Genomic DNA, 40,657 nt, shown 5'->3' with positions numbered 1-40,657 from the left:
CATCAAACCCTTTTAATCGGCCCTGCTCCATCAGCGCCTGTCCGGTAGTGAGCGTGGTGCGATGTGAGTTAATGAACCCACAACCGTTACAGGTGATGCCCGCCGGGTTGGCAATAATCACCTCAGCTTTATGTCCGGCGACTTCAATCCAGCCATTGAGACGACTGGGATCATGGCTGTTGACCTCGTTAAGAATAACGCTGGCGTCCCCTTTGGCTAACCACGGGTTGCCGGCCACCATGCCGCCGAGTTGCGTCTGGGTGGCCTGATGGCTGTTATTGAGGATCACGCCCTGTTTATCCACATCAAACTGGCGATAGGTATTGTGGGAAACGCCGTCGGCACCCGGTGTTTGGATATTGACCTGCGGCGTGCCGTTAGCGCTGCGAATAATGGTCGGTTGCTGACGTCCCGGGGCCTGTCCGTCGGCCACAATCGCCGCCTGTGCGGTGAGCGAAATCCCGCCAAAGGCTAACAACAATCCAAACCGTAGCGCAGTGAGTCGGCAACGACGCTGCGGTGAAGAGGGGCAACGCGCACGGCGTCCGATGTGTCCCTGTCCGGCCCGCGCTATCTCGGCTACCACCATCCACATCTGGCGAGATTGATTAAAGATAATACGATATAACTGCTTGTTCATGATTTTTACTCCACACAACACTACCCACCGGCAGTTTTGTTATTTGAATTAATACTGCCAATACAGGTTGAATCCGGCCGTGACGGGAGAGGTTTGGAAACCGGCGGGTTTGGACAGCGGGACGCCGACAAACAGGTCATAGCTCACCCCTTTCAGGCTGCCGCGCCAGCCCAGGGCGCTCCCCGCCAGGTGTTTTCCGAGCAGCGCGTCGCTGCCCCGGCCGCCCACTTCGCCATAATCCATTGCCAGATACAGCGACTGCCCTTTCAGCGGGGTTTGCCAGTCCAGTTCGTTGCGGCTGTACCAACCCCGATCAGCGGATAAGGTCAGCTCGCCATCAAAGCCGCGCACCGTCCAGCGACCGCCAATCGAGAAGCGATCCTGGGGCGTCAATGGGCTGGCGCTTATCTGACGCAAATACTGGGTTTGATAAGAAAAGGGCTGAGAAAACAGCGTTAACGGCCCGGCAAGTGTCGCCGAGAATTGGGTGATTTTGGGTAAGGCGGTCCCTTCATTGCGGTACTCTTCCGGCGCAGGTTGTGCGCCAAACCAGCGCATGCCCTGCTGGTAAGTCACCCGGGTATCCAGCGTCGCGCTGCCGATAAAGTGATGATGGGACAGCCCCAGCTTCCAGCCCGCGGTTTCCCGGCGCTGAACATCAACTTCGGTTTTATCAATAAAATTGCGCGAAGTCCGGCGATAAATTTCACCGTTGAGCAGAGTCTTTTGGTCAGCGTTACGATGTAGCACCCGGCTGAGCTGAACCGCCAGGTTTTGACTTTTGCCCCGGTATTGGATCGCCTGATTCAGCCCGGCTATCGTCTGGGTATAATCGTAATGACTGGCTGTCACGCTCGCCATCCAGTAGCCGAAGGGCAGAGAGTAATAGAGCGTGTCATTTTGGCTGCCCTTGCCGGCAGACGCGTGAATATCGCGGCCACCGGAAAGATAAAATAGATCGCTGAGCGCCAGGGGGTTATCCAGAAAAAAGGTGAGTCCGCCCTGATAACGCCCGGTGCTTTTCGAGCCGGTATCATCCAGATAAGTCGCGACTCGCCAGTGCCGGGACTGACGCCAGTCCAGCACAATATCGCTCTCCCCCGGCTGCTCTGCCGGGACAATGTTCATATCCGCCTGCACGGTGGGGAAACGTTGCAGATTTTCTAATCCCTGCTCAATATCCCGTAAATCCAGTAATTTTCCTTCACGTGCGGGAAAGGGGGTTATCCGCTGGATATATTTCCCGCTGTCAGGGGTATAGCGGATATGCCGGATTTTTCCCGGTATCATCACCAGTTTTAGCGTTTGGGTACGCAGATCCTGGGGAGGAACCAGAACCCGGCTGGTGACATAGCCGTGATTAATGAGCTGATCTTGCAACTGGGTTATCAGCCGGCTAATGCCTTTATCGCCCAGGCAATGGTTTTCGCTCTGTTGGGTGACACGCCGGAACGGTAACCAGTGCGGGAAATTTTCGGTGCCTGCCAATGCTACATGAGTGATAGGAAAACACGGGGTTTCCACCGGAAAGGCGGATGACTCCCCCGTTTCCGGTACCGACAGGTGAACCTCCGCAGGCGGCGGGGCTAATTGCGCCTCCAGAGCTTGCTGACGGGCCTGTTGATGAATGAGTTGTTGATCTGCGATATCGGCGGCTTGACTGCCTGAAACCACGCTACAAAAAACCGTTAAGACTACAATACTGCTTTTCATTGACTTTCTATTCCACAATGTCGAAACAGTATTAACCACGAATTTAACTTAACGATCAATATTTATGGTTGATTATCAACCGGGCAACTAAAATAGGGGGTTGGTTAAGATAGCAGCAAAAACAAGAGGTTATATGACAAAGCAAAAAACAGGCCAATGTGATTATTTTATGACTGGATTGTATAAAAAACAGATTAATATTAATCATTTAATAATCAACATTAATAATTTCAAATTAAATTTATTGTTTTATTTTTATTATGTGATGAATATCACATTTATAGTGATTGATTTCAGTATTGAATCACTTGAAATATGACAGTTTTCGTTAATTCTTGATAAAAAATGACCTTTTCTGATTAGGTTGGATGACGACTTTTAGCTCAGTAGGCAGAACTGGCACTAGGCTATTGAGGATTGGGAGATAATCATCAGAAGCAGGTGTTCGTCATTAATAATTCACAGAGTGGAAAAAATCATGAACCTTAAAGAGACAAAGATCGCCAGTGAGGATTTATCTATGCCCGTCTTGCTTTTTCTCAACTGTTCGGCCTGTCATTTGCTCGCTTTTTGAAAAGCGTAAATGATTATTCTATGCGGTATGAAAAGCTTTCTTGACGCTGAAATGGACCTTGATTAATTTAAGGCAGTATTTGTTATCGCGTAAGCGATCGTTAATGTTCCCGTAGTCTGAGAGGAACGCCTTCGGGTGACTGATCTCAATGCCATCATAGCCTGAGAGATGGCGTCTTCGGACGGCAAATCCGTTTATCCTTTGAAAACGGGTATCACTAACAATAGTGATGAAGGTGCAATTTCACAGGCAATTTTCTGACTTGCCAGTATCCTCAAACAATAACCTGCGGGTTGATTTTGCTTTCTACGATTGGCTTGCCTGGGTGGTTTCGTTCAGCAGTCTGGATGACTGTTGTCAGATTCGACAGGTTATTGGATATTTTGCGGACAACGCATTGGGCCCAGAGGAAACCGGCAGCGTCACTTGTTGGCGTGATAACGAAAACCAAGTGACGCTGCCAGCGTACAACCTGCCAAACCACGTAATACAAGCTTTCCCCACGTCTTCTACCGTCTGATCGACACGTAGTACATCGGTCAGGATAGTTTGAAGACTGCCCACTTACCCTAACGTCTTGAGTGAAAAACAATCATGTTGACGTTTTATATTCAGAAGAAGGAGAACAATCGACTCGATATTGATGGCGACGTCAGTGAAAACTGGCGTTGGAGGTAGTCTGACAACGGTCAGGACGGTGTAAACCGCGAACAGCTCAGAGAGCTGGGGTGCCTCGTAAGAACTCAACATTCGCCACCCCGATGCACAGATATCAGTCGAGCCGCAGGAAGCGCAAATCAAACCGTGCCGTTGGGGTTGAGAGATGACATTCAGAATACTGTTTTGTATTGCTTGCCTCCGTCAGGTTGCAAGCGGTGGTGTCGTGTGGGTTAAAAAGGAAATCGTTTGCATGTCAAAGTTGAGTAAACAGTTAGTCACATTGGCCCGTCAGGCTGGCGGCAGTTTTAAAACCGTTTCAGACAGAATGAAAATAGCCAAACGTCTGGCAGAAAGCATAGCGATATTAAATATTCAAATCCGTGATATTAAGAATATGAAAATTAATCATATTGAAAAATATATCGATAGCCGAAAGTCAGAAAATATTTCAAAGCGCACGTTACAAAATGAGATGGCGGCTGTTCGGGCGATATTTGCTATGGCGGGAAGATCTCAATTAGCTAACCCTCATCACGAACGGTTAAGTAATCATGCGCTCGGATTATCTGGTGCCAGCCGGGAGGGGACTAAGATGGCGATTTCGGATGAGCGTTATCACACGACGCTTGTTTTGGTCCAAGGGAAAGATGAAGGGGTAGCTGCGGCTATGCAACTTTCTCGTTATCTGGGACTGCGAACAGAAGAAGCGGTTCAGGCGGCAAAGTCATTAAAAACGTGGGAAAAAGCCTTATTGCGTGGGGATGAAAGAGTGAGGGTGGTGTTTGGTACAAAAGGGGGACGTCCCCGTGACACGACGGTGGTTGATCGGGATAAAATGATCCAGGCAGTCAGGGCGGCAATAAAGTATGCCAATAAAAATCAGGGGCGTTTGATTGATAAGCCGAATTTGCATTCAGCCATTGATCGTTACCGGAATATTGTCAGGGAAGCGGGGTTAACCGGAAAGTCTTCGCCACACAGTTTGCGTTATGCTTATGCTGTTGAGGCCATAAATTATCATTTGTCGAAAGGATTCAGTCGAAAAGAAGCGGAAGCGATGGTTTCAATGGATTTAGGGCATGGGGATGGACGCGGGCATTATGTTGCCCGTGTGTATAATAGACAGGGTGGCCATGATTAATCTGTTTTTGGATTTAGCTTGAATAAGAAAAGTATTCTGTTTAGCATAGATTGGCTTATTTGTTGTTTTTGAACAACTGTCAATGTTCTTGCAGTTTGAGAGGAACGCTTTCGGGTGACTGCTCTTAATGTCAGGGGGTCTGAGACTGACGCTTTCGAGTGACCTGTAATGCCACTGTAGCCTGCAAAGTGGTGCCTTTGGGCGGTACACCCGTTTATCCTTTGAAAACGGGTATCACTCATCAGTGATGAAGGTGCAATTTTACTGACCCAGTGGAGGCGTTTAGTTTCCCGATGGGTGACAATCTTCCTCAGTAATCAGGAGGATTGCTAATAGGAAATATAAAATGCGGCTTTGAGACTCACGAGTCTGCCCGTACAAGCGAACCACGTATAGGAAACCTGTTTGACCCCTGTTGACAGCAGTGATGATAATGACTGCGGTGACTGGCGTCATGAGATTTTCTACCTGCCGGATAAGCGGTTAATACCGTGATACCCATTCTGACTACCACCCTGACGGGGAAGACTTTTCCCTGATACAGGGAGAGTGTTCCTCGTTTTTTTCATTCGAGGAAATATTATGCAAACTTTATCGTTATCAACGGAAATATCGGTGAAATCTGTCCGGTTTGAAGAACTGTTTTCGACACAAAGCTGGCTTGAGGCGTTGTTAAAGAAAATGTTTTTTCGCCGGGCCATTCGGTTATGTCCCGGGTATCAGGGCGATTTCTGGGAGGGCCGTGTTTTGTCAAATGGCATTTTTTATGCCGTTCCGACGTTTCAACAACAATACCGTGTGTTTGTTGAGGATAATGGTTTTGAGGGGATCATGTCAGCGGAGGCTTTTGGCATCACGGTGACGCTATTCTCTCTGTATGAACTGGCAGATTTCAGTGAGCAGGACGACGATATTAAAGCCTTTCATGCTTTGTATGGTTATGCTCGTGGGCATTCAGAAGCTGAAAAAATACTCGCAGCTATTGATTAAATATTATCTGCTTATTCGAACTGAATTTTTATTTAACCCAAGTGAGGTGTGTTTCCCGGGTTGGCGATAACAGGGCCAGTTCCCGTATCTTAAAGGCGTCCTGATAAGGATTGACCTGACGGATTTATTCACTTTGTATGATGTTCTTGACGGACATCTTTTTTCACTTCCCGGGGCTTGTCCCCGTCAAGGGCGGGTTTCCGGTAACAGGAGCTGTTAATGCCTGCTTTTCATTCACCTTCTGATCCGATAATCCTGCCGGCTTCAGAGACATTAACCCCGAAACAACAATCCCTCATCCGCGATTTGATCCGTGATGAATGTGACTACCGTGATCGTGACGCATTCTTCAAACTTTTGAGCGTGATAACGCTGCTTAAATTTGCAGGGATCTTAACGCTGGGTGTGTTGTTACTGGTTTTCCGGTTGTTATGGGGATAAAAGGAGACGAACCATGCTAATGATCTTTGTGACAGTGCTTTGGGGCGTGATTCGCTGGATTTCTTTGTCGTTTTACCATGTGCTGTCCTGGTTGTTACGGCGAAGACCGGTGAGGTTACCGGCAGCTCATGCGCGAAGACTCACGGTGTATGCCGGTAAATGGCAACTTTCTGATGACGCGAAGTCGTGCGGGAGACCGGTGGTGGTCAGAGATAGACACAGCTACAAACCGGGTGTGGAGTTGCTGTATTTCGGTGAGGAGAGTCCGGAGCCGTTTTATGGCGAGCGGTACCTTATCGACGAAACGGAAGCGGTGGATTCGGCGCAACAGATGCTCACGCGTCTGCTGAGACAGCGTAGTTTATCGAAGGCTTATGATGAGGCCGCATAATGGTCAATAAGACGTTGACTGCCGTTACCCGGGCGGTGATGCCGGCCGTGGCGATTGAGGAGCCTGTCTGGCTGCGAATGGTAAGTTATCCGTCTGCGCCAGAATATGAAACAGAACGGTTTCATCAACTGATTTACCAGGCATTCAAAGCCTGGTCGGCAGCCAAGCCGGGAGTCTGTGAGGTGACGTTTGGTTTTTTCTGTTTGCCGCCCGACGGCGACATGAAGGCCCCCTTATGGCAAGCGCTGCGGCTTAAACATGAATCTGATCGGTTGCTGATTGCGTTGGACGCCTAATTTATTGATCACCCTGACGGGGAAACCCGTGAGGGTTAACTCCGTCAGTCATTTTTTTACAACAGGAGTTAACCCTATGAGTACAATGACGACGAAAGAACACATTCGGGAACCGTCTCAGTCTCTGTCAGTGCAGGCGCTGGCTGAACCGGAGATATTCAGAAAAACCCGTAGCCGGTTTAATCAGTGGCTGCAGGCGCAATTCGACAATCACTATCACACGCTGAGAAATCATGGTTACCGCTGTTTTCTTGCTCGCCATCATCCGACCGAGCTTGAGCGTTACGATGAGGCTTGTGAAGCCTTACGGCGTGAGGAATTTCACCGGTTCAGTGAGTTGCAGACGCTGGGGCTGTTCCTGTATCAACAGGTTCAGCTAAAGGAGAAAAAACTCAGGCAGCGTCGTCGCTGGCTGTTGACCGGGATAGCATTGACGTCGCTGGTGACAGGCGTGTGTTTGATGCTTCACGCTTACGAAGTTGACTTGTCAGCAGCTTATCACTGGCTGATCGCGTTACCGGCCAAAATAGCGCATTATTTCATGCGCTAATTATTTATCCCCCGGGGAGAGACGACTCCCTGTGGACGGGTCTCTTCCTTGATTTTAGACAGGAAAGATGATGACCCTTTCTTACCTACCGGATGATATCTGCCGGTTAATAACCCGACGTCTTACAGACAGCCTGGAAAGTGGATGGGCACCCTGGCAGCAGCCCTGGCAAGCGGCCAGTGAGTACGGTTTGCCGCAGCATGCGCTGACCGGACAACCGTTTAGCGGTATCAATGTGCTGTTGCTCTGGCAAACTATGTTGCAGCGGCAGTTGATATCTAACCGCTGGTTAACCGGTGATGAGTTAAGAGCGTTAGGCGGATGGGTGGTCAAAGGTGAAAAACCGACAACCATCGTCCGTTACCAGCCTTCAATGTCGCTGATACGTGTCATTAATCTGGAACAATGTGAAGGACTGCCGACAGAACTTCAACCCGGTTGTCCTTTACCTCCCCGTCCGGCTCCCGGTTTTACCGCTGTTCAGCAACTGGTGACGGCCAGTGGGATCCCGGTGGTTCATCGGTCGGGCATCATGCCCGTTTACCGACCATGGCATGATCGTATTGAGCTGCCTGTCCGGCGGGACTACGTTGAAGATTCACAATACTGGCATGACTTGTTGCATCAACTGGTTTATGCCACTGGCCATCCGTCCCGGTTAAACCGCTTTGGCCTGACAACCCAAAGTGAGTTAGATGAAGCCCGGGAACAATGGGTGACAGCATTGGGCGCGGCGTTTGTGGCGGCATTAACCGGTGTTCGGGGTAACCCAGTATATCCTGATAATACAGTACCCTGGGAACACGCTTTGGGTTCAGATCCGTGGTGGTTATTTCAAGTGGCTAATGATGCCCGCCGTGCTATGGATTATTTGCAAGACCGCAGACAGCAGTTACCGACCCAGGTGGAATTGTGGCAGCAGATGGCTACCGTGTTGCTCAGTGAACACTATGGTTTGCCGCTGAATGACACCATGCTGGAATATGATGAGGTGGTTCAGCGCCATATTGATCAGGGTATCACGCCGCTGATGGCTGTCAGTGCTTTAGCCCGAATATATCACTGGGAACGACATGACCAGCCAGAAGGCAGGTTGTTTCCGGAAGAGTTGGGGCAGGCCAGCGAGGCACTGGCGTTATTCGCCAGCCAGCCATCGTATCTGAACTATGCTCGGATCCCGGTGACAGAACCCGCTGATACTGGCGAACCGGACAGATCATCACATTCTGAATGGTTGTTGTTACCGCCGGTGGCGTCTGACCGTGGTTATGCGGATGAAGATAATGATCCAATTGACGATAACGTTGTGGAACTGCCATTGGCGGCAACTTACCGGGAACCGAATCCACATAAACAGGCTTTTATCAGACTGTTTAACCAGATTGCACCCCATGAAAATCGCTGGCAGGTGTTCTGTGATTTTGTGCATATGGCCGCCTGTTCATTGTATAACGCGCTGTTGCAAAATGAGGAATTTGAAGCGGACTATATGCAGCGGGTTAAACGTTATTCCCGTGAAGATGCATTCCGGCTGAGTCGTTTGCTGAGTGAAGTTATTATGGGACTGGAGTATGAGGTCGGTGATTTTCTGGGGTCTATTTTCATGGCGCTGGAATTAGGTAATGACCAGGCTGGCCAGTATTTTACGCCGTTTCCTGTCAGCCATATGATGGCCAGAATGCAGTTCGCTGAAGGCTTGACGAGGTTGGGATCCGGAGAGCATGAATATATCACGGTGTCTGACCCGGCTTGTGGTGCCGGCGGGATGATTATTGCGATGCATCAGACTCTGCTGGAAGCGGGGTTTAATCCTCAGCAGCAGATGTTGGCGTTTTGTGTCGATATCGACCCGGTTGCCGCGATGATGACGTATATCCAACTGTCGTTGCTGGGTATCCCGGCCGTGGTCACGGCAGGCAATTCACTCACTCATGTCATGTCTCAGCAAATGGTGACGCCAATGTACCATTTAGGCTTCTGGCAGTTCAAACGTCAGCGTCAGGAAGTTGAAGACGAAATAGTGATGCGCAAGGCTGGCTGACATACCTCTTTAATTCAAAGTCACCATTGGGTGGCATCACATTAACCCGATAGGGGATATCCCCTACAGGGGGAACCCCGTCAATCACGAGATTTCCCTTATGTCTTTATTACGTTTTTATATCCGTCATCAATTCGCAGAGCGAATGGGGCTGGAGCTGGATGACGACGCTATTTTCTGTCTGTTTCATGAGAGCCAGGGAGATTACGTCAATACCCATATAAAGTTTACCAAAGAGCTACTTTTGCCCATCATGACTCATCTTTTGGACAGTTTGTCTGAGGATCCGGCAAACCGGGCCAGATGCAGAAATAGTGAGCGTATCCTGACGTTATGGATACGGGGAATGGATGCGATATCTCATGCTTATCAGGATCCGATGCTGATGCCCTATACCCATCCGGAAAGCAGTGGTCGTGTGGATACCCTTATCAGACCCGACACAGCCGTTTTGCTGAATATGTCGGCGGAGGAGTTTCTCCGTCTGACGGCACAGGATAACTTGCCGGAGGAGGAACAAATCACGCTGGAACAGTTCAGTAAAACGCAACAGTACTGGACACGTTTTATGGACTATTTGGATAAGCAGTTGACAGAAACGTGTCTGTATTGTTTTGAACGTTTGGGTCAATTTCTGCGTTACTTACAGGTTGAACCCCGTTTAATACGGCGTTTTTCCTTCGCTATCGGTTACATCGATGTATTAATGGGGCCACAGGATTTGCACAATATTGATGCAGAGGAATTTGAGTCAGGGTATCTCGAAGACTATATCGATGCGGTCTCCGATGGATTTATGACGCCCGTCCAGTTTCGGGTTGATGTGGTATACAAAAATGATCGTGTGATAGAGAGTTTTCGATCAGATGTAGACATTGAAGATGTTAACAACCCAACAGTCAGAGATTATCGGGATGTGGTGGATGAGGCAATCACCTGGGTAGATGAGCAGTTTGTGCTGAAAACCCGTTCAGTGAGTCTGTCTTCGCCAGTACAGAGGCTGGCAGCATAACTAAAATTTAACCCATTGGGGGAAATGTTCCCTCAAGGGGAACGTTTCTCCTCAGGAGAACGACGATGTTACTTTTTAAGGCTAAAGACCTGAAACCCGTGTTGCGGGAAGCGATAGCCCATCAGTGTGACGTGTTGCTGGTCAAAGATCAGGGCATTTATATCATGTCTGATATGGGTACGATGCAAAACGGCAGGCATCTTGTCGCTTATGCTTGCGGTTATCATCCAGAGAAGGACGAAGGCTGGTATGAACGTGCCCGGGAGGCGGTGGGCGGAGATGATTTTGCGGAAAAGCTGGGTTTCTCCGTATTGACACTCAACCGGTTACTGAATGACAAATGTGATCTGAAGGTGACGCTGACAGCCACACAAATTATCACACAATTTTATCCCTGATTGCCGGGATGCCGGCAGTCATTTTCACCCTGACGGGCGTTATTTCCCGTCAGGGGATAACGCCCGTTTTTATTTCGGAGCGTTACTGATGAAAAAGAGTAAGACCAAAACAGCCCCAAAAACTGTCCGCAAGAACAAAGCCGCCCGTCGTCATGGCAGGCGTTTCCGGCCTGATGTGTACCGGGTGATGACGGGCAGGATTATCGCGGCGTTTGGAAAAAGAAGGTGCCCTGATGTACAGGCCACAAAATTGTGGAGACCGGCTGTCCGGCTATAAATAATTCGGATAGGGCTATCTGAAAGCGGGATAGCCTTTTTTCACATCGCTGAACTTATCATCTGCCTGTGGGGGTATTGCCTTCACAGGGTATGCCCTGTTTCAGGTAAAAAAGAGGATTTTCTACTATGCCGAAGTGGTACGCTAATCGTTTGCATATCACGGGTCAACCTGACCAACTGGAGGCTCTGCAACAATGGGGATTGGGAGACGTCATTCCCTATTACGGGCAGGCTATCCATCAAAGTATTAAGCTGTTTGTCGCGGGCTGCGCCGGTCTCCTGCAACCCACTGAAACGACAGATTACCCACTTTATCCGGCGCTGGTAGCGAAAGGAACAGGGGTAGACTCACCGGAAAACCGGGCGTTTGAGCAATGGCTGGCCTTGTTAAAAGATAATGTGGCGCTTGATGAAGTTACCAGCCAACAGATTGACAGGCTATACCAACAAAGTGGTCTGGCCGCGCGAAAATGGGAGACGTTGCTTCCGGCAGCGCAGGAAACCATCATGGCGTTGTTTAACCAAAAGTCCTGCGACTGGTTCGGTCTGGTTGACTGGAATGCAGAACGTGACACGGAAATGCTGTGGTCTCATCTTGATGACAGGCTGACAGAGACAGTTCCTTGTGACTTGTTTCTGCTGATACCGACCCGTCTTGCGAGTGAAATCAATGGATTTTACGGCGGATTGTTAAAGGGTCATGAGACGACTCGCGAGTTGTATATCCGATTGTACGGTATGGCGCAGCCGCGAGGTTATGATATAGCCTGGAAGCACCATGATGATGGCAGTCTGACCGGGCATTTTGACAAAACACCCAGGGAGCCGTGGTATGAAAAAATCATAGTTCCTTTATCCAGGCAATATCACTGCCGTATCACCCATTATTTTAAGGAGGTCTGTGGCTGTTGTGGTTACGACAAATACCGGAATGGGCAGTGGGAAGCGGGTATTATTGATGAACTGGAATTTGGTGAGGAAGATGAGGGCGGTACCCGTAAAGTGGTCGGACCGGACTACATTCTCGGCAATATTTCACCTGACGGTTAGTGCACTGACAATGTTATCCCACAGGGAAATTCCTTATGGTGAATTGACATAAAAAAACAGGTTCAGGTTTGCCTGAGCATCTGATAACACTGCTGCCGGCGGATGTGACGTCGGCGATTTACCCATTGGGGAATATTCCTCTGAGGGGGCGTGTTCCCCTTTTATTCTCAGGAACACGTTTTGTCTGTATTGGTTAATCATAAAAAAGCCTTTATGGCTTTATTGAATGAAACGGCTCGTTACCCTCATCGCTGTCGGGTATTTGGCGATTTAGTCTGCATAATGCTGTTCGCCCAGACCGTAAGTTGGAACAACAGTATTTGCAAATTATAAAACATTATGAATCGGAAGATGTGAGCCGGTTATCTCAATGGACGGCAAGCATCTTAAACAATTTTTTTACCCCCTGGCCCGTCAGCCTGGCAAGGGCAGAAATGCAGTTGAGTGACATCGGGCCACGTTTAACGAAGCAACCTTTTTTCACCTTATACGAACCGGTTTGTGGTTCGGGTTGTATGGTCATTGAGATGGCGGAAATATTGAAAACGTCGGGTTATAACCCTACCCGGCGCGGCGAGCTGGTGATAGGTAATGCGCTGACAAATGAACGTCATCGGGTCATGTATACTCCGGTACACTGGCTGGGGAACTGGTCGTGTCGTCTCAGGAAAAATCGTCAGCAGCATGAAGTTCAAACGGTTTGAGACATTAGATTAAGCCAATTCCGGCTCTTGGGCCGGAGTTTTATCCAACAGGATGGAGATGAAAAATAAATCGATTGAAGTTGTTTTGTTTATCCCTGACACGTTTTGGTCTGAACCGGCAGTGCTTCCCAGATGCACTGGACACATTCTATTTCCCTTAATCCTTTCTTGCATGAGCCGCCATGTGCCTTTTGTACTTATCATGACTGATTCAACGAAATAACCGGATACACGCTGCGTTTACCCGTGACGGAATTGGAAACGTTTGAATCATTGCGTGCGGTTTTCATCGATTAATTTTTATTCCTGGAAAAGAGTTTTGCCTTGTCCCTGTCAGAGGATGTATTAGGGTTTTGGGAAAAGAGAGGAGATTAATCGTGTTGAAAAAAATTAGAGTCCTGCTGGCGGGAACCTCCGCAGGAAAAAAGTCACTTCCACAACCCACCTCCATCCCAGAAACGGTCAAAGCAGGCTACTTTTTGCCGTCTGAGTCCAGGCTCTTGCTGGATATTTCCCGGCGACGGCAGTGTTTACAGTGTCTGTGGGACAACAGTGCATTACCTAAAACACACTATCAGGCATTGTGGCTGGCCCCGTTACATGAGTGTGTTGCATTGATGCAACAACTTCCGGCAGCGCCGCAGGGGCCTTATGCCCACCCAGGCGGTTTGATTGATGTGACTCTGCAATGTACTGCGTTTGCGGTACGTCTGGCAAAAGGGCAGATGTTACCGCCGGGGGTGGCCCCTGAGACGCAGGCAGAACAAAGTGTGATATGGAACACGGTGGTGTTTTACGCTGCGTTATTTCATTTTTTACCTGTTTTGGCAAAGTTTGAGGGCGAACTGGATGAAGGCCAACCTTGGTACCCAGGGCTGGCTGTGCCGCAGGGGTCGTATCGTTTCCGGTTCAAAACTTCCTCAGTGGAGACGATGGTTGCCTGTCATTTTGGGGTGTTACTCGCCGGACGATTGCTGCCGGCTAAGGCGTTGACCTGGCTGGCGTCAGTACCTCATGCTTTGCCTGCGCTGTTCTGTATTTTATCCGGTGACATGAAGGAAGATGACGCAATCAATCAGATAATTATAGAAGCTTTGAATAAAGCGGGTGCACCGACAATATCAGAAATATTCTCTGTCACGGTAGCATCCCCGCAAATGATTGTTTCAGGAAATCCCGATGTTTCTGCTACGCCTTTATCAACCGCAATGGACAGTGTTCTGCCTTCTCAGAGACGACAGGAAGGTAACCCGATGACTAAAATTGTTTCATCAGTCGTGAAGCCTGTTGATGAGAGCTCTTCTGCCGTCATGACAGTCGCGCCGGAGAAGGGGGTACCGGTGGATGGGAGCACGCAACAGCTATTGTCATTAATGGGGATGAATGTCGCGGGCACAGTGACAGAACAGGTTATGGCGAGTGAAGCAGAAATTGTACCGCCAGACACGCCGGTGCCTTTACAACACTCGGTTCAGGCAACATTGCAGAACGAAAATGCGATTGAGACATCCTGTATTGGAGAGCAATTCTGGGACTGGTTGTCCGCTGGATTAAGGCATGGGGTGATGACCATTAATACGCCGAAAGCCCGGATACATCTGGTCAGTGGTTTTGTGTTTGTGAGTGCGCCGGCCATTTTCTTCCAGTTTCTCAGTGAGAAGAAACAGGTGGATGGCAAAGAGGTTAGCGAAAAATGGAAACGGGTACAAACCGCATTTGAGCGGTTGGGACGACATCGAGTCAGTGGTGGAAAGTGTTTTTGTTGTTGTCATCTTTATGATTCGGCTGATCGGACTGGCTCCTATCAACGTATTCATGGCTACTTAATCAAAAACACGTTGCTTTATCGTGACCGTTCTGTACCAGAGGATAGCCCTTTTCTCATGATTTCATGAGAAAGCATCTTTAATAACAATATGTTATAATAACCATGCGTTATTTTTCGCGCCCCGCAATGGGTTTTTAAATTGATGAAGTGAGGAAGTAGAGATGGACAGTATGACCTGGGATAACCTGCTGGATGAATATTTTTTTGCCAAAATCTTGCGACCGGCTACTGAGTCGAGTTATCGCAAGGTGGTGAATACATTCCAGGTGTTTGCAGGTGCCGACAATCGGCCTGCTCAAGTGACCCGACAACAGGTCCTGGCGTGGCGCAGATATGTGCTGCATCAGCACGGACTGAAAGGTGTGACCTGGAACAGTAAGATTGCGCATATGCAGGCGGTGTTTAATTTGGCGATAGAAGAAAAAATACTGCCCCAGGAGGAAAATCCATTTATTGGCGTCAAGGTCAATGCGAACAAAAATAAAAAGAAAACATTGACCAAAAAACAACTGACAGCCTTGTATCTCACGATGGGGCAATTTGAAGAGCGGGAGCGACAGGCAGGGGATAGCCATCGTGCCCGCTGTGCATTATATCCGACCTGGTACTGGCTGACGGTACTGGATACATTGCGTTATACCGGGATGCGGCAAAATCAGTTATTACATATCCGACTCCGGGATATTGACCTGCATGAGCGCCGGATTATTCTTTGCTCCGAGGGGAGTAAGAACCATTATGAACACCAGGTGCCGGTGGTGAAATGGCTGTATCCGCGACTGGAGATTTTGCTGGAGCGTGCTCAGGCTGCTGGGGCAAAACTGAATGATCCCCTGTTCTGTGTGAATTATTTTACCGCCAAAACAGACAAAGGAAACGAAACCAATCAGTTACAGACGATAAAATCATTCTTTCGTCGCTTGTCAAAGGAGTGTGGATTTGATGTGGGCCCACACCGTTTCCGGCATACCCTGGCAACTGAACTGATGAAAGCGCCTGATCGTAATTTGCAAATGGTGCGCGGATTACTGGGCCATCGCAGTATTGCCACAACGATGGAATATATTGATATCAATCTGGATATTGCCGGGCGTGCGTTGGAGCGTGAATTAATGCTGTATATCGATGTTGAGCCAGAGAGAGGAGAAATGTTAATCAGATAAAACAAAATCTCTTCGCTGTTGCCTAGACTTGTTTTTTCTATACAAATTCCCTATTGTGAGATAGGGAATTTTTTGAACTGATACAAATCACTTATAATTAACTTTCTTCTGATCAATGAGGAAGGTTGAATGACTAACATACAACATCGTGTTAATTCATTAATTTTGATTTGGATGGTTTGACAGTTGCAATAGAACTTGTAAGTATTGCGCTAAAAAGAAAAAAAGGACGTCTGATCTCTCAGATATCCTGAATCTAGAACCTTTATACTTTATATCTAAGCGATGCAAGATTAAGTCAACTGTAACGATATACTTAGGTCCCAGTATCGAACGCCCGTCGAGCTTTCATCTCTCAATCAACGCGCTTTGAAGTGGTGCCCGGAGGCGGAATCGAACCACCGACACGAGGATTTTCAATCCTCTGCTCTACCGACTGAGCTATCCGGGCAACGGGGCGCATTAAACCGTATTCAGCCTAAGTCGTCAATGCCTTTCTGATAAAAAATGATAAAAGCTGATTGTTTGCTCTCTTTTTGCCCGGAATTTGTGTGGTTGTTCATCTTAGGCTGATTTTTGTTAACTTAACGCGCCATTTTTGCGGCATAAGGCAATCGCTAAAACATCTTCTGCCAGCAGTTTTGCCGTAGCGATGTCATCAATATCCCGTTTGACCAGTAGCTTACTTAGGCAACCTTCCAGAATCAGTTCCATCTGTTTAGCAACGAGTTCGCAATCTTCAATATCCAGTTGATGTAGTAGCTCGGTGGTGTAACGGGAAGAACTCTGTTTTTGTAATTCAGCTAATTGATGAATAGGGTGGTCAGGTTCAGGGAATGCGCTACAGGCCGCGATAAATAGGCAGCCTGGGTAGCGTTTCTCTTTTACTTTTTCATCAAGGGCTGTATAACGAGCCAATAGCTTCTCTTCTGGTGTCAGATTTTCATCCAGTAATATTTGTCGCTGCCAGACTTCAATCTGTTGGCTGTGATAACGTAGGCTGTCATAAAGCAGAGCTTCCCGATCAGGCCAGAACTGCTTGAGATATTCGATATCCATGTTAAGCGAGCCAAAAAGTATCTCAGTTGTGATGGATAAGCCATGTTGCTCCAGTAAGTTTAAGGCATGACTAAGAACTTGTTCTCGTTGCACGGTGTTCTCCTTCTGAATCATTTTGGCAGATGTTGCAAATGTTCGTTAAAGCGGGTTGCATCCATAAAACCATTTACCCGTGAATCGGGGATCTCTTTTCCTTGGGAATCAAAAAACAGAATAGTCGGTAATCCCCGAACGCTAAGTTTTTCTAACAGTTGTTTCTGTTGCGGGCTGTTATTGGTGACATTGGCCTGTAACAGTAAGGTATCCCGCAGTTGTGACTGAACTTGTGGATCGCTGAAAGTGTATTTTTCAAATTCTTTACAAGCAGTACACCAGTCAGCATAGAAATCAAGCATAATGGTTTTATGGCTGTTTTGTGTCATTATTTGTTCTAATTCCTGCCAGTTATTTATCTGGCGGAAGTTGAGGCTGTGTTGCGACTGTTGGGTAACTGTTGTACCCCAAAACCAATCCTGCAATGGACGGGTGGCTATCAGCATCAGAATTAACAATATCAGTTGTATGACTCGTACCCAACCGTTTTGGCTTCTAATCGTCAGAGCAAATCCCCATCCTAGGAAACTGACCGCCAGCAGGCTCCATAATCGTATTCCCCAGCTATCACCGATAACTCTTTCCAGCAGGAAAACGGGTAGCGCGAGGATAATGAAGCCAAAAGCTTCTTTAACATACTGCATCCAAGGCCCACTGCGTGGCAGGAGTTTATGACCAAACAGGGTGACGGCAATGAGCGGTAATCCCATGCCCAAAGCGTAAAGATAAAGGGTTAGGCCACCTGCCACGGTATTACCACTTTGAGCAATGTAGAGCAAAATAGCGCTTAAAGGCGCGGTAGTACAAGGAGAGCAAATTAATCCCGCTAACGCACCCATAGCGAATACACCGAAAAGCGAACCGCTTTTTTGCTGGTTACTCCAGTTGACTAAGCGTGTTTGAACAGTGGAAGGCAGTTGCAGAGAATAGAGGCCGAACATCGACAGTGACAGCAGAATAAACAATACTGATATGCCAATCAGCACATATGGATGTTGCAGTGCGGCCTGAAATTGTAGGCCCGCAGCCGCTACAATCAATCCAAGTAGTGTGTAGGTGATTGCCATGCCTTGAACATAGCTTAGCGCTAACCAAAATATCTGTTTTAGGTTCTTAGGGCGTTGGCTGCCAAGAATAATGCTGGAAATCAATGGGTACATCGGTAGTACGCAAGGTGTAAAGGCGATACCGATGCCAATCAGGATTGCCCAGAGTGGTGAGAAAGGTAAATATTGTTGATCATTGGATGCGCTTTCTGGTGTTTTCTGAACAGGTTCAGTAGGTGTTGCGTCAGTTGTTTTTGCTGGGATAACTGCACTCAATGGCACAAGGCGGGTTTCAGGTGGATAGCAATATCCTGCGGCGGCACAGCCTTGATAAGTGACAACGATATTAGAATTGTTGTTCGCCTCTGTAACAGGAACATTGACGATGAGTTGTTGGAAATAAACTTCAGTTTCACCAAAGAACTCATCTCGATGAGCTGTACCTTGTGGCAACGTGATTTTACCCAGTGTGGCCTGTTGCGGCTCAATATGAAGTTGTTTGCGATAAAGGTAATACCCCGGTTTGATCTGCCAGTCCAACGTCAATTTGTCGCCTTTTTGCTGAAAATCAAACATGAATGCCTGATCTACTGGCAAATATGGATTTTGCCCCGGTTGCTCAAACAGCGCGTTCGCTGCTATTGGGGTAAAGAGGGTGCTGCAAAGCAGCAAAAATAGCATCAGAGTACGTTTAATCATAAAGATAATGATCGCTAATTAAATGAAATAGATTCAGCACTATAACCGAAGGCTGTCAGACCAGAAAGTGTTCTGGTTAAGATTAAAACAGTTGTCGAAGGTTTTCAGAGAAAATATATCGTTTGAGAGAGGGGAATCAGGGGCGATATACGCCCCAGGATTAAGTGGTTATTGGCAGCCAGAATTAGAGGATCATACTGCCGAATAGGAAACCGAAGGCAACAGCTAGAGCAACCCCGATGGTTCCAGGGATAAAGAATGGATGATTAAATACAAAACGGCCGATACGGGTAGTGCCGGTGTCATCCATCTGAACTGCGGCAACCAAGGTTGGATAAGTAGGCAGAATAAACAGCCCAGAAACCGCGGAGAAAGAGGCGATGGCTGTCAATGGCGTGACGTTCAGAGCCAAAGCCATCGGCATCAATGCTTTTGCGGTTGCCGCCTGGGAATAGAGTAGGGCGGAACAGAAGAAGAAAATAATTGCTAGCAACCAGGGTTGAGAGTGGATTAAGTCTCCAGCAGTACCTTTAATCCAATCCATATGCGCCTGTACAAAAGTATCTCCTAACCATGCAACACCTAGAATACAGATACATGCGCTCATACCCGCTTTAAAGGTACTGGAGTTTAGGATAGCGTCAGTATCAACTGAACAGAACATCGTCGTGATAGTTGCGATACTCAACATAATGATCAGAATGGCGTGAGTGGTGTTCATCAGCGGTTCTTCAACCAGGCCGATGCTTGGGCTATTGACGATAGCATAAATAACAACACTGATAACACCTGACAGGAATAACAGAACGGAAGTTTTGGCCTTTGGTTTAACTTCAATTTGTTTGCTGCCACGCAGAGTTATCAGGTTATCTTCCAGACGTTTTAAGTAAACGGGGTCATCAGACAGCTTGGAATTAAACGCCCAGGAGATGATGACAGACATCAGAACGATAGCGGCGAAAGTGGATGGTAATAGCACCATTAACAGATGGATATAGCTGACGCCGTGGCCTTCCATCAGAGAAGACATATAAACGACCGCCGCGGAAATGGGTGAAGCGGTGATGCCAATTTGGGCCGCGACAACCGCCGTGGAAAGTGGGCGGCATGGCTTAATGCCTTGCTCTTTCGCAACTTCAGTAATCACAGGCAGGGCTGACAGAGAGATGTTACCTGTACCTGCAAACAGTGTCAGGAAATAGGTAACGATAGGTGCGAGTATCGTGATGTATTTTGGATTTTTACGCAGCAGTTTTTCAGTTTGCTGAACCAGATAATCCAGACCACCGGCAACCTGCATTGCAGAGATAGCGGCGATAACTGCCATAATGATGGAAATAACATCGAATGGGATATGCCCTGGTTTAACGCCAATTACAGCCAGCACCAGAACGCCAAGACCACCGGCAAATCCAATGCCAATTCCCCCTAATCTTGCACCCAGGAAGATGGCCAGCAGAACGATAATCAATTCTACGGCTAACATAATAGTGACTCCTTGAAATAATTAAAAATTTGAAAATTTTAGGTTAATACTTTGTGCATGTAGGGAAGTAAAAAGGCACGCTATCCAGTTGGAGTCGCGTGCCTTATTGCTAAGAGCTATTTTTTATTATATTCAACAACTTAATCGTCAAAACGTTTTGCCTTATAAGACGGGCATTTTAGGTTCTCTACCGAGAAAATGTCATCCAATTGAGATTCGGTCAGCAGTCCTCGTTCCAGCACGACTTCACGAACACTCTTACCAGTTTCGGCACAAATCTTACCAACGATGTCGCCATTGTGGTGGCCGATGAATGGGTTCAGATATGTGACAATACCGATCGAGTTGAATACGAAGCTTTCGCAAACTTCTTTGTTAGCCGTGATGCCATTAACGCATTTTTCTACCAGGTTGCAGCAAGCGTTGCTTAGCAGGGAGATAGATTCAAACATCGCCTGACCGATAGCAGGTTCCATTACATTGAGCTGTAACTGGCCTGCTTCGGATGCCATAGTAACACAAATATCGTTACCAATAACTTTGAAGCAAACCTGATTTACAACTTCTGGAATAACCGGGTTCACTTTTGCCGGCATAATAGAAGAGCCTGCCTGTAATTCTGGTAGGTTGATTTCATTCAGGCCAGCACGAGGGCCAGAAGAAAGCAAACGCAGGTCATTGCAGATTTTAGACAGTTTGACAGCCAGGCGCTTCAGAGCACCGTGGACCATAACATAAGCCCCACAGTCAGAGGTTGCTTCAATCAGGTCTTCGGCTGGTATGCAAGGTAGACCTGAAACTTCAGCCAGTTTTTCAACCGCCAATTTCTGATAACCTGGTGCTGTATTCAAGCCAGTACCGATAGCGGTAGCACCAAGGTTAACTTCCAGCAGTAATTCAGAGGTTCGGTTTAGGTTTTTAACTTCCTCTTTCAGTAGGATAGAGAATGCGTTGAATTCCTGCCCCAGTGTCATAGGAACAGCATCCTGTAACTGGGTACGACCCATTTTTAGGATATCGCTGAACTCTCTGGATTTTTTATCGAAGCCCGCAATTAACAGTTCAATAGACTCGATCAGCTTCAGGATGGAGTTATAAACTGCGATACGAAAACCAGTTGGATAGGCGTCGTTAGTTGATTGGCTTTTATTCAAATGGTCATTGGGATTCAGGTACTCATATTCGCCTTTTTTATGGCCTAACAGTTCCAGACCAATATTTGCCAGAACCTCATTGGTATTCATGTTGAGTGAAGTACCGGCACCACCCTGAAACACATCGACTGGAAACTGATCCATGTATTTGCCGGTATAGAGCACTTCGTCACATGCTTTGATGATGATGTCTGCAACTTTTTTAGGAATAGTTTGCAGTTCTTTGTTAGCTAAGGCTGCTGCTTTTTTTACCATCACCATGCCACGGATAAATTCGGGTACATCATTAATGGTGTTGTTACTGATATGGAAGTTTTCAATCGCACGTAAGGTGTGAATACCATAATAGGCTTCAGCAGGGACTTCTCGTTTACCTAACAGGTCTTCTTCGATACGAATGTTGTTTGACATGAGAACCTTCTTATTAGATGACGTTTTTACTGTCTAATTATGTGTTCATTAAATCATTATGTTGCCAACTGCAATAGTTATGATATGAACTTTTTATCACCGGATTGCCGGCGTGATCATATGCTGGTTAGCAATAAATGCATTGAATCTGGATCACTTTATAGTGGTATTTGTTTAGTCTGATTTGATATATGTGATATTTGTCACAATTACGTGTCTAATTAGCAAAATTTTCAGAGGATTGAAAACGATAACTGTGACCCCAATTATATCTTTAATAAACTAAAAAACATTAATTTGGTTGTCCCTTGGATTTTGTTGATATGATTTATTCAGGATACAACCCGTTCATCCAAATCAATTGAAGGAGCACCAAGTGCGTTGGTTGCCATTTATCCTGATATTTCTGCTTGTCTACATCGAGTCAACCTTATTTGTGCGTGTTGCCGCTGAACTAGGTGTGCTGTTTACTCTGTTACTGGTGTTGTTTACTTCTTGTGTCGGTATCTCTTTGGTTCGCAGTCAGGGCGTAAAGAATTTTCTCCAGATCCAGCAGAAACTGGTTAACGGCGAGAGTCCGGCAGCAGAAATGATAAAAAGCGTCTCTCTTTTGCTGGCGGGTTTCCTGTTACTCCTTCCAGGTTTTTTTACGGATTTCCTTGGATTGCTGTTGTTACTGCCGGCGGTTCAAAAAACATTAGTGATGAAACTGATGCCGCATATCAATTTCTATCGTCCTCATAATAGCGGTGGGTTTAGGCGGGATAGTAATACGTTCGAGGGTGAATACGAGCGTAAGCAGGATGACCCCTCCCGTACGTTGAAAGATAGTAAACCCGATGATGACGAACATAAGCCTCATTGATAAGCGGTCATTTTCTGAATGTTTAGTTTAATCATCGGTTTTTTTCTGTGGGTAAGAAAAAAGTAAAATATTTTTTTGCCTGCCCTTGAAGTATCATAAATAAGTCCCCACTTGATTTATTATGATACTAGTTTAATGAAAGTATACTGGTATCAATCCTCTTACCTGATATGGACTTTCTTATAGGAGAGCTATCAATGAATATTCGTCCATTGCATGATCGTGTAATCGTCAAGCGTAAAGAAGTTGAATCAAAATCTGCTGGCGGTATTGTGCTGACTGGCACTGCTGCGGGTAAATCCACTCGTGGTGAAGTTCTGGCTGTGGGCAATGGCCGCATCCTTGAAAACGGTGATGTGAAAGCACTGTGTGTGAAAGTTGGAGATATCGTTATTTTTAACGATGGTTACGGTGTTAAGTCAGAGAAGATCGACAACGAAGAAGTGTTGATCATGTCTGAAAGCGACATTCTGGCAATTGTTGAAGCGTAATTGTTGCGCTTAGATCTTCTTAACTGAACGAATTTAAAGGAAAGAAACAATGGCAGCTAAAGACGTAAAATTTGGTAGCGACGCTCGCGTTAAGATGCTACGTGGTGTGAATATTCTTGCTGATGCAGTAAAAGTGACCCTGGGCCCTAAAGGCCGTAACGTTGTGCTGGATAAATCTTTCGGTGCTCCTGCAATCACTAAAGACGGCGTTTCCGTAGCTCGTGAAATTGAACTGGAAGACAAGTTCGAAAACATGGGTGCTCAGATGGTGAAAGAAGTTGCCTCTAAAGCGAATGATGCTGCGGGCGACGGCACAACAACAGCAACTGTATTGGCTCAGTCTATTGTTACTGAAGGTCTGAAAGCCGTAGCCGCGGGTATGAACCCAATGGATCTGAAACGCGGTATTGACAAAGCCGTGGTTGCAGCAGTGGCAGAGCTGAAAAAACTGTCCGTACCTTGCTCAGATTCCACCTCTATTGCTCAGGTAGGTACTATCTCCGCGAATTCCGACGAAACTGTGGGTAAATTGATCGCAGAAGCGATGGATAAAGTCGGTAAAGAAGGTGTAATCACCGTTGAAGAAGGTACTGGCCTAGAAGACGAGTTGGATGTCGTTGAAGGTATGCAGTTCGATCGTGGTTACCTCTCTCCTTATTTCATCAACAAACCAGAAAACGGTTCTGTTGAATTAGAGAACCCATATATTCTTCTGGTAGATAAAAAAATCTCCAACATCCGTGAACTGTTGCCAGTTCTGGAAGGTGTAGCTAAGGCAAGCAAGCCTTTGCTGATTATTGCTGAAGATGTTGAAGGTGAAGCACTGGCTACTCTGGTTGTTAACACCATGCGTGGCATCGTCAAAGTTGCTGCGGTTAAAGCGCCTGGCTTCGGTGACCGTCGTAAAGCTATGCTGCAAGATATCGCTGTCTTGACTAACGGTAATGTTATTTCTGAAGAGATTGGCCTGGAGTTGGAAAAAGCAACTCTGGAAGATCTGGGTCAGGCAAAACGTATCGTTATCAACAAAGATACCACTACCATCATTGATGGCGTTGGTGAAGAAGTTGCAATTGCAGGTCGTGTTTCTCAGATCAATCAGCAGATCAAAGAATCCACTTCTGATTATGACCGTGAAAAACTGCAAGAGCGTGTAGCTAAACTGGCTGGCGGTGTTGCTGTTATTAAAGTTGGTGCTGCAACAGAAGTTGAGATGAAAGAAAAACGTGCTCGCGTTGACGATGCTCTACATGCAACTCGCGCAGCAGTAGAAGAAGGCGTGGTTGCTGGTGGTGGTGTTGCACTGGTTCGCGTTGCGGCTGCTATTGCTGGTCTGAAAGGCGATAATGAAGATCAAAACGTAGGTATCCGTGTTGCAATGCGCGCGATGGAAGCTCCTCTGCGTCAGATCGTTGACAACGCGGGTGAAGAGCCATCTGTTATCGCAAACAGCGTGAAAGCAGGTGAAGGCAACTACGGTTATAACGCAACTACTGAACAGTATGGCGATATGATCGCAATGGGTATTCTGGATCCAACCAAAGTAACCCGTTCTGCACTGCAATTTGCAGCATCTATCGCTGGCCTGATGATCACTACTGAATGTATGATCACTGATATGCCTAAAGACGATAAAGCTGATTTAGGCGCAGCAGGTGGTATGGGTGGCATGGGCGGTATGGGCGGCATGATGTAATAGTCGCGTAGGTCGCTAGCCTGGTGGGTTACGTCCAAGTGGGTACTAACTAAAGTTGTACTTATTACCTTCCCGCCGAAATAGCATTTGGTAAAATCCGATATTCGGGCTGAGGTTTAAGCCCGGATATTGGTCTCCGTTTTATTAAGTGATCGATTTATTAGGATAGCAGGAGTGTTTTTCCGTCAATCCTGTTTTTGCTAACGCGCTGATGAACGATGCAAGAAATGCTCTTGCTATAACGTTCTCTTTTCCTGTCTCTCTCCTCAGCACTATCCAGTGTGTCATGCTCGTGATTAAACGTTTGGGCAATACAGTTCTGTTTTGTACTTGTGTGGAGCTATGACTTTATAAAGTGACTAGCCTCTTTATCAGCTTAAAAAACGATTTAATGTTCCACTATCTTGTTCGTTAACAGCGTCAATCCCAATGCTGTATCAATAAGCAAAATTGTTACCTAAATTTCAGATAGGGATTAACGGTATTCGATCATATTTATCCCGTAGACATTGACCGTAAGCACTTAAGGTGTTGGGTAATAAAAGCGATTTGGCATGGGATAAATCCTTAAGCAAAAAAATATTTCCTTAAGTTTAGAAAAAATGAGCATATTAGACTAAAATTCATTGATTCATAGGACTTTGGAAAATAATTCAAATATCTATGCACAAATTTAATCGATCCACAGAAATGGCTGTATTCGTTCAGGTAATTGAATCGGAAGGTCTCTCTGCTGCTGCTCGCAAGCTCGATATGACGCCATCAGCAGTCAGTAAGCTTATTAATCGACTGGAGATGCGGCTTGGTGTACGGCTATTGAATAGAACAACACGTAAACTTCAATTAACGGCTGAGGGTTCTGTTTTCTATGAGCGTAGTGTCAGGATTTTGGAGGACATCACAGCCGCAGAGCAAGAGACAAATCAGGGAACAGCACCGCGCGGACGGATACGTGTGAATTGTCATGTTGCGTTTGGAAAACATTGTTTGATGCCGTTATTACCGGACTTCCTGCAACGCTACCCGGAGATCACACTCGACATCTCATTATGTGACTTGATAGTGGATTTACTTGATGATCGTAGCGATGTCGCAATTCGTACCGGTCCTTCTGTGGACGACTCGTGTCTCATGGTACGTCGGTTGGGGTCAAGTCGAATGGTTGTGGTAGGATCTCCTTCATACCTTGAAAGAGTGGGGATGCCTGCTACGCCTAGCGACTTAGGTTGCTACAATCGACTTGGTTTTGGTTTCACCCGTCATGTGAAAGCTTGGCCTTTCATTGGTTCGGAAGAATGGGTGCAACAATTGCCTTCCGGGAATTTGTTACTTGGTGATGGAGAAACCATGCGTAAAGCTGCGATAGCAGGACTTGGCTTAGCACGACTGGCCCGTTTCCATGTGAATGCTGATATTCAGGCCGGTTTGTTGCTACCTGTACTTGAGAACTATAATCCTGGTGATAAGGAAGAAGTATATGCCGTTTTTGTCGGCACAGACAGGCAACTTCCATCACGAGTACGAGTATTTCTCGACTATCTAACAGAGCACATCCATATTGGTGATGGATGGTGATAACCATAAAATTGGTACCACGAAAATGTTTGATCGAATGTTATCGTGGTATCAATGGAATATCTGTATCCAAATTGAATTCGTGTTAAAAAGGCATAATTATTTGTATATAATAAAATACACATAAAATTCAGATGAGTATAATCGCTAAGTCATCTTAATAAGTGGAATTTTTATGAAATATAATATCAGATAATGACTTAATAAAAGATTATCGTGAGATATTGCCGGCTCAAAACTGTTGATAGGTGTTCTAATAGTATTTCTGATGAGGTGGTTTAAGTTTAATATCATTCGCAACATGAGAATTGAATTTAGCAGATAGAAAACAAGTACAAATATGGCTAGCTGGAATATATGTCAGATGATTATTATAAGTTTATTCAATATTTTTCCAGGGGAGATTAACAAACTGGTTAAATATTTACATAACCAATGGGATAATTAATGAGTTGCTTTTTTATGGAAAAAGTAATTTATTGAGCTTATTCGTGTTATTTGTTCGATTATTTTTCTCTATTTTCTTACTGCATTCACCTTGGCATAAAATATTTTTGACCTAAACACTTTACTGAAGGATGACTTTATAAATTATTTTTTGCGATATTGGTGTACAACAAGGTATATTGATGATTAATTGTCGAATTTCCAACAATGGGTGAGGAAAAACATGCGAATTAAAGTTTTGCTCAGTGCTTCAGTATTGTTACTATTGGCAGGGTGTACAACTACTAACCAATTAACTTCTGGTGGTTCACAGGTTCGATTTGTTGATATTAAGCCAGGCAGCGAGTGTCAGCTATTGGGTGAAGTAACAGGTACGCAAAGCAATTGGATGACTGGTGTAGGTAATGAAAGCAGCTCGATGCGTGGGGCAGCCAATGATTTGCGCAATAAAGCCGCAGTTATGGGGGGAAATGTGATTTATGGAGTCGCCAGTCCGAGTGAAAGTCTGTTATCGAGCTTTGCGCCACTGGATAGTAAAATGATTGGTCAAGTCTATAAATGTCAGTAATGGCATTCAGAATTTGAATGGCATGCCCGGCTGAAAAATATCCGGGCATGAATTTTTTGTTAATTTTGTCTTAGTCCCAAATCAAGAGGTGTCTTACTCGGTTCTCCACCGATTTCCCTTGCTAGACGTGGTACTAAATAACCTGAAATTTTTGTCAGCAATTCCCGAATAAGTTCCTTGGCTTCTTCATCACTGACCATAAAATGGGCGGCACCCTGTACTTTATCCAACACGTGAATGTAGTAAGGTAGAATACCGGCATCAAACAGAGCATTGCTCAGGTCAGCCAGAGTATCAGAATTATTATTGACACCGCGTAACAGCACACTTTGATTTAGTAACGTGATACCTGCTTGTTTCAGCAATATCATACTGTTCCGTAAGGATTGGTCGATCTCATTAGCGTGATTGATATGTGTCACCATGATCACCTGTAATCTCGATTGTGCCAGTCGATCACAAAGCGTTGTTGTGATCCGAGCAGGAATAACCACAGGCAGACGAGTATGAATACGCAGTCGTTTGATATGGGAAATCTTTTCTAGATTACTGATCAACCAATCAAGTTCGTGATCTTTTGCCATTAAAGGATCGCCGCCGGAGAAGATAATCTCATCAAGTTCAGGATGTTGCTGAATGTAATCTAACGCTTGTTGCCAATTGCGTTTATTACCTTTGTTATCTTCGTATGGGAAATGACGGCGGAAACAATAACGGCAGTTAACTGCGCATCCTCCTTTAACCAGCAATAGTGCTCGATTACGGTATTTATGTAATAGACCGGGGACAGCACTGCGTTGTTCATCCAGAGGATCGGTAGAAAAACCCGGTGTAAGCGTGAATTCTTCTGGTGTGGTTATAACTTGAAGTAGCAGCGGATCATTAGGATCGTTTACTTGCATACGCGCAGCAAAAGCCCTAGGTACCCGTAGTGGAAACAGGCGGCGTGCGTCGCTCCCCTTGCTCAATGTCGGGTGTTCATCTAAGGATAATAATTGTAATAATTCATCAGGGTCGGTAATAACATCTGCAAGTTGTTTCAACCAGTCTTCTCTGATGATGATCTTTGGGGTTATAATGTGCGCCATTTTTTGGCTAAGCCATTTTGTTTAGAAAGAGGATCTCCATGGCTACTTATAGTACCAATGAATTCCGTTCAGGTCTTAAAATCATGTTAGATGGCGAGCCGTGCGCTATTCTTGAAAGTGAATTCGTGAAGCCGGGTAAAGGTCAGGCGTTTGCACGTGTTCGTATTCGTAAGCTGATTTCCGGTAAACTGCTGGAAAAGACCTTCAAGTCTACTGACTCTGTAGAATCTGCCGACGTAATGGATATGAACCTGACTTACCTGTATAACGATGGTGAGTTTTGGCACTTTATGAATAACGAAACCTTCGAGCAGTTAGCTGCTGATGAAAAAGCAGTTGGCGATAATGCGAAATGGTTAGTAGAACAAGCTGAGTGTATCCTGACGCTGTGGAATGGTCAGCCTATCTCTGTGACTCCGCCAAACTTTGTTGAATTGGAAATTACTGATACTGATCCAGGTCTGAAAGGTGATACCGCAGGTACGGGCGGTAAACCAGCAACTTTGAGCACTGGTGCGGTAGTTAAAGTACCTCTGTTCGTTCAAATCGGTGAAGTGATTAAAGTGGATACTCGTTCTGGTGAATACGTTTCTCGCGTAAAATAATTACCGACTGTATTCGATAAAAGCCGCAGTTCTGGAAGCAGACTGTGGTTTTTCTTTATTGGTGATTATACAGAGCGTGGCTATTTTGTTCTTTAAGCTCACGATATTGTGTTATTGATACTGCAATTTTACACGACTATAATTTATCACTGTTTCTAATGGTTATCCGGGACGACCTGGATATACTGCCGTTTTCTGGGGACGACTCCACAACTATACTATTATGGGGCGTTGATATGTCCTGGTTTGTTCTTGTTATTGCTGGTTTATTCGAAGTCGTCTGGGCGGTTGGCCTGAAATATACTCATGGTTTCACCCGGTTGATACCGAGCCTTATTACCGCTGGCGCTGTGGCGCTCAGTATGGGGTTGCTTGCTTATGCGATGAAAGGTTTACCAATAGGTACAGCTTATGCAGTGTGGACTGGAATAGGTGCAGTGGGTACCGCCATTTTTGGCATTATAGTGTTCGGTGAGTCTGCAAGTTTTGCCCGGATTCTAAGTTTTGTTCTGATTATCGCCGGTATTATCGGCCTGAAATTGTCCAGTTAATATTGAACTGCACGCCAAAGATTTCACATTTTGGCAGTGCAGCTTCTATTTTCACTCGTGTAGTTTTTCCTTTAGTGAATCAAAAGCAGGAGAGTTTCGGAGAAATACATATATCTCGGATGATAGATTGAATGAGTTAAAGGCCGGATGAACCAGCCTTTAAAGATATTTTCCAGCATAAAAGCGTGTGAGGGTAGGTTTTCGACAACATCGATTAGGGTAAAGAGTATTTATAACCTCAGCTCGTTGCTATTCAACTGTTGTTATTCAACTACAGAGTAAAAACGCCAATGATAGCGACAACACTCAGAATCGTTGCCAGGCCGTAGAAAATCCATTTACTCGCAGGAATATGAATTTTCAGGTCATGCATACCGTGGTGGATACGGTGTGAACCGCACCATAATGGTAGAATAATCATCAGTAATAGAAATGCACGACCAATAAAGCTCTGGCAGAAAGTCAGAATTCGTGTGTAGCTTAACGCTTCCGGCGCTACTCCCAATGGTAAAAGGATAGCTACGAGTAAAATAATAGCTGGAGCCACAATGGCACCCCACATACCACCGGCACCAAATAATCCCCAAAAAATCGGTTCATCGGAACGTTTAGGTATTTGCTTCATGAGATCCTCCTTGAGGTTAAAGTAAGGCTATACCTAAGATAATCGTGGTGACGATAATAGTGACGGCCCATAGCAGTTTGATTACTGGCTCAGGTCCCATCTTTTCGCCTTTTATCACCACGTTAGCTGCTTTCGGCGCTAGCTCAAACCAGGTTTTAGTATGCAGTAGAGCACCTAGCAGAGTGATGAGATTAATCAGCAGGATAACGGGGTTTTTTAGGAACGTGACAAATGCATCCCAGTTTTGTGCGCCGCCTTTTAGAGCGAATAGACCGTATATCAGCAAGATACTGAACCACATAGTCGTCACTGCGGTACTTTCACGCAGAATATAGAAGCGGTAAAAGCTCAGTTTCTGCCACCAGTTGGGGGCCATGCTGCGGATATAAGGTTTACGTTTAGTCGTCATTATTTTCTGTCTCCCCTTATTGTGGTTTTAGCATGGCGATCATGAAATCTTTCGCGCTTTCGATCTTGCCTTGTTGGATAGCCGCAGCGGGATCGACATGTTTTGGACAGACCTCAGAACAGTAACCAACGAATGTACAGCTCCATACCCCATTCTGGCTATTAAGTTGGGGCATACGCTTTTTCTTACCGTGGTCACGGTTGTCTAGGTTGTAACGGTGAGCCAGCGTGATCGCCGCCGGGCCGATAAATTCAGGATTCAGACCAAACTGAGGGCAAGCGGCATAACATAAGCCACAGTTGATACAGCCGGAAAATTGATGATATTTCGCCATCTGTGCTGGAGTTTGAATATTTGGACCTTCAGAAGGTCTGCGGTTATTCCCGATGATGTATGGTTTGATGGCTTCCAGGCTTTCAATGAAGTGGGTCATATCCACTACCAGGTCACGTTCAATAGGGAAGTTAGCGAGCGCTTCAACTCTCATTCCTTGAGGATAATCACGTAGGAAGGTTTTACAGGCTAGTTTCGGCACGCGGTTAACCATCATGCCGCAAGAGCCACAGATAGCCATACGGCAAGACCAGCGGTAAGAGAGGTCGGGAGCGAGATTGTCTTTAATGTAACCCAGGGCATCAAGTAGAGAAGTTTGCTCATCATAAGGAACTTCATAGGTTATAGAATGGGGTTTATAGTCACTTTCCGGGTTATAGCGCATGACCTCCATTCTCAGGGTGTTTATATCAACCATTCTCCTGCTCCTTATACTTTTTCTCTTGTGCTGCGGCTTCGCCGCCATATACACGTTTTGCCGGTGTGGATTTGGTGATTTTTACATCGCTGTATTCTAGGTGAGGGACACCCCCAGAGTTATAGAAAGCGAGTGTATGTTTTAGGAAATTTTCATCATCACGTTCGGTACATCCTTCATCCAGACGTTGATGAGCGCCACGGGACTCTTTACGGTTTATTGCAGAGTGAATCATACATTCAGCCACATCCAAGCCAAAGCCAAGCTCAATGGTGTACAGTAGATCCGTGTTGAACACATTGGTGTTATCGGTGATTTTCACCCGTTTGAAGCGATCTTTTAGTTCAGCAATCTTATCGATCGTTTTTAACATGAGTTCAGGGGTGCGATAGATACCGCAGCCTTCTTCCATCGAGATCCCCATTTCATCACGGATCTTCGACCAACTTTCCGTCCCTTTCTGTTTTAGTAAGTTGTTCAAACGTGCGACTACATCACGAGCCTGGGCATCCAATGAGCGGTCATTAACGGATTTGGTTTGTTGAATATGTTTTACTGCTTCTTCACCCGCCAGACGGCCGAAGACCACCAATTCAGCCAGAGAATTGGAACCAAGGCGGTTTGCGCCATGCAGGCCGACAGAAGAGCATTCACCGACAGCGAACAGTCCTTTAATACGGGTTTCACATTTCTGGTCAGTTTCGATGCCACCCATAGTGTAATGTGCTGTAGGACGGACCGGAATGGGTTCTTTAACGGGATCAACACCGACATACGCTTTTGCCAGTTCACAAATGAAGGGTAGTCGTTCAAATAATTTCTTCTCTCCCAAATGGCGTAGATCGAGATAAACCACATCGCCACGTGGAGTTGAAATAGTACGACCGGCACGCCATTCATGCCAAAAAGCCTGAGAAACTTTGTCACGGGGACCTAGTTCCATATATTTATTTTCAGGTTTGCTTAATGGAGTTTCAGGGCCGAGGCCATAATCTTGTAAATAGCGGTAGCCATCTTTGTTGACCAGAATTCCGCCTTCACCACGACAACCTTCTGTCATTAGGATACCGGAACCTGGCAGACCGGTTGGATGGTACTGAACAAATTCCATATCACGCAGTGGTACGCCGTGACGGAATGCCATGCCCATACCATCACCGGTCACGATACCGCCGTTGGTATTGTAACGGTATACACGGCCTGCGCCACCGGTTGCCATAATAACGGCATTGGCTCTTATCTGAATTTTGGTGCCTTCCATCATATTTAGTGCAACCAGACCGCGTACGTGCCCTTCATCCACCAGAATATCGAGGACAAAATGCTCATCAAAGCGCTGGATTTGAGGGTACTTAAGGGAGGTTTGGAATAGCGTATGTAACATGTGGAAGCCAGTTTTATCCGCAGCGAACCAGGTGCGCTCTATCTTCATACCACCAAAACGACGCACGTTGACGGAACCATCTTCCCGGCGGCTCCACGGACAGCCCCACTGCTCTAGCTGGATCATTTCTGTCGGGCAATGTTCGACGAAATATTCAACAACATCTTGCTCGCATAACCAGTCACCACCGGATACGGTATCGTTGAAATGGAAGTCGTAGGAGTCGTGAGCTTGGGTGACTGCGGCTGATCCACCTTCTGCTGCTACAGTGTGGCTACGCATTGGGTAAACTTTTGAGATCAGAGCAATTTTCATTTGAGGATTAGCTTCAGCGGCGGCAATTGCGGCACGCAGACCGGCACCTCCGGCTCCGATAATAGCGAGATCGGCATTAAAGATTTGCACTGTGCTTCTCCATTGTTTAAGTGAAATTAATGAGTGAACAAAATGGTCGTAACTTTCCTACAATGTTGTTGTTATTGTTTCTTATATCGCAAAATTCTGTAGGTAAAATCCGGTGCTTTAACGATTAAGGTCAGCTATTTATTACTATTTGTATTGGATTAAGTATAGCGAGTTCTCGGTGAGGTAAATTTGATATGAAAGGGTATTTTGTTGGATTTGATTATAAAAACTTGATCTGGGTCAAGAATTAGTTACTTTATTTGGCATTGATCAATAGCGTTATTATCTAAGTAGAATAGGATAGCTCATAATGGAACTGGGCATCAAGGCTATACAATGTGAATTTTATTTTTCTGTTGTTTTTTGCTAGTGTCATAAATTACTTAAGTGCAATAGGGTTTTGAAATTTTATTTTGTTTATAATTTATGGCCGTTTAATTTAAATATGAAAATCATTTCCCTTTATTCAATAAATGAATGTTATGTTTAAACTTTAAACAATCTATCATTAGGAATAAATATATGGATATGGCTTGCAAGTTTATTCTTTTGATCTATATTTATTAATGGGAGTTTATTTTCACAGGTATATACTCTATGGATTTCAAGATGCATCGCGGCGGCAAGGGAGCGAATCTCCGGGAGCATAGAGAGCTATGTGACCGGGGTGAGTGAGTGCAGCCAACAAAGAGGCAACTTGAAAGATAACGGGTATAGTGATAACTGATATTTAAATAGTCTTGTCATGCTGAATACAATTTAATTTAGTAATTTAAATATATTTAAATGAGGGAATATTATGGGATTACCAAATATCACTATTGCATTACAAGCAGATAATAATCTCTACCTGAGTCGAATAGATCAGGCAGGGGTTCAGTACATTGAAGCTGTTAAATCTGCCATTGATATATACTCAAGATATAAATTAATACAGCTTGGTACTAATAAGATAGCGCTTCTTGCTGATAATGGGCTTTATTTGAGCCGAATTACTCGATCTGGTGGTGATTATATTGAAGCGGCAAAATCGAGTATTGATATTTATTCTACGTTTACAGTAGAGGATGTCGGATGTAATGTGATAGCTCTACGTGCAGATAACGGGAAATACTTAAGTCGAATTACTCAGAGTGGTGTTGATTACATTAAGCCGGATAAAGTTAATTTAGACGTGTATTGCCACTTTAAAGTGACCACACTAATTGCATAAATAATGATCTTTACTTGAGTTTTTTATGGTGGTCAGGTAAAACTGACCACTATTATTTTCTTATTTTTTCACTAATGATATCGGTTATTTAATATATCAGATAAAAGCCTGTTACTTATTTCAAGATAATTAGATAATAATGGAATTTAAGGCTATTTATAATATTTGAATTAATTATTCAGAATGATTTTTTATTTTATTTATAGTTTTTTGCTTTATAATTTAAATGTGAAAATTATTTGTGTTTAATGAATATTATCATTAAATCTAAAATGATTACATCATTCAAAGTAGACGCCAAAATATATTTTGGTATTTAATAATTATATCAATTGTATATATTCATTGAAAGTATTTTATATTTTCAGGAATAGTAAAATGTGATGTTTAAATTAATAAGTTATAACTAATATAGCGGAATGAAATAAATTAAATATATTTAAATAGGAGAATATTATGGGATTATCAAGTAGCCCTATTGCATTACAGGCAGATAATGGGTGCTATTTAAGTCGAATTGATCGAGGAGGAGGGTTTGACTTTATTGAAGCTAATAAATCTATTATTGATATTTACACCAAATATTCTGTAACACAACTTAGCTCCAATAAGATAGCACTTCGTGCAAGCAATGGCCTCTATTTAAGTCGAATCTCTCTGGCTGGCAGTGATTATATAGTAGCGACAAAATCAGACATTGATGTTTATTCAATTTTTACTTTAGAGTATATCGACGATAATGTGGTAGCTTTGTGTGCAGATAATGGGAAGTATCTGAGTCGGATCAATGCCGGTGGTATTTTTAATTATATTAAACCGGATAAATACGACTTGGATATATATTGCCAGTTTAAAGTTTTAAAATTATAATTGGACAATTTTGATCTTTAATTACATATTATTATAGTGGTCAGTTTTACCTGACCACTATTATGTTAATAGCAAAACAATAGTATTAGTCACTTAATACACCAGATAAAATATTAATTATATTTCGTGATGATTTTATTGGCAATGTATTATTCGTGTTACTGATCATATTATAATTATCATCTTAAATTATTTTTCAGTTTTCTTATAATATCTCACTTTTAATTTAAATATGATAATTTACTCTGGTTATTTAATAATTGTCTATGTCGTCCATAATAAAGAGAGGATATATTTTATTGTTTAATGATAGTAGTATATATTCAACAAGAGGATTTTATTTATATGGGTATAGCGATTCGATATGAAGTTTAAATGATATTCTATACCCTATGGATTTCAAGGTGCGTTGCGATGGCAAGGGAGTGAATCCACGGGAGCATAGGTAACTATGTGACCGGGGTGAGCGAGTGCAGTCAACAAAGAGACAACTTGAAAGATAACGGGTATATTGAAACGGAGTCTATGATGGCACTATCAGAGCACACTATCGCCTTGCAGGCAGATAATGGACTCTATTTGAGTCGATTCAGTCAAGGAAAGGTTAATTACATTCAGGCTGGAAGATATACTCTTGGTGCTTCTTCCCGGTATGTAGTGACGCTATTTGATGCTTATACAATGGCACTTCGGGCAGACAATGGGCTCTATTTGAGTCGGGTTGCTCGTCCTGGCGGTAATTATATTGAAGCTGCAAAATTTAGTATTGATGTTTATTCTACGTTTACTGTAGAAGATGTCGGCTATAATTTGATAGCACTAAAGGCAGATAATGGAAAATATCTGAGTAGGATCAGCATAAAAGGTATTAATTATATTAAGCCGGATAAAACTCATATAGATGTATTTTGCCATTTTAAATTGATAACTCTGTTAGAGTAAATGGTGATTTTGTCTGGTATTGGCTTTGTGGTGTCAGGAAAAATCGATCACTATTTTATTGTTTATCTGACGGTAATAGTTTGTCTGATATGTATGATGCAGGTAGACTGCACGTTTGGTTTTATTTTGGAGTCATTTACATGAGCGAAACAGCAAACTGGCAGCCAAGTGCACCTATCGCCAACTTGTTGAAACGAGCGGCTATTTTAGCAGAAATACGGCGCTTTTTCGCAGATCGTGGGGTATTGGAAGTTGAAACACCTGCGATGGGGCAATTTACAGTGACTGATATTCAATTGTTTCCTTTTCAGACGGAGTTTGTTGGTCCAGGTGCCGCGGATGGTATGACCCTTTATCTGATGACAAGCCCGGAATATCACATGAAGCGCCTGCTGGCAGCAGGAAGTGGCCCTATTTATCAGCTTGGTCGCTGCTTCCGTAATGAAGAGGCGGGTCGTTATCATAATCCTGAGTTTACCCTGCTGGAATGGTATCGGCCTCACTATGATATGTATCGTTTGATGAATGAAGTTGATGATTTACTTCAGCAGATCCTTGACTGTGAAAGTGCGGAATCACTCTCTTATCAACAAGCTTTCCTGCGTTATCTGGATATTGACCCGCTATCAGCAGAGAAAGAAAAGTTGCGTGAAGTCGCGGCCAAGCTGGATCTGAGTAATATTGCTGATATAGAAGAAGATCGGGATACTTTATTGCAACTTTTGTTTGCTGTTGGTGTTGAACCACATATTGGTACTGAAAAGCCAACTTTTATCTACCATTTTCCGGCTTCTCAGGCTTCTTTGGCGGAAATTAGCAAAGAAGATCATCGGGTGGCAGAGCGTTTTGAAGTCTATTTTAAAGGCGTTGAATTGGCAAATGGCTTCCGTGAGCTAACTGATAGTAATGAGCAGCGTCAGCGTTTTGAACAGGATAACCGTAAACGTGCGGAGTTAGGTTTACCTGTTCGACCAATTGATGAAAATTTGGTTGGAGCCTTGAAACAAGGAATGCCTGAGTGTGCAGGCGTGGCGCTTGGTGTCGATCGTTTGGTGATGTTGGCTTTGCGGGCTGAAAAGCTCAGTGATGTTATGGCTTTTTCGATAAGTAAAGCGTAATTATTCAGCGACAGGAACAGGGCGCAGGTTGAGGCGCCCTGTTTGCATCTTATTTATGTTGATGATGTTTTTGCAGGAATTTCACACCTAAGTCAGGAAAATCGGTGAATAGACCGTCTACACCTGCTTGGTTATACATGATATCGAAAAGTTGATCGCCGCTAGTGACGTATTTAGGCAGTTGATCAACCCGAACCGTGTATGGATGAACTTCCATATTATTGGCGTGAGCCTCTTTCACCATACTGGTTAACTTAATATTGGTTGGTGTGGAATCCGTAGCCACAATCATATGGTAATCAGGACCAATGCCATCAGCATATTTTGCCACTTTTTTCATGGCATCTGGTTTGAACATCCAGTCATAGCTGTAATTTGTCCATTTGCCGTCTGATTGTTTTTCATAAGTTTCATTCCAGTCGGTGTAGGCGATAAGTTGAATTAGTTTCAGATCCATGCCTAACTTGGGTTCCAGTTCGTTTTTGATGCGTTTAAGTTCGTTGACATCAAAGCATTGCAAGTAAACTTTGTCACTTTTCTTGGTGTAACCGTACTCTTTCAGCACTGCCAGCACCTTAGTGGAAATATCTTTACCCTCTTGCTGGTGAAACCACGGTGCTTTGATTTCAGGGTAAATCCCAATGTTTTTGCCGGTAGATTTATTTAATCCCTGAACAAATTCAATCTCTTCTTGAAAAGTGTGGATTCGAAAATCAGATTTCCACATCGGGAAACGGTGGGAGAAGCTTTGTATCTGTTGATTATTTTGAATATCGAAGCCTTCCGTGAATTTTAATGATTTGATTTCGGACAAGGTAAAGTCGATGGCATAGTAGCGTCCATCTTTGCGGGCACGACCTGGGAATTTATGGGCAACGTCAGTGACACGATCAAGGTAGTGGTCGTGTAAGACTATCAGCTCATCATCTTTAGTCATGACCAGATCTTGTTCCAGATAATCAGCACCTTCGGCATAAGCCATTGCTTTGGCTGGCAGAGTGTGTTCAGGCAGATATCCACTTGCGCCTCGATGGGCGATAACAATCTTATCCGCCGCTTGGGTGATACCTGACATCGATGAGGCTAAAATCATACCTGTTATTATTGTTTTGATTGGGGCTTGCATGTGTGTTTCTCCGTTTTAGCGATGAGATGAAATTTATCTCATTAAACTGTGTGTTTGGCTGTGTTAATAACACTGACTAACATAATCTCTTAGCTTAGTTTGGATATTGAAAAAAGCCGCAGCATATACAATGATGCGGCTTAATTAATATTATCAGTGATATATCACAGTTTAATGACAGAGGTTAGCCATATTGTTGGGCGATTTCTTGTTTATGTTTTTTTTCGGTAATCGTGACGATTAGCAATAGAATAACGGACAAGATACTACCACCAATCATTACCATAAAGCCGCTGTCCCAACCGAAAAAGTCAACGGTGTAGCCGATGATAGCACTTGCAGCAACAGAGCCACCTAAGTAACCAAATAAACCGGTGAAGCCGGCGGCTGTACCAGCGGCTTTCTTTGGTGCCAGTTCAAGGGCATGTAGACCAGTCAACATTACTGGGCCGTAGATAAGGAAGCCAATAGTCAACATGCAAGCCATATCTACAGTAGGATTACCAGGTGGGTTCAGCCAGAATACGACAGTTGCGATAGTGACCAGTGTCATAAAGAACACACCGGTTGCACCACGGTTACCTTTAAATATTTTGTCTGACATCCAGCCACATAGTAACGTGCCTGGGATACCCGCATATTCGTACAGGAAATAAGCCCATGAAGATTTATCCAGTGCGAAATGCTTGGCTTCTCGTAGATAGGTTGGTGACCAGTCAAGAATACCGTAACGTAGTAGATAAACAAATACGTTAGCCAAAGCAACCATCCACAGCAGTTTGTTCGGTAACACGTACTGCATGAAAATCTGTTTAGCTGTCAACTCATTTTCATTTTTATCTGTATAATCAGAAGGATAATCGTTTTTGTACTCTTCGATTGGTGGCAAACCACAGGATTGTGGTGTGTCACGTATCAGGGCAAACGCAATCAATGCAACGAGAATTGCGGCGAAAGCGGGCATGTAAAGTGCGGCTTTCCAGTCATTGAACCACGCCATACCCAATAGGAATAGCAATGGTGGTAAGCCGCCACCGACATTATGTGAGCAGTTCCAGATAGAAACGATACCGCCACGTTCTTTCTGTGACCACCAGTGCACCATAGTACGTCCACAGGGAGGCCAACCCATCCCCTGGAACCAGCCACATAGGAACAGCAGTACAAACATGATAGTGATATTGGAAGTTGCCCAGGGCACGAAACCCATAAATAACATAACAAAAGCTGCGAGGATCAGGCCCGCAGGTAAGAAGACTCGTGGATTAGAACGGTCGGATACGGAGCCCATGATAAATTTGGAGATGCCGTATGCGATAGAGATCCCAGATAGTGCGAAACCGAGATCACCTTTGGAAAAACCCTGCTCAACCAGATAAGGCATTGCGAGTGCAAAGTTTTTCCTTACCAGATAGTAAGCAGCATAACCAAAGAAGATCCCCATAAAAATTTGCCAGCGTAAGCGACGATAGACTGGATCTATCTGTTCTGTTGACAGTCGGGACCTATGAGGTGCCGGCTTGAAAATACTTAACATATTTTGCCTCCGATGGCATTTTTGGTTTTATAAACAGCTTGCCGGTTGACTAATGCCACCGGATGGGAGAATGAAAGGTTTTGTAAGTGGTTATTTTCCATAACGAAAATTATGATAGTCGAAATAACCCAACCTATCTGTGAAACAACCCTCAGTTGTCACAGTTGTTTTTCCCCGGCGACAATTCTGAGTGATTTGTTAACTTTTTAAAATGTACTTTACCAATGAAATTGTGACTATCGTCACAATAACGAGCTTTATTTAATTATTGGTGAGCGTTTTTGGTTCGTTTTTGTTCTTTATCAAACAAAAACCATAGTTTTTATGCATCTTCTATTTGTCATTCTATATGTATCCGTCCAGACGAAGGGATCTTCTCAATTTATGGTGAATGGGCTGCTAATCGATTTTAACGATAAACATACTGTTTTGACGGTATGCCAATAATCTGCCAGACTCATAATTTATACAGTTGTATAGCTGATATACCCAGTGGAGGAACCATGACGACACGTTATGACAGCGATTTTTATGGTTGGACGCAGGAGCAAGCCAGTTTGCTTCGTTCCGGT

At 44.7% G+C, this 40,657-nt stretch carries 40 protein-coding genes and 1 tRNA gene; 26 read left to right on the top strand and 15 right to left on the bottom strand.

Features of this window, described 5'->3' with window-relative positions; all coding sequences use genetic code 11:
* Both EAE91_RS17105 and EAE91_RS17100 read right to left on the bottom strand, forming a co-directional pair.
* On the bottom strand, window positions 1–640 hold a 640-nt coding region (locus EAE91_RS17105), incomplete at its 3' end, for a two-partner secretion domain-containing protein (RefSeq protein ID WP_214089536.1).
* A 48-nt stretch (window positions 641–688) separates the two neighbouring features.
* Entirely contained in the window at window positions 689–2,353 is a 1,665-nt protein-coding gene (locus EAE91_RS17100) for a ShlB/FhaC/HecB family hemolysin secretion/activation protein (protein WP_214089535.1), read from the bottom strand.
* An 836-nt stretch (window positions 2,354–3,189) separates the two neighbouring features.
* On the opposite strand from EAE91_RS17100, the gene EAE91_RS17095 reads away from it, so the two are divergent.
* The 12 genes from EAE91_RS17095 (at window position 3,190) to EAE91_RS17040 (ending at window position 12,176) form a co-directional block, all read left to right on the top strand.
* Window positions 3,190–3,447, top strand: a complete 258-nt coding sequence (locus tag EAE91_RS17095) for a hypothetical protein (protein WP_214089534.1) — start codon at window positions 3,190–3,192, stop codon at window positions 3,445–3,447.
* Window positions 3,448–3,837: 390 nt separating this feature from the next.
* Window positions 3,838–4,728 (top strand): integrase domain-containing protein, encoded by an 891-nt coding sequence (locus tag EAE91_RS17090; protein ID WP_214089539.1) that lies wholly within the window; start codon window positions 3,838–3,840, stop codon window positions 4,726–4,728.
* A gap of 582 nt (window positions 4,729–5,310) precedes the next feature.
* Window positions 5,311–5,718, top strand: a complete 408-nt coding sequence (locus tag EAE91_RS17085; RefSeq protein WP_051560679.1) for an antirestriction protein — start codon at window positions 5,311–5,313, stop codon at window positions 5,716–5,718.
* 219 nt (window positions 5,719–5,937) lie between these two features.
* A complete protein-coding gene (locus EAE91_RS17080) occupies window positions 5,938–6,159 on the top strand; it encodes a hypothetical protein (protein ID WP_046975209.1) in 222 nt (73 codons plus the stop codon).
* Window positions 6,160–6,172: 13 nt separating this feature from the next.
* Window positions 6,173–6,550: a hypothetical protein gene (locus EAE91_RS17075; protein WP_214089533.1), complete on the top strand. Its 378-nt coding sequence runs from the start codon at window positions 6,173–6,175 to the stop codon at window positions 6,548–6,550.
* Between the two features lie 38 nt (window positions 6,551–6,588).
* Window positions 6,589–6,846, top strand: a complete 258-nt coding sequence (locus EAE91_RS17070) for a hypothetical protein (RefSeq protein ID WP_244868897.1) — start codon at window positions 6,589–6,591, stop codon at window positions 6,844–6,846.
* 76 nt (window positions 6,847–6,922) lie between these two features.
* Complete coding sequence (locus EAE91_RS17065) at window positions 6,923–7,396, top strand: hypothetical protein (RefSeq protein WP_214089531.1); 474 nt, start codon at window positions 6,923–6,925, stop codon at window positions 7,394–7,396.
* A gap of 70 nt (window positions 7,397–7,466) precedes the next feature.
* Window positions 7,467–9,437, top strand: a complete 1,971-nt coding sequence (locus tag EAE91_RS17060) for an ArdC-like ssDNA-binding domain-containing protein (protein ID WP_244868896.1) — start codon at window positions 7,467–7,469, stop codon at window positions 9,435–9,437.
* Between the two features lie 100 nt (window positions 9,438–9,537).
* Entirely contained in the window at window positions 9,538–10,449 is a 912-nt protein-coding gene (locus EAE91_RS17055; protein ID WP_214089529.1) for a hypothetical protein, read from the top strand.
* A 65-nt stretch (window positions 10,450–10,514) separates the two neighbouring features.
* Window positions 10,515–10,847 carry a DUF3085 domain-containing protein gene (locus EAE91_RS17050; protein ID WP_065391120.1) on the top strand — a complete coding sequence of 111 codons (333 nt, stop codon included), beginning with the start codon at window positions 10,515–10,517 and terminating at the stop codon, window positions 10,845–10,847.
* Window positions 10,848–10,935: 88 nt separating this feature from the next.
* Window positions 10,936–11,124, top strand: a complete 189-nt coding sequence (locus EAE91_RS17045) for a hypothetical protein (RefSeq protein ID WP_214089528.1) — start codon at window positions 10,936–10,938, stop codon at window positions 11,122–11,124.
* A 128-nt stretch (window positions 11,125–11,252) separates the two neighbouring features.
* Window positions 11,253–12,176, top strand: a complete 924-nt coding sequence (locus EAE91_RS17040) for a DUF1281 domain-containing protein (protein WP_214089527.1) — start codon at window positions 11,253–11,255, stop codon at window positions 12,174–12,176.
* 33 nt (window positions 12,177–12,209) lie between these two features.
* Here EAE91_RS17040 and EAE91_RS17035 read toward each other — a convergent pair whose 3' ends face one another.
* Window positions 12,210–12,377, bottom strand: a complete 168-nt coding sequence (locus EAE91_RS17035; protein WP_214089526.1) for a hypothetical protein — start codon at window positions 12,375–12,377, stop codon at window positions 12,210–12,212.
* Between the two features lie 119 nt (window positions 12,378–12,496).
* Here EAE91_RS17035 and EAE91_RS17030 point away from each other — a divergent pair, with 119 nt between their 5' ends.
* From EAE91_RS17030 to EAE91_RS17020, 3 genes are all read left to right on the top strand, one after another.
* On the top strand, window positions 12,497–12,880 hold the full coding sequence (locus EAE91_RS17030) for a hypothetical protein (RefSeq protein WP_214089525.1): 384 nt from the start codon (window positions 12,497–12,499) through the stop codon (window positions 12,878–12,880).
* Between the two features lie 377 nt (window positions 12,881–13,257).
* Window positions 13,258–14,775, top strand: coding sequence for a conjugal transfer nickase/helicase domain-containing protein (locus EAE91_RS17025; RefSeq protein WP_247983004.1), 1,518 nt, complete (start codon window positions 13,258–13,260; stop codon window positions 14,773–14,775).
* A gap of 94 nt (window positions 14,776–14,869) precedes the next feature.
* The gene (locus EAE91_RS17020) at window positions 14,870–15,871 is read left to right on the top strand and encodes a tyrosine-type recombinase/integrase (protein ID WP_214089523.1); all 1,002 of its coding nucleotides are present in this window, start codon (window positions 14,870–14,872) and stop codon (window positions 15,869–15,871) included.
* A 375-nt stretch (window positions 15,872–16,246) separates the two neighbouring features.
* On the opposite strand, the gene EAE91_RS17015 is transcribed toward EAE91_RS17020, so the two are convergent.
* The 5 genes from EAE91_RS17015 to aspA form a co-directional block, all read right to left on the bottom strand.
* Window positions 16,247–16,322 (bottom strand) — tRNA-Phe (locus EAE91_RS17015).
* A 128-nt stretch (window positions 16,323–16,450) separates the two neighbouring features.
* Entirely contained in the window at window positions 16,451–17,023 is a 573-nt protein-coding gene (gene dicD / locus EAE91_RS17010) for a division control transcriptional repressor DicD (protein WP_214089522.1), read from the bottom strand.
* Between the two features lie 17 nt (window positions 17,024–17,040).
* Entirely contained in the window at window positions 17,041–18,768 is a 1,728-nt protein-coding gene (locus EAE91_RS17005; protein ID WP_214089521.1) for a protein-disulfide reductase DsbD, read from the bottom strand.
* A 184-nt stretch (window positions 18,769–18,952) separates the two neighbouring features.
* Window positions 18,953–20,254, bottom strand: coding sequence for an anaerobic C4-dicarboxylate transporter (locus EAE91_RS17000; protein WP_214089520.1), 1,302 nt, complete (start codon window positions 20,252–20,254; stop codon window positions 18,953–18,955).
* Between the two features lie 140 nt (window positions 20,255–20,394).
* Complete coding sequence (gene aspA, locus EAE91_RS16995) at window positions 20,395–21,819, bottom strand: aspartate ammonia-lyase (RefSeq protein ID WP_214089519.1); 1,425 nt, start codon at window positions 21,817–21,819, stop codon at window positions 20,395–20,397.
* 376 nt (window positions 21,820–22,195) lie between these two features.
* Here aspA and EAE91_RS16990 point away from each other — a divergent pair, with 376 nt between their 5' ends.
* The 5 genes from EAE91_RS16990 to EAE91_RS16970 all read left to right on the top strand — a co-directional run bounded on the left by EAE91_RS16990 (window position 22,196) and on the right by EAE91_RS16970 (window position 27,461).
* Window positions 22,196–22,684: an FxsA family protein gene (locus EAE91_RS16990; RefSeq protein WP_214089518.1), complete on the top strand. Its 489-nt coding sequence runs from the start codon at window positions 22,196–22,198 to the stop codon at window positions 22,682–22,684.
* Between the two features lie 197 nt (window positions 22,685–22,881).
* Window positions 22,882–23,175 carry a co-chaperone GroES gene (locus EAE91_RS16985; RefSeq protein ID WP_036809429.1) on the top strand — a complete coding sequence of 98 codons (294 nt, stop codon included), beginning with the start codon at window positions 22,882–22,884 and terminating at the stop codon, window positions 23,173–23,175.
* Window positions 23,176–23,224: 49 nt separating this feature from the next.
* On the top strand, window positions 23,225–24,871 hold the full coding sequence (groL, locus tag EAE91_RS16980) for a chaperonin GroEL (protein ID WP_036809426.1): 1,647 nt from the start codon (window positions 23,225–23,227) through the stop codon (window positions 24,869–24,871).
* 690 nt (window positions 24,872–25,561) lie between these two features.
* Window positions 25,562–26,446, top strand: a complete 885-nt coding sequence (locus tag EAE91_RS16975; RefSeq protein ID WP_244868893.1) for a LysR family transcriptional regulator — start codon at window positions 25,562–25,564, stop codon at window positions 26,444–26,446.
* Window positions 26,447–27,116: 670 nt separating this feature from the next.
* On the top strand, window positions 27,117–27,461 hold the full coding sequence (locus EAE91_RS16970) for a DUF4156 domain-containing protein (RefSeq protein WP_214089516.1): 345 nt from the start codon (window positions 27,117–27,119) through the stop codon (window positions 27,459–27,461).
* A 59-nt stretch (window positions 27,462–27,520) separates the two neighbouring features.
* Here the strand turns inward: EAE91_RS16970 and epmB are convergent, their stop codons facing one another.
* Entirely contained in the window at window positions 27,521–28,549 is a 1,029-nt protein-coding gene (gene epmB, locus EAE91_RS16965) for an EF-P beta-lysylation protein EpmB (protein ID WP_214089515.1), read from the bottom strand.
* Window positions 28,550–28,587: 38 nt separating this feature from the next.
* Here epmB and efp point away from each other — a divergent pair, with 38 nt between their 5' ends.
* Window positions 28,588–29,154 carry an elongation factor P gene (efp, locus tag EAE91_RS16960; RefSeq protein WP_036776062.1) on the top strand — a complete coding sequence of 189 codons (567 nt, stop codon included), beginning with the start codon at window positions 28,588–28,590 and terminating at the stop codon, window positions 29,152–29,154.
* Between the two features lie 236 nt (window positions 29,155–29,390).
* Complete coding sequence (gene sugE / locus EAE91_RS16955; RefSeq protein ID WP_036776061.1) at window positions 29,391–29,705, top strand: quaternary ammonium compound efflux SMR transporter SugE; 315 nt, start codon at window positions 29,391–29,393, stop codon at window positions 29,703–29,705.
* Between the two features lie 271 nt (window positions 29,706–29,976).
* On the opposite strand, the gene frdD is transcribed toward sugE, so the two are convergent.
* From frdD to frdA, 4 genes are read right to left on the bottom strand one after another with little or no spacing between them, the layout of a single operon-like run.
* Entirely contained in the window at window positions 29,977–30,330 is a 354-nt protein-coding gene (gene frdD / locus EAE91_RS16950; RefSeq protein WP_214089514.1) for a fumarate reductase subunit FrdD, read from the bottom strand.
* A 16-nt stretch (window positions 30,331–30,346) separates the two neighbouring features.
* Complete coding sequence (frdC, locus tag EAE91_RS16945) at window positions 30,347–30,739, bottom strand: fumarate reductase subunit FrdC (protein WP_214089513.1); 393 nt, start codon at window positions 30,737–30,739, stop codon at window positions 30,347–30,349.
* A gap of 16 nt (window positions 30,740–30,755) precedes the next feature.
* Window positions 30,756–31,490: a succinate dehydrogenase/fumarate reductase iron-sulfur subunit gene (locus EAE91_RS16940; RefSeq protein ID WP_214089512.1), complete on the bottom strand. Its 735-nt coding sequence runs from the start codon at window positions 31,488–31,490 to the stop codon at window positions 30,756–30,758.
* The gene (frdA, locus tag EAE91_RS16935) at window positions 31,483–33,279 is read right to left on the bottom strand and encodes a fumarate reductase (quinol) flavoprotein subunit (protein ID WP_214089511.1); all 1,797 of its coding nucleotides are present in this window, start codon (window positions 33,277–33,279) and stop codon (window positions 31,483–31,485) included. Before frdA ends, EAE91_RS16940 begins: the two co-directional genes overlap by 8 nt.
* 799 nt (window positions 33,280–34,078) lie before the next feature.
* Here frdA and EAE91_RS16930 point away from each other — a divergent pair.
* The 4 genes from EAE91_RS16930 (at window position 34,079) to epmA (ending at window position 37,422) form a co-directional block, all read left to right on the top strand.
* Window positions 34,079–34,492, top strand: coding sequence for a fascin domain-containing protein (locus EAE91_RS16930; RefSeq protein ID WP_214089510.1), 414 nt, complete (start codon window positions 34,079–34,081; stop codon window positions 34,490–34,492).
* 456 nt (window positions 34,493–34,948) lie between these two features.
* Window positions 34,949–35,362, top strand: coding sequence for a fascin domain-containing protein (locus tag EAE91_RS16925; protein ID WP_214089509.1), 414 nt, complete (start codon window positions 34,949–34,951; stop codon window positions 35,360–35,362).
* Window positions 35,363–35,890: 528 nt separating this feature from the next.
* Complete coding sequence (locus EAE91_RS16920) at window positions 35,891–36,304, top strand: fascin domain-containing protein (RefSeq protein WP_214089508.1); 414 nt, start codon at window positions 35,891–35,893, stop codon at window positions 36,302–36,304.
* Window positions 36,305–36,444: 140 nt separating this feature from the next.
* The gene (gene epmA / locus EAE91_RS16915) at window positions 36,445–37,422 is read left to right on the top strand and encodes an elongation factor P--(R)-beta-lysine ligase (RefSeq protein ID WP_214089507.1); all 978 of its coding nucleotides are present in this window, start codon (window positions 36,445–36,447) and stop codon (window positions 37,420–37,422) included.
* Between the two features lie 49 nt (window positions 37,423–37,471).
* Here the strand turns inward: epmA and glpQ are convergent, their stop codons facing one another.
* Together glpQ and glpT are read right to left on the bottom strand one after the other, a co-directional pair.
* Window positions 37,472–38,548 (bottom strand): glycerophosphodiester phosphodiesterase, encoded by a 1,077-nt coding sequence (gene glpQ / locus EAE91_RS16910; protein ID WP_214089506.1) that lies wholly within the window; start codon window positions 38,546–38,548, stop codon window positions 37,472–37,474.
* Between the two features lie 184 nt (window positions 38,549–38,732).
* Window positions 38,733–40,085: a glycerol-3-phosphate transporter gene (glpT, locus tag EAE91_RS16905; RefSeq protein ID WP_214089505.1), complete on the bottom strand. Its 1,353-nt coding sequence runs from the start codon at window positions 40,083–40,085 to the stop codon at window positions 38,733–38,735.
* Window positions 40,086–40,657: the final 572 nt, after the last annotated feature.

The organism is Photorhabdus noenieputensis (assembly GCF_018448935.1).
In the GTDB taxonomy this organism is placed as follows: Bacteria; Pseudomonadota; Gammaproteobacteria; order Enterobacterales; family Enterobacteriaceae; genus Photorhabdus; species Photorhabdus noenieputensis.
This window is presented reverse-complemented; position numbering and strand designations above follow the sequence as displayed.

Bases quoted from the DNA above. Each gene is read 5' to 3' on its own strand.
- EAE91_RS17100 (WP_214089535.1), bottom strand. From the start codon at position 2,353: ATGAAAAGCAGTATTGTAGTCTTAACGGTTTTTTGTAGCGTGGTTTCA.
- EAE91_RS17090 (WP_214089539.1), top strand. From the start codon at position 3,838: ATGTCAAAGTTGAGTAAACAGTTAGTCACATTGGCCCGTCAGGCTGGC.
- EAE91_RS17085 (WP_051560679.1), top strand. From the start codon at position 5,311: ATGCAAACTTTATCGTTATCAACGGAAATATCGGTGAAATCTGTCCGG.
- EAE91_RS17080 (WP_046975209.1), top strand. From the start codon at position 5,938: ATGCCTGCTTTTCATTCACCTTCTGATCCGATAATCCTGCCGGCTTCA.
- EAE91_RS17075 (WP_214089533.1), top strand. From the start codon at position 6,173: ATGCTAATGATCTTTGTGACAGTGCTTTGGGGCGTGATTCGCTGGATT.
- EAE91_RS17070 (WP_244868897.1), top strand. From the start codon at position 6,589: ATGCCGGCCGTGGCGATTGAGGAGCCTGTCTGGCTGCGAATGGTAAGT.
- EAE91_RS17065 (WP_214089531.1), top strand. From the start codon at position 6,923: ATGAGTACAATGACGACGAAAGAACACATTCGGGAACCGTCTCAGTCT.
- EAE91_RS17060 (WP_244868896.1), top strand. From the start codon at position 7,467: ATGACCCTTTCTTACCTACCGGATGATATCTGCCGGTTAATAACCCGA.
- EAE91_RS17055 (WP_214089529.1), top strand. From the start codon at position 9,538: ATGTCTTTATTACGTTTTTATATCCGTCATCAATTCGCAGAGCGAATG.
- EAE91_RS17050 (WP_065391120.1), top strand. From the start codon at position 10,515: ATGTTACTTTTTAAGGCTAAAGACCTGAAACCCGTGTTGCGGGAAGCG.
- EAE91_RS17045 (WP_214089528.1), top strand. From the start codon at position 10,936: ATGAAAAAGAGTAAGACCAAAACAGCCCCAAAAACTGTCCGCAAGAAC.
- EAE91_RS17040 (WP_214089527.1), top strand. From the start codon at position 11,253: ATGCCGAAGTGGTACGCTAATCGTTTGCATATCACGGGTCAACCTGAC.
- EAE91_RS17035 (WP_214089526.1), bottom strand. From the start codon at position 12,377: ATGATTAACCAATACAGACAAAACGTGTTCCTGAGAATAAAAGGGGAA.
- EAE91_RS17020 (WP_214089523.1), top strand. From the start codon at position 14,870: ATGGACAGTATGACCTGGGATAACCTGCTGGATGAATATTTTTTTGCC.
- EAE91_RS17005 (WP_214089521.1), bottom strand. From the start codon at position 18,768: ATGATTAAACGTACTCTGATGCTATTTTTGCTGCTTTGCAGCACCCTC.
- EAE91_RS17000 (WP_214089520.1), bottom strand. From the start codon at position 20,254: ATGTTAGCCGTAGAATTGATTATCGTTCTGCTGGCCATCTTCCTGGGT.
- aspA (WP_214089519.1), bottom strand. From the start codon at position 21,819: ATGTCAAACAACATTCGTATCGAAGAAGACCTGTTAGGTAAACGAGAA.
- EAE91_RS16985 (WP_036809429.1), top strand. From the start codon at position 22,882: ATGAATATTCGTCCATTGCATGATCGTGTAATCGTCAAGCGTAAAGAA.
- groL (WP_036809426.1), top strand. From the start codon at position 23,225: ATGGCAGCTAAAGACGTAAAATTTGGTAGCGACGCTCGCGTTAAGATG.
- EAE91_RS16975 (WP_244868893.1), top strand. From the start codon at position 25,562: ATGGCTGTATTCGTTCAGGTAATTGAATCGGAAGGTCTCTCTGCTGCT.
- EAE91_RS16970 (WP_214089516.1), top strand. From the start codon at position 27,117: ATGCGAATTAAAGTTTTGCTCAGTGCTTCAGTATTGTTACTATTGGCA.
- epmB (WP_214089515.1), bottom strand. From the start codon at position 28,549: ATGGCGCACATTATAACCCCAAAGATCATCATCAGAGAAGACTGGTTG.
- efp (WP_036776062.1), top strand. From the start codon at position 28,588: ATGGCTACTTATAGTACCAATGAATTCCGTTCAGGTCTTAAAATCATG.
- sugE (WP_036776061.1), top strand. From the start codon at position 29,391: ATGTCCTGGTTTGTTCTTGTTATTGCTGGTTTATTCGAAGTCGTCTGG.
- frdD (WP_214089514.1), bottom strand. From the start codon at position 30,330: ATGAAGCAAATACCTAAACGTTCCGATGAACCGATTTTTTGGGGATTA.
- frdC (WP_214089513.1), bottom strand. From the start codon at position 30,739: ATGACGACTAAACGTAAACCTTATATCCGCAGCATGGCCCCCAACTGG.
- EAE91_RS16940 (WP_214089512.1), bottom strand. From the start codon at position 31,490: ATGGTTGATATAAACACCCTGAGAATGGAGGTCATGCGCTATAACCCG.
- EAE91_RS16930 (WP_214089510.1), top strand. From the start codon at position 34,079: ATGGGATTACCAAATATCACTATTGCATTACAAGCAGATAATAATCTC.
- EAE91_RS16925 (WP_214089509.1), top strand. From the start codon at position 34,949: ATGGGATTATCAAGTAGCCCTATTGCATTACAGGCAGATAATGGGTGC.
- EAE91_RS16920 (WP_214089508.1), top strand. From the start codon at position 35,891: ATGGCACTATCAGAGCACACTATCGCCTTGCAGGCAGATAATGGACTC.
- epmA (WP_214089507.1), top strand. From the start codon at position 36,445: ATGAGCGAAACAGCAAACTGGCAGCCAAGTGCACCTATCGCCAACTTG.
- glpQ (WP_214089506.1), bottom strand. From the start codon at position 38,548: ATGCAAGCCCCAATCAAAACAATAATAACAGGTATGATTTTAGCCTCA.
- glpT (WP_214089505.1), bottom strand. From the start codon at position 40,085: ATGTTAAGTATTTTCAAGCCGGCACCTCATAGGTCCCGACTGTCAACA.